We start from the raw sequence: 57,022 nt of genomic DNA, 5'->3' as shown, positions 1-57,022 counted from the left end.
TCTCCCGCATCCTCGCCAAACTCGACCTCAACAACCGGGTGCAGATCGCTCTGCTGGCGTACGACGCGGGACTCCTGGAAGAAGACGGGCAGGACCGGCCGTAGGCGACGACGGACGTACATCGCCCACTGTCTACCGTCTGCAGCCCGTTGTCTGCCCCGGCCCTCAGTCCCACCCGCCCGGGATCTCGGCGAGGTGTACGGGTCTGCGCTCCCGTCTGGACAGTTCACAGGCCTCGGCGACGCGCAGGGCCTGCAGTGCCTCCCGGCCGTCGCACGGGTTGGCGCGCTCACCGCGCACCACCTCGACGAACGCCGACAGCTCCTCCTCGTAGGCGGGCCCGAAACGCTCCAGGAAGCCCGTCCACGGCTTGGTCGCGGCCGGCGGACCCGCCGGTTCGGTCGACGCGATCGGCGTACGGTCGTCCAGGCCGACGCCGACCTGGTCCAGCTCGCCGGCCAGCTCCATGCGGACGTCGTAGCCCGCGCCGTTCATACGGGTCGCCGTCGCCGTGGCGAGCGTGCCGTCGTCCAGGGTGAGTACCGCGGCGGCCGTACCGACGTCGCCGGCCTCGCGGAACATCGGGGGCCCGGCGTCCGACCCCGTCGCGTACACCTCGACGATCTCGTGCCCCGTCACCCAGCGCAGGATGTCGAAGTCGTGGATCAGGGTGTCCCGGTACAGCCCGCCCGACAGCGGCAGATACTCGGGCGGGGGAGGCGTCTGGTCCGACGTCATCATGCGGACGGTGTGCAGACGGCCGAGCCTCCCGGAACGCACGGCCTCGCGGGCACCCGTGTAGCCGACGTCGAAGCGGCGCTGGAAACCCATCTGAAGGATGGTGCCGGCCGCCTCCACCTCGGCGATCGCGGCCAGGGTGGCAGGCAGATCGAGCGCTATGGGCTTCTCGCAGAACACCGGGAGACCCGAGCGTGCTGCCCGACCGATCAGTTCGGCGTGGGCCGAGGTGGCCGCGGTGATCACCACGGCGTCCACGCCCCAGGTGAAGATCTCGTCGACACCCGGCGCTGCCGTGGCTCCTAAGCGGTGGGCGAGATCCTGTGCCCGCCCGCTGTCCGCGTCCGTGACGATGAGGGATCCCCCCACCTCGCGGTGACGGCTGAGGGTGTTCGCGTGGAATGTGCCGATGCGGCCCGTCCCGATGACTCCGATGCGCATGAGAACCAAACTGGGGTCCGACAGCCGCGCTGTCAATGCATATGTCAGGACAACCGAACTACACGACTTCCCGTCAACAACCACCGGAGCTACGCTCGGGCCGTGCCGAAACCAGATGTGGATCCGACAGTGCCGCTGGAACTCAGTGTGGACCGGAACAGCCCGGTACCGCTCTACTTCCAGCTGTCCCAGCAGCTCGAAGCCGCCATCGAGCACGGAGCACTCACTCCCGGCAGCCTGCTGGGCAACGAGATAGAGCTGGCCGGACGGCTCGGTCTGTCCCGCCCCACCGTGCGCCAGGCCATCCAGTCCCTCGTGGACAAGGGCCTGCTCGTCCGCCGCCGGGGGGTCGGCACACAGGTCGTGCACAGCCAGGTCAAACGCCCTCTGGAACTGAGCAGCCTCTACGACGACCTGGAGGCGGCGGGTCAGCGCCCCGCGACCAGGGTGCTCGTCAACACGGTCGTGCCGGCCTCCGCCGAGGTCGCCGCCGCGCTCAACGTGGCCGAGGACAGCGACGTACACCGTGTGGAACGGCTGAGGTCGGCGCACGGCGAGCCGATGGCGTACCTCTGCAACTACCTGCCGCCCGGCCTGTTGGACCTGGACACCGGCCAGCTGGAGGCCACCGGGCTGTACCGGCTGATGCGTGCCGCCGGAATCACCCTGCACAGCGCCCGCCAGTCGATCGGCGCACGCGGAGCGACGGCCGAGGAGGCGGAACGCCTCACCGAACGCGAGGGCGCCCCCCTGCTCACGATGCAGCGCACCACCTACGACGACACCGGCCGCGCCGTCGAGTTCGGCACCCACACCTACCGCCCCACGCGCTACTCGTTCGAGTTCCGACTACTGGTACGCCCCTAGAGGTACTGGAGCAAGGGGCGCAGCCCCGTACCTCCAGGGGCGCGGGGCTGGGACATCAGCGGCTCCGCCGCGGGGCGCGAACAACCACAACGCACCCGCACCCGGCAAACATCCCGCACCACCCCATCGCTCCCCCGCGCGCCAACGGGTCCCCCCGTGAGGCAGAATCGCCGCAATGAGCACCTACCGCGACCTCGCACTCCCCCGGGCTCTCAACGCAACCGGCGGGGGAAGCGCCCCCATAGGCTCCCGCCGGGCACCGGCGCTGCGCACCGTCGGCACACGCGAGCGCCGTTCCCACCTCACGGCCCCCCGCGTACCCACGGTCGGTATCGACATCGGCGGCACGAAGGTGATGGCGGGTGTCGTCGACGCGGACGGCAACATCCTGGAGACGATCCGCACCGAGACGCCGGACAAGTCCAAGAGCCCCAAGGTCGTCGAGGACACCATCACCGAGCTGGTCCTTGACCTCTCCGACCGGCACGACGTGCACGCCGTCGGCATCGGTGCGGCCGGCTGGGTCGACGCCGAACGCAACCGGGTCCTGTTCGCCCCCCACCTGTCCTGGCGCAACGAGCCCCTGCGCGACCGCCTCGCGGGCCGGCTGGCCGTCCCCGTCCTGGTCGACAACGACGCCAACGCCGCCGCCTGGGCGGAGTGGCGCTTCGGCGCGGGGCGCGGCGAGGACCACCTCGTCATGATCACCCTCGGCACCGGCATCGGCGGCGCCATCCTGGAGGACGGCCAGGTCAAGCGCGGCAAGTTCGGCGTCGCCGGCGAGTTCGGCCATATGCAGGTCGTGCCCGGCGGCCACCGCTGCCCGTGCGGCAACCGCGGCTGCTGGGAGCAGTACAGCTCCGGCAACGCCCTGGTCAGAGAGGCCCGCGAACTCGCGGCGGCCGACTCACCGGTGGCGTACGGGATCATCGAGCACGTCAAGGGCAACATCGCCGACATCACCGGTCCGATGATCACCCAGCTGGCCCGCGAGGGCGACGCCATGTGCATCGAACTGCTCCAGGACATCGGTCAGTGGCTCGGCGTCGGCATCGCCAACCTGGCCGCCGCCCTCGACCCCTCCTGCTTCGTCATCGGCGGCGGTGTCTCCGCGGCCGACGACCTGCTGATCGGCCCCGCCCGGGACGCCTTCCGCCGCCACCTCACCGGGCGCGGCTACCGCCCCGAGGCCCGCATCGCCCGCGCGCAGCTCGGCCCCGAGGCCGGCATGGTCGGTGCCGCAGACCTCGCCCGCCTGGTCGCCCGCCGCTTCCGGCGCGCCAACCGGCGCCGCCTCGAGAGGTACGAGCGCTTCGAGAAGTTCGTCGAGACCACCCGCCGCGCCACCCAGGGGCCCCTGTGACCGCCTCCCTGCCCCGTCAGGCCATGCCGCCGGACGAGCTGCCCGGCCCGCCGGAGGACCGCCGCCACAGGAACCGCAGGCGCGCCCTGACCCTGCTGATCATCGTGCTCCTCATCGGCGTCCCGGCCGGCTATCTGGTGATCTCCGCCAACCAGAGCCGTGACAGCGGCTTGGACAAGGAACGCAAGTGGGCCGCGAGGGGCCTCACCAAGGCCTGGCCCTCCAAGGTCCAGCGCCACATCTACGAAGTACCCGTCCCGCGCCAGGCCGACGGCGAGGGCATCCTGTCGACGAAGGTCGCCTACTACGAGACGAACAACTGGCGCACCAGCCGCCTGTATGTCCAGTTCATGACCACGAACGCGGGACTCGACTACTTCTTCAAGGCCATGGGAGTCCCCCGCACCAGCCTGAAGAAGGACCAGTTCCCCATCAGCGCCCGGGACCAGAAGATCGTCGGCTGGAAGTTCAAGGAGCCGGGCCCGTGGTGGGGACTCGCCCACCCGCAGAAGAACCCGGCACCCACGCAGCACATCGTCGTCAAGTGGGCGAAGCCCAACCACTACATGGTGTACGTCGTCTCGCGAACGACCCCCTGACCGGCCACGTGACCGCCCCCGGCCCGCCGCCGGGACCGATTGTCAGACCCCGCCCGTACAGTCGAAGACGTCCGACTCGACGGACACGACACGAGGGCGGGAGGTGACGTACGCATGAGCGACATGAGCGAGGAGACACCGGCGACAGCGCCGGCGGACGTGTCCGTGCGCCTCGCGGCCGTCTTCCTCCCCGCACCCCTCCCGCGCCAGGGCCGCGTCGCCTTCTGGGACCCCGAAGGGGACACGGGCCTGCCCGACGAGGGCGCCGGTCGTACGGAACTGACGGTCGTACGACGGCACGGCGCCGGAGTCCGCCGCCGCACCACCCCCGCGCTCACGTTGCCCGTCGACGCGGCGCTGCCCCTGCTCGTGCGGGCCCGCCGCGACCCAGCCGCTCACCCCGCCACGGCCTGCTGGGGCGCCGCCGCGCTGCACGCCCTACGGCTCACGGCCCGCGGCAGGCTGCTCCCCGGGCTCACCCCCGCCGGCCACGACGCCTGGCGCGCGGGCCCACTGGACCCCGACGACATCGCCCACCTCAGGGCCATCGCCGCGGCCCTGCCTTATGAGGGCCACGCGGTGCCGCTGCCCGGCCCAGGACCCCTGCTGCTGCCCGAGCCGGAGGCACTGCTGCGCGCCTTCCTGGACGCCGTCGCGGACACCCTGCCGCGCACCCCGGCGGCCCCGTACGCCTCGGGGATGCCCTTCGCCGCGCGCCCGGCCCAGCGGCTGCCGGACGCCCACGACTGGGCGGCGGAGGTCGCCGCGGGCATGGACGCGGGCGTGCGGATCTCGCTCCGCCTCGACCTGTCGGCGTACGAACTGTTCGACGACCCCGACCGAGTCCGCACCGCGGGCGCGGCGGTCGTCCAGGTGCACAGTCTCGCCGACCCCACCCTGGTGACCGACGCGGCCACCCTGTGGGCGGGCACCGCGGACGCGGCCTTCGGAGCACGCGCCCGCGTGGACGCCGCCCTGGCGGTGCGCCGCGCGGCCCGGGTGTGGCCCCCGCTCGACCGTCTCACCGAGCAGGAGTCTCCCGACGTCCTGGCCCTCTCCGAGGAGGAGTTGTACGACCTCCTCGGGGTGGCCGCGACCCGGCTCGCCGCCGCCGGAGTCGCCGTGCACTGGCCCCGGGACCTCGCCCAGGATCTGACCGCCCAGGCAGTCGTCCGCCCGGCACCCGGCTCGGCGAAGGACGGCACCGGCTTCTTCGAGAGCGAGGAACTCCTCCAGTTCCGCTGGCAGTTGGCGCTCGGCGGAGACCCGCTCACCGAGGCCGAGATGGACCAGCTGGCGGAGGCCCATCGTCCTGTCGTCCGGCTCAAGGACCAGTGGGTGCTCGTCGACCCGGCCCTCGTACGCAAGGCACGCAAGCGCGAACTGGGCCTGCTCGACCCGGTCGACGCGCTCTCGGCCGCACTGACCGGCCGCGTCGAGGTCGACGGCGAGAGTGTCGAGGCGGTCCCGGTCGGCGCGCTGGCGGCCCTGCGCGACCGGCTGACGGCCGGCATCACCCCGGTGGAACCGCCCCCGGGGCTGAAGGCCCGCCTCCGCGACTACCAGCTCCGGGGACTGGCCTGGCTGGATCTCATGACCTCCCTCGGCCTGGGTGGCTGCCTCGCCGACGACATGGGGCTCGGCAAGACGATCACCGTCATCGCCCTGCATCTGCGGCGGGCCCGCAGCGAACCGACCCTGGTGGTCTGCCCGGCCTCCCTGCTGGGCAACTGGCAGCGCGAGATCACGAAGTTCGCCCCCGGCGTCTCCGTCCGCCGGTTCCACGGCCCCGACCGCACCCTGGACGACACTCCGGGCGGCTTCGTCCTCACGACGTACGGCACCATGCGGTCGGCGGCGCCCCGGCTGGCCGAGCAGTCGTGGGGAATGGTCGTCGCGGACGAGGCGCAGCACGTCAAGAACCCGTACTCGGCCACCGCGAAGGCGCTGCGCACCATCCCGACCCCCGCGCGCGTGGCCCTCACCGGCACCCCCGTGGAGAACAACCTCTCCGAACTCTGGGCCCTGCTCGACTGGACCACCCCGGGCCTCCTGGGCCCCCTCAAGTCCTTCCGCGCCCGACACGCACGGGCGGTGGAGACAGGCGAGGACGAGGAGGCCGTCGCCCGGCTCGCCCGGCTGGTCCGTCCCTTCCTGCTGCGCCGCAAGAAGTCCGACCCGGGCATCGTCCCGGAACTGCCGCCGAAGACGGAGACGGACCACCCGGTCCCCCTGACCCGCGAACAGGCCGCGCTGTACGAGGCGGTCGTGCGCGAGTCGCTGCTCGCCATCGAGACGGCGGACGGCATCGCCCGGCGAGGCCTGGTGCTGAAGCTGCTGACCTCCCTCAAGCAGATCTGTGACCACCCCGCCCTGTATCTGAAGGAGGAGGCCCCCGGGCCTGCCGCGGGCGACCGGCTGGCTGCCCGCTCCGGCAAACTCGCCCTGCTGGACGAGCTGTTGGACACCCTGCTGGCCGAGGACGGCTCGGCCCTGGTGTTCACCCAGTACGTGGGCATGGCCCGCCTGATCACGTCCCACCTCGCGGCCCGCGCGGTCCCGGTGGAACTGCTCCACGGCGGCACGCCCGTCGCGGAACGGGAACGCATGGTGGACCGCTTCCAGAGTGGCGCGACCCCGATCCTGATCCTCTCCCTGAAGGCCGCGGGCACGGGCCTGAACCTCACGCGCGCGGGCCATGTCATCCACTTCGACCGCTGGTGGAACCCGGCGGTCGAGGAACAGGCCACGGACCGCGCCTACCGCATCGGCCAGACCCAGCCCGTCCAGGTGCACCGCCTGATCACCGAGGGCACGGTCGAGGACCGCATCGCGGAGATGCTGGAGTCCAAGCGGGCCCTCGCCGACGCGATCCTGACCTCCGGCGAGTCGTCCTTCACGGAACTGACGGACCGGGCCCTGTCCGACCTGGTCTCGCTGCGGGGGGCGGTGTGATGACACCGGAGGAGCACCGGGAGCGGGAAGAGGAACGCGAGGTGGCGGGGGAGGTGTCGGTGTCGGAGGGGTGTGCGCGGCCGGGCGAGGCCGAGGAGAGCTGGGCCACCGGCGCGGTGTCCGGGCGGCACGAAGAGGCGGGGGAGGCGTCGGTGTCGCGGGGGCGTGCGTCGTCAGGCGAGGCGGAGGAAAACCGGGCCGTCGATGCCATGCGCGAGGGGCACGAAGAGGCGGGGGAGGCGCCGGCATCGGAGGGGAAGCCTCCGTCGGGCGAGGCCGAGGGGGATCGGGCCGCCGGTGTGGTGCCCAGGGGGCGTGGCGTGGTGGAGGAGGCGTCGGACGGGTGGCCTTTGTCGGGCGGGGGCGAGGGCAAGGGGGATCGGGTCAGCGCTGCGGTGCGCGCTGGGCATGACGTGGCGCGGGAGACATCGGACGGGACGCCTCGGTCCGACGAGACCGGGAGGGAGCGGCCGGCCGATGCCGCGCGCAGGGCGTTGCGGGCGGCGCGGGAGCGCGCGGGCCAAGAGGCGATCGGGACACCCGGCGAGGGCGAGGCCGTAGCGCGTGAGGGCCGGCCGGGAGACGCGGCTCGTGCGGCTCTGCGCGGCACCGCGACGCCGGCCGGAAGCCCGGAAGCCGAGACCCGCGCGGCGGACGTGAGCGGCCCGGAGGTTCCCGAGGCGCCGCAGGCGCGCACCGGCACCGGGAGCCACAAGAGCGGGCGGCCCGGAGATGTCGCTCGGGAGGCTCTGCGAGCCGCTCGCGAGGAGGCACGGCGGGCCCGGTTCGAAGCGGAGGCGGTGGCAGCCGAGACCACGCGGCCCCCCGTCCGGCCCACGCCAGGGCTGACGGCACGTGAGCGGCGCCCTGCGGACTCGGGGCGCGACGTACGGGAACTGCTCGCCCACTCCTTCGAGTTGCCCCCTGACCAGTCCCTCACCGACCCGGCGAGGAGCCCGGAGCCCTGGGACGACGACTCACGTCCGGACCCCTCGCCGCCGGTGACCGTCGGGGATGTCCTGCGCGCTGTCGCCGCGCCGGTCTCGCGACCCGGCACCGTGGGCGGCGAGAGCCCGTGGGCGGCGTCACCGGGCGGGGCGGGGGACACCTCGACCACGCCGGGCACTTCGGGCACCGCGAAGCCCCCGGGCACACCGAAGGCCCCCGGCACCGCGAACGTCGGAGGCCTCCATGGCACGCGGGAGACCCACGGCACCCGGGACATCGCGAGGTCCCGGCAGGCGGCACCGCCCGACGAAAACCACCCCAGCCACCCCAGTCACCCCGCGCCCCCCGGCATCTCACGCCTCGCCTCCTCGTCCTCCTCCATGGCCGCCCCCGGCCGTGACGGCGAGCTGCGTCGAACCTTCCCCGCTCTGCCGGCCTCGGGGAGCCGGACGGGGGCGGCCAGGCTTGCCGGCTTCGCGGAGAGCTGGTGGGGGAACGCCTGGGTGGCCGCTCTGGAGGAGGGCGCGCTGGACGCCGCCCGACTGGGACGGGGCCGCGGGTACGCGCAGAAGGGTCACGTCGATGCCATCACCGTGACCCCGGGGCTCGTACTCGCCTATGTACAGGGCTCCCGGCCACGGCCGTACCGCGTCCAGGTGCGGCTGCGCACCCTCGGCGACCAGGAGTGGGAGCGGTTCCTGGACGCCGCCGTGGAACGGCCAGGGCACATCGCCGCCCTGCTCGACAAGGAGATGCCCCACTCCCTCGCCGACTGCGGGGCACCGCTGCTGCCCCTCCCCGGCGACCTCGAACCCCGGTGCAGCTGCCCCGACTCCGGACACCCCTGCAAGCACGCCGCGGCCCTTTGCTACCAGACCGCCCGCCTTCTCGACGCCGACCCCTTCGTCCTGCTCCTCCTACGAGGCCGGGGCGAACGGGAGGTGCTCGACGAGTTGTCCCGGCGCAACGCCGCCCGAGCCGCCCGAGCCGTTCAGGAGCAGCAGCCGGCGTCCTTCCCCGGGGTCCGGGCCTCCGACGCGCTCGTCCCGCGCCGCCTCCCATCCCTCCCGGCCCCGCTGCCTCCCCGTCCGCACCCTGAGCCGCCACCGGCCTACCCGGCGTCCCCGGGAGGCCCGGACCCCTTCGCGCTGGACCAGCTGGCGACGGACGCCGCCGCCCGCGCCCACACACTGCTCACCTCCGGTCACGACCCGGTCGGTGAACTGACCCTGTGGCAGGACGCCGTACGTCTCGCCGCCGCCCGCCCCGGCTCCGGCCTCACCGCCGGTACCCGGTCCCTCTACTCGTCGCTCGCCAGAGCCGCCGGCCGCACCCCGGCGGATCTCTCACGTGCGGTGGCCGCCTGGCGGCAGGGCGGGCTCGACGGACTCGCGGTCCTCGAAGAGGTCTGGGACCCACCGGCGGGACGGTTCGACCGGGCCCGCCCTCTCCTCCTCGCCGCGGACCTCCCCGCCTTCAGACCCCGGCGCAACCACCTCACCCACCCGCGCGGCCACATCCAGCTGCGCCTGGGCCGCGACGGCCTCTGGTACGCGTACGAGTCCGAACCGGGCCACGACGACTGGTGGCCCCGAGGCACCCCCGACCTGGACCCGGTCGGCGCCCTCACCGGCCTCGGCAACCCGACAGAGCACTGACCCACCGACGCGATGGGCCCGGCACCGGCACCGGAGCCCACACCCGACACCCGACACCCCACATCGGGCGAACGATGACGAGCACGACCGGCCGCCATCCTCCGAGCAGGCCGTCGGCGCCCAGAGTCAGCAAACGGTTCGCTCATGCGGGAGCAGCACACAGCTGATCATCAGGCGGTCGGTGCGCCGACTGCCCTGGTAGACCCCTGAGCCGCACCGGGGTCCGGGGCGTGTCACCGGTGCCGGGCGCAGGTTCGGACGGTCGAGCGTGAGCGGCATCAGGCCCGCCGCCGCGTGCCACCCGTCCGCAGAGACATGGCAGCCGACGAAGGTGAGGGGCAGGGGCCCCACGGAATGAGGGCTGGGCAACACCGAAACCCAATGTGACCTGCGTCACTCCATCCCGCCCCATTGGTTACGTTGAGGTGACTGGATACCGATGGCGAGTATGGGGTTCAGCAGGAGAACTCGCCGAAGGAGAGGGTCCGGTCCTGGTGTGGCTTCACCGCACGCCCCGACTCCTCTCGGTGGGCCGGCAGGTCGGGGACGAACTCTGAGGCGGTGCCGAGGATCAGGTCTGCCCAGACCCGACCGCGCGTCGTTGATCCGTCCCGAGTGGCGCTTGTGGCGCCTCGCATCCCACCCGTAACAGCAAGTCGAACTGCCTCCGTGTCGGAGGCGTAAGGGAGTGTTGTCATGACCAGCAAGAACGTCGACATCGCGCGGGAGTACTTCCAGGCCGTTCAGACCGGTGACCTGGCCAAGGTCGGCGAGCTTCTCGACGAGGAGATCGTCTGGCATCAGCCGGGCGCCAACCGGTTCTCCGGTGAGCGCAAGGGGCGCGACGCCGTCTTCGCGATGCTCGGCGGGATGATGGAGGCCAGTCAGGGCTCGTTCGCCATCGACACGATCCACGCCCTCATGGGCAACGGTGACACGGTGGCCGCCTCGATCCACTTCGGTGGGCGGCGCGAGGGCGCGTCCATGGGCATGGACGGCGTGGATGTCCTGCGTCTCCAGGGCGGCAAGATCGTCGAGATGTGGCTGTTCTCCGGCGATCAGGACGCCGAGGACGCCTTCTGGGGCAAGTAGACAGTGGGGACCAGGCGCGGTCACTGACGGGCGTCATAGCTCTCGCGTGCGGCGAGTACCTCGGGGAAGTGATCCTCGGCCCAGAGGGCGAGTGCCTGGATCGGGGCGTACAGAGTGCGCCCCAGTGCGGTCAGCTCGTACTCGACCCGGGGTGGGACCTCGCCGTACACGTGCCGGGTGACGATTCCGTCGCGTTCCAGGTCCCGGAGCGTGTCGGTGAGGACCTTGGCGCTGATGCCGTCGACGTCGGTGCGCAGATCGCGGAAGCGCCTGGGACCCGCGCTGAGCGCGATGACCACCATGGCCGTCCACTTGTTGGCGATGCGGGCGAGCGATGTGCGGGACGGGCAGGTCGCCGTCATGACATCGAAGGCCGGAAACCGTGGCAGCGTCATACGCCCTCATTGGCTGTATCGAGGAGATTGTTACCGAAGGTAAGCATAAGAGCCCGGCGGGCGGTATTTCCACCGAGGCCGCCGGTGGGCACCCGTCCGGTGCCCACCCCCCTCTCCAGCAGCCGGTCGCGCCGCAGGCCTCGGTCGGTCCACGGATACCATGAGTTCATTCGCTGGAAGAATGTTCCCTGGAAGATGGCCGTGGCTGATCTGAAGCTGGTGTACCAGGACCTGGTGCGGTTCGAGATCGAGTTGTGGAATGCCGTCGACGCGCGGCTGCGTGCCGAATGCGACCTCCAGCTCACCTGGTTCGAGGTCATGCGACTGCTCGCGCAGCGCTCGCGGTGCCGCGTCCAGGACATGGCGGACGAGTTCGGCATCACCGTAGGTGGCACCAGTAAGGTGGTCGACCGCATCGAGGCCGCCGGTTACTGCCTGCGGCGCCCCAATCCGGACGATCGGCGCTCGTCGCTCGTCGAGCTCACGCCCGCGGGACGTCGCTCGGTGGACGGGGCCACGGAGGTCTTCGAGGCCGAGCTCGGGAAACGGATCGGGTCCGTCGTCCCCGAGCGGGACCTGGAGGCCTTCGCCGCCACACTGCGCGCGCTCCGGGCGGCCGGGCGTGCGGTGAGCGCAGCTCAGTAGCCGGAGCAGGTCCGCCACGGGCGCCTCCGGGCCCGAAGGGCGCTTGCGTGTGTCGTGGGGTCGACGGGCCCGGGACCGATGATATGTATTCCATGGAATCAACTTCTACGGAATCATGTTCTGTGTACGCTGATTCGACGGATGCCACGAGCACACGGATGCGGACGGCCCGCTCAGGAAGGAAAGCCATGACGCACGACGAGGCAACCGGCGGGGACCGGCAGGCCGGGGCCTCGGGCGCACGAGGTGCGGACGCGGTGGATCCGCCGTTGTCCGTCCAGGTGCACGGGGCGAAGGTCCACAACCTGAAGAACATCGACGTGACGGTGCCGCTGCGCCGACTCGTCGCGGTGGCAGGGGTGTCCGGCTCCGGGAAGTCGTCGCTGGCGATGGGGGTGCTGTACGCGGAGGGCTCACGGCGCTACATCGAGGCGCTGTCCACGTACACCCGCCGTCGCATGTCGCAGGCACCGCGCGCGTCGGTGGACAGCGTCCAGCACGTGCCCGCGGCCCTCGCTCTGCGTCAGCGGCCCGGGGTGCCCGGGGTACGCAGCACTTTCGGCACGTCGACCGAACTGCTCAACGTGCTGCGTCTGCTGTTCTCCCGGCTGGGATCGCATTTGTGCCCGAACGGCCACCGGCAGGACCCGACGATCGACGTGGCCGCGGGACTGGACCTGACCTGCCCTGTCTGCGAGGTCACGTTCTACCCGCCGGGCGCGGAGTCGCTGGCCTTCAACTCGGACGGCGCGTGCCCGCGGTGCACCGGAACCGGCATGGTCCGGGAGGTCGACGAAGCGGCGCTCGTCCCCGATCCGCACCGCACCGTCGCCGAGGGCGCGGTGGCCCCGTGGTCGATGTTCGGGCTGACGGTGATGCCGCAGGTCGTCGCCGAACTCGGGGTGCGCACCGATGTGCCGTACGCGGAACTGACCGAACACGAGCGAGGAATCGTCCTGCACGGCCCCGCGGAGCAGCGGCACATCAGCGTCCGGTCCAAGAACGGCAAGTTCTTCGAGCTGGACTTCACCTACCGCAACGCCCGCCGGGCCGTCGAGGAGGCCCTGAACAACGCCACCACCGAACGCGGGCTGAACCGGGTGAACAGGTTCATCAGCGCCCAGGTGTGTCCGGCCTGCCACGGCACCCGACTCAGCGAACAGGCCCGCGCCACCCTCGTCGACGGCGTCGACCTCGCCGAAGCCGCCGCGAAGACCCTCGACGAACTCGTCGCCTGGGCCCCCGGACTCGCGGACGCCCTGCCGTCCGAGATGCGCCCGATGGCGCGGAACATCGTCACCACCCTGCTGGAGACCGCCCGCCGCCTGGTCGAACTCGGCCTCGGCTATCTCGCCCTGGACCGGGCGAGCTCCACCCTGTCGACCGGCGAGCGGCAACGCGTCCAACTCGCCCGCGCCGTACGCAACCAGACCACCGGTGTGCTCTACGTCCTCGACGAACCCTCCATCGGCCTGCACCCCTCGAACGTGGACGGTCTGCTCGGCGTCATGCGCGACCTGCTCCGCGACGGCAACTCCGTGGTCCTCGTCGACCACGACGTCCAAGTCCTGCGCGAAGCCGACTGGCTCATCGAGATCGGCCCCGGCTCCGGCACCGAAGGCGGCACGGTCCTGGCCACCGGCGACGTCACCACTCTCGGCAGGGACCCCGACTCCCTGATCGGCGGATTCCTCACCGGCCGCGAACCCGTCCTGGTCCGCCAACGGGCCGACCGGGACGAGATGTTCGACGACGGCCGCATCCGCCTCGCCACCCGGCCCCTGCACACCGTGCACGCCCTGGACGTCGACATTCCCCAGGGCCGCCTGACCGCCGTGACCGGCGTATCCGGATCCGGCAAGACCACGCTGATCCTCGAAAGCCTGATCCCCGCACTCCAGGCGAAGGTCGCGGGCAGAGCGCTGCCCGACCATGTGGCCGCGGTGGACGCGCAGACGATCACCCGGGTGAACACGGTCGACGCCACCCCGATCGGCGTCAACGTGCGCTCCACCGTCGCCACCTACAGCGGCATCCTCGACGACCTGCGTCGCGCCTACGCCGCCACCGGCGCGGCCGAGCAGCGGGGGCTCACCGCCGCCGACTTCTCCTACAACACCGGCTCCCTGCGCTGCCCCCGTTGCGAAGGTACCGGCCAGGTCTCCCTCGACGTTCAGTTCCTGCCCGATGTGGATATCGACTGCCCCGCATGCGAAGGCACCCGGTACGCTCCCGCGGCCGACGACATCCGTCGGCCGGCCGACGGAATCCCGGGCGACGGACTGTCCATGCCCCAACTGCTCGCCCTCACTGTCAGACAGGCGATCGAGCAGGTCGGAGACATCCGCCGGGTGAGAACCCGTCTCCAGGCCCTCATCGACCTCGGACTCGGATATCTCACCCTCGGTGAAGACACCCCGGCCCTCTCCGGCGGCGAGGCACAGCGGCTGAAGCTGGCCACCGAGCTGACCCGGAACCAGTCCGACACCCTCTTCGTCCTGGACGAACCCAGCGTCGGGCTCCACCCCCTCGACATCCGCACACTCCTGGGCGTCCTCCAGCGGCTGGGTGACAACGGCGCCACCGTCATCGTCATCGAACACGACCTGGACATGATCGCCAACGCCGACCACGTCATCGACATGGGCCCCGGAGGGGGCACCGCCGGCGGCACCGTCGTCGCCACCGGCACACCCGAGGATCTCTCACATGATCCGCACAGCGTCACCGCCCGCTATCTCAGCCGTCATCTGCGCCCGACGAAGAAGAACCCGACGAATAAGAACCCGACGAATAAGAACCTGACGAAGCAGATGGAGAAGTAGGTCGGGCCACAGGTCGCGCGGTCAGAACCGGCTGGAAGAAGTGCGTCTCCTCGACGCTGTGCCACATGACGTCGCCGAACCCGGACACTCGCACAAGTTCCGCCAACTCCTCCGCCGACCAGGCACGCGACGTGGCCCGCCGGACCCGAACCTGCCAGGTATCACCATCCGGCAGCAGTTGCAGGTGATCGAAGTCGTAGACGCCGTTGTCGCGCCAGTGCCACAGCTGGAACGTGACCACCTGCCCGGCCTCGCTGTTCGTCACCTGTGGAACAGTGGACTGCCGCTGACTTCGTCGGGCGTCGCCGTAGTCCCTCGCGGAGAGCACCAGCAGCCCGCTGTCTCGCACGACGCGTCGTACATCGCCCACCGCACGACGGACGTCGTCCTCGGTCAGCAGGTGCGCCAGCGAGTTGTCCGCACTCAGCACGACGTCGAAGGAGGCGTCGGCGAACGGCAGCGAGCGCATGTCCGCCGCCAACGTCGCTGCCGACAATCCACGCCGCCGCACCTCCGCCGCCGCTCGAACCGCGGCGGCCGGACTCAGATCGCTGCCCACGACGCGGTGCCCGTGCTCGGCCAGGCCGATCATCTGTGTCCCGATCCCGCATGAGCAGTCCAGGACTTCGTGCGGCTCGGCACTGTCCAGACGCCGCCGGATCAGAGCGTCCAGGGCATTCCCCTGCCGCGATACCGACAGCGACCAGTCCGCGTATATCAGGTGGTAGTCCTCGGCGAGCTGATCGTAGAAGTCCCGGGCAGAGTGGGAGACCATGGCGGAACGCTACAACTGACGGCCTGTCACCGTAATGCGAATATGGCCGTGCGGGACGGTTCGTGGGACGACACCGGGAGAGGCGGATCTCCAGCCGGCGAGCCGCCTCCGGACAGCCCGGACACTCGCGAGACGTCTTCTTGTTCTTGGGGCCGGGAGGTCAGGCCAGGCCGGCCGCGATGGCGCGGCGCACGGCGTCGGCCCGGTCCCGGATGTCGGCCTTGGCGAAGAGGTTGTTGATGTGCGTCTTGACGGTCGCCTCGCTCACGAAGAGCTTCTCGGCGATCGCGCGGTTGGGCAGGCCCTGGCCGATCAGGGTGAGTACCTCGCGTTCGCGGGGCGTGAGATCCGCGGGCAGTCGCTGTCCGGACGCCGTAGGCCTGGCGCGGACGGTGGCCAGCAGCCGGTCCTGGACCTCGCGGTCCAGGACGGACTGGCCCGCGGCGGCGGCACGGATCGCGCGGACGATGTCCTGGCGTCCGGCGTTCTTCGTCAGATATCCGCGGGCGCCCGCGCTGAGAGCGGCCAGGATCGAGTCGTCGTCGGCGAACGTGGTGAGCACGACGACGGCCACCTCGGGGTGTTCGTCGCTCAGCCTGCGGGTGGTCTCGATTCCGTCGAGCACGGGCATGCGCAGGTCCATCAGCACGACGTCCACCGGACCGGCGGCGACCGCGTCCAGTACGCCGTTGCCGTCGGCGGCCGCCGCGACGACGTCGATGTCCTCGGCCAGACCCAGCACCGCGGCGAGCGGCTCGCGGACGGCGGCCTGGTCGTCGGCGACGATCACGCGCAACGGCCGGGAGCTTTCGGTGGGTTCACTCATCGCGGGATCACTGCCTCCACTTGCCAGCCGCCTTGGTCCGGTCCCTCGGTGACCGGTCCCGCGGTGAGGGTGCCGCCCAGCAGGGCGACGCGTTCGCGCATTCCGATCAGCCCCATTCCGCTGCCGACCCCCGGGTTCACCGTACGGGTGGCGGGCCGGTTGCGGATCGTCAGCGTCGTCGAGGAAGCCGCGAAGGCCAGTTCCACCCGCACCTCACCGCCCGGGGCGTGCCGCGCGGCGTTGGTCAGGGACTCCTGGGCGATCCGCAGCAGATTCTGGGTCACCCGGGCCGGTACCTCAACGGGGGTGCCGCAGACGGTCAGGGTGTCGCGGTGGCCGGACGACTCGAGCATCGCGGTGAGGGTCTCCACCAGCGGCAGCGAGTCCTCGCGGAGCGCGTGGACGGTCCACTGCGCCTGTTTCAGGCTCTCCTTGACGAGGCTGTGGGCCTTGTCGTTGGCCGCCCTGACCTTCTCCAGGTCTCCGGTGTCGAGCAGCGCGTCGGCCAGTTCCAGCTGCATGTTGATCCCGGCCAGCGTGTGCGCCAGGACGTCGTGCACGTCCCGGGCGATCCGGCCGCGTTCGGTGAGTACGGCGGCCTGCGCCTCGGCCCGGGCGGCGCGCGCCGCGCTCTCGGCCGCCGACAGCGCGGCGTCCACGGCCTGGTGCTGGACGCGGTTGAGCATCCCGATCAGGACAGGTGCGCCGGTGGAGAGGCCGACGGCCCAGGGCAGCAGGTGGTGACCCGGACCGACATGGAAGTACAGGACGCCGCCGCAGAGCAGGCCGCAGGCCGTGGCCAGGACGAGGGCCTGTCTGGTCGGCAGGCGGTATCCGATGTGACCGCAGAGGAAGAAGGCGAAGAGGTACGCCGTTCCGCTGCGGCTGACACCGATCAGCGCGGCCGCCGCGAGGATGCCCAGCGACAGCCAGACGACGGCGACACGCGGCGGGACCCTGCCCGGGGGCAGGCCCCGAGCCAGCAGCGCCGCACAGTTCAGTACGAACAGGGCCGCGACCACCAGCCCCCGCCCGCTGACGCCCATCGGCCGGATCGTCAGGGCCCCACCGACGATGACCGCCACGGTCAGGGCCCACTGCGCCCGGGGGTCCCGGCCCGGGATCGGCCGGGGCGTGGCCGAGGGGGGCGGGACCTGTCCGGGGGAGGAGACGGTCTCGGCGGTGGGCACGGCCAGACCATAACTCACGGTCGGACCGCGACACGGTTCGAGGCGGGGGCGGGCTGCCCAGCGGTCAGCATCCGGCTACGGACGAAGATCGTGGCCAGCCGGGTGACGACCTCGGTGAGCGCCATCAGGACGAAGGCCGCCACCCATGCCTGGTCGCTGGTGATGTGGTGGGCGATGCTGAACCGGGCGACGTCGTCGGCGCCGCCGTGCTCGGTCCACAGCTGGAAGCCCATCCGGGCACCCATGCCGAGCACCCACAGGATCGCGGAGACCGCGCCCGCCTTGATCAGGATGTGCTCGCCCGCGGTCCTGACCCGGGTGTAGACGCCACCGGCGATGCCGAGTGCGGCGCCCGCTCCCACGAGCGCTCCGACCAGTATCAGGTCGTTGCCCCCGGTGGGAACGGAGTCCAGGTACGTGTGGGCCACATAGCCCACGATCCCCAGCGGGATCAGGAAGGTCTTGAGGTCCAGCCGGCCTTCCCGCAGTTGCCGGAAGACTACGAGGATGAGAGCGATGTCGGTGATCCACTCGGTCGTTGTCATGCCCCCAAGCCTGCTGTCACAGGGCCCGCGACGCCTGGACCCACGGGTGGAACCCGGGGTGGAGAATGACGCGGCCGGTCGCGCCCGCCGGGCCCTTCGGGAGACGGCAGCGGGGTTGTCATGTTCTTCCGGGCGCCGATCTACGATTGGAAGAGTCCGATGAATCCGTAGATCACTTCACACCATTATCGGGAGAGCCCGTGACCGTGAGCAAGAACATCAACAACCCCGTGGGCATGGGCGGCGGCCAGCGCAAGAAGCTGTCCCGCACAGAACGGCAGAACAACGGTCCGCACCGCAACCTCGACCGCCAGGGTGCGGCCGACCAGAAGGCGGAGCTGGTGCGCAAGATGCGCGAGAAGGCAGGCGCAGCCGAGGGCGCCGGGCAGAAGAGCAACGACACCGCCCAGAGCTGACGCACCGCCGCCGCGGCGCGGCACCGCATGGGGCACTGCTGCCGTACCGGGCGCGGCCGGTGCCGCTCGGCTCTCGGCCGAGCACCTCCCTCGAACGTTACGTCGCCCCAGAGGTCTTTCACCTGATCCGGCCCACATCCTCACACCCCCTGTCACAGGGGCAGTTGTAAGATGTGGGAGCGTAAGTCGGTGAGTGACGCACAGACCAACACCCTGCAATACCGCTTCGACGGGCCGGAAGACGCACCTGTCCTGATCCTGGGTTCCTCACTGGGTACGACCTGGCACAGGTTGGAAATGCCGTCCATACCGGTCCAGTGAGAGCATGCGGGTCCACGAAAGGCCAGGTCAGAGCGTAGAGGATCGATGGCGTCGATCCAGTCCGTGACAGATTCGTGAGACGCGAAGGCAAGAGGGGCACGGTTCGCGGCGACCGGCTGCGTCTGGGCTTCGGACCGGTACCCCCACCCCGACTTGCATCTGACGTTGGCGTCAGGTTTTAGCGTGGCTGCTGTTGGCGTTCCGCAGCTCCCTGCGGACATCCCCCTTGCCATCAAAGATCTTCCGTGCCTGCTGTGAGCGGGTGCGACCGACAGCAGGAGTACTCATGCGCGCAGCCGTTTACCGTTCGCTCGGCGGCCCGGACGTGGTCGAGGTCGCCGAGGTCGCCAAGCCTGTTCCCGGCTTGAGTGAGGTTCGTATCAAGGTTCAGGCGGCCGCGCTCAACCCGGCCGATGCGGCGGCCTGGGTCGGGGGCTATTACCCGGCTCCGCCGGAGGGGGTCGCCTATGGCCTCGGCTGGGATGTAGCCGGCGTTGTCGACGCCGTCGGCCCGGGTACCCCCTGGACGCCCGGGCAGCCTGCCATCGCGTTCAGTTACGGCTTGCCCCTGGGGCTGAACCGGGGGCAGGCCGAGTACATCGTGGTTCCTGCCCATGCGATCGCGGCGGCGCCGGGGGGTGTCGACCCCGTCCACGCCTCCACCATCCCCCTCAACGGGCTGACCGCTGCCCAGTCCGTCGAACTGCTCGGTATCCAGGCCGGCCAGAGCGTGCTCATCACCGGCGCGGAGGGGGCGGTCGGCGGTTACGCGGTGCAACTCGCGAAGCGACGGGGAGCGGTGGTCATCGCGACCGACCTCTCGCCCGACGGCGAGTTCGCGAGCAAGGTGGCGGGTGCCGACGTGTACGTGTCGGCGTCGCAGCCTCTCGTCGAGGCCGTCCGCACGGTTCGTCCCGAGGGAGTCGATGCCGTTCTGGACACGGCCAGGCTGGGGCAGGCAGTCATCGGGGCGGTGGCGGACGGCGGCAGGTTCGTGACCACACGGCTCGACGCCCTGCCCCAGGCCGAGCGGGGCATCCGGGTGCTGCTGACGCAGGTCGGCCCGGACGGAGCGATGCTTTCGACACTGTCCGACCTGGCCGCGGCGGGAGACCTGGCGTTGCGCGTGGCGGAGACGTACCCGCTGGAGGAGGTCGCGAAGGCTTACGCGCACATGATCAGGGGTGGGTTCCAGGGGCGTGTGGTCCTCACCATGGAGTGAGCGCGAGGCCCTTTCGTACGGCTGGGACATGGCCGGCCGGGGCGGGCCCGTTCGGTGATGAGGTTCTCGGTGAACCGGAGGGCGCGTCGCCCTCGTTCATGCATCGCGGCAGGACCTCCCGGACGAGCCTGCTCGACGGGCCGGCGGCGTACAGTTACTGGATCATCCTGACCCGCTGGACCGAGCCGTCCTGGTACTCTCGCTGCCCGCCGCCGGTACGCGTGGGGCCGAGCAGGCGCTGCTCCTCATGCTCACGGCGTTACGCACGGCCTCGACTACTTGCCCGGCCAGTGCCGGGGGATACGGGGGCCCGCCGTATCCGGGCATGGGCAGGATGCAGCAGAATCGTGAACCGGGTGCTCCGCGCGACCACCCCTGTATCGGCAGCCAGTCGTGGAAGACGGTGTGCACGCATACGTCGTTGCCTCATCTCAGCAACGCCTGAGCCGCCGCGCTGGATCCCCAACGGAACTCATGAGTGTCCAGCAACAGCCTCCGGCCCGGAAGGTGCTTCAGGCCGCGCCGACGAGAAGGTGCTGGCCAAAACCATCGCGCACTACGGCCGCGTCGACCGTCTCTGGAGTGACGAGTTCGGCTATGTGGAGCACAACGCTGCATCCGCGGTCACCGCGGCCATCGTCCGCGCCCTGTTCCGTCGCACCAATCATGCCTTCTCCTGCTGCAACTTCCTTACCAGAGCTGCCACTTGTAGGGCAGAGCGGAGGCCGGCCGGGAACGAGGGGCACCTGCCGGGCCATCGGGGGCACCGGAGCGGGTCAGGGTTCGGGCCGACGCGATCCGCCCGCGCACTCGGGGAGTGCGCGGGCGGATCGCTCACCGATGGTTCACACCAACGGCTACCGAGGCGTGGCTACGGCGTGGCTGTCAACGCCGTGTGTCCGAGGGTGGTCGACCCGTCGCCGTACTCGACGGCGCCGACGTACTGTTGGCCGCGTTTCGCGTCCGGCCACGACACCGTGACGTCCGGACGGTCGCCCGCCGAGGCATTCTGCTCGCTCGGGGTGACCGTGGGTGTCACGGCCGGGGTGCCCTGGCCGACCTTCCAGCTCCGCAGGGTGTACTGCTGGCTGGTGGTGCCTGTCGGCAGTTCTGACTGGCGGACGTAGACGTCGTAGTCGACGGGCGGCAGATCGACGTGTTCGTCGGAGCCGGGGCCGGCCCAGTCGCCGATGTGGTTGCCGTTGGTGTCGAAGGCGTAGAGGTCGAGGTTGCTGCCGGGGACGTGGTCCGCGGAGGTGATGGCGAACCGGGTGAAGGGGGTGCCTGCGGGGACGTGGACGTGGTGTTTGACGACGGCGTCGTTGGTGCCCTGACTCATGGTGAAGTCGGCCTGGTCGGTGCCGGTGAGGGTGCCGGTGGTCTTCTCGCCGGTGTAGAGGGACGCCTTCGCGGTCAGCTCGCCGTTCCAGTCGACTGCGGGCCTCAGCGTCGCGGAGTCACCACCGGTGACCACGGCCTCTTTCGGGGCGGACAACGCTACGGAGCGCAGGGCGACCGGGCTGGTGACCTCGTGGTGGCTGTGCGCGTCGCTCCACGTCAGGGAGCCGAAGGACCAGGCGTTGTGGGCCGCACTCGTACGCTCGAAGGTCACCTTGTACGACGCCGACGCGCCCGGCGTGACCGTCAGCCGCTTCGGGGTGACCTCGGCGCGGAAGCCCGGCGGGGTCTGGAGATTCGCCCTGTACGTGGCGGTGCGCGCCGAGACGTTGGTGACCGTGCGCGTCACCGTCTGACCGGCCAGCAGGTCACCGACTGCGATCGACGGATAGTTGAGGTCGCTGGGGTCGGTCTTCGTGGCCGTGGCGCAGGCATCGGTGCCGTCCTCGGTGGTCGGCTTCTGGCCGATCGCGCAGAGGTAGGCGGTCCAGTCGGCGGAGGTGGAGTCGTAGACCAGGCCGGGGTCGGTGGCCCGGGTGACTCGGGGCAGGCCCGCGCCGTAGTCGAGGGGCGAGGCGGAGTCGGCCAGTTCGCGGCCGATGGGGTCGCCGTTCTCGTCGGTGGGCGTGGCCGTCGTCATCAGCGCCGACTTGATCTCCATCGGTGACCAGTCGGAGTGCAGTTGCCGCAGCAGGGCGGCGAGGCCGGCGATGTGCGGGGACGCCATCGAGGTGCCGTCGGAGAAGCTGAACCGGCCGGGGTAATAGCTGGTGCTGCCGGGCACCACGCCCGCCGGGATGGTCTGACCGAAGGAGGCGATGTCCGGCTTGAGCAGGTCGCCGTCGCTGAAGTGGTCCGGGCCGCTGGAGGAGAAGGAGGCGATCTCCCGGGTGGCCCGGTGGCTGCTCTGGGTGGGCGTGAACCGGGCGGTCGCGCCGGCTTGGGAGGCGTATGCGTGGACTGCCTTCGCGTCGTCGAGGTCGAGTTGGATCAGGGGCACCGAGAAGACGTACGGGGGCAGGAACTCGTCGTAGGCCGGGGTGTCGGTGAGTACGAGACCCTTGCCGCCGGCCGCCAGGACCTCGTCCGACTTGTCGTCCTCCCAGATGCCGGCGCCGCCTCGGTCGCAGACGATGATCTTGCCCTTCGCCTGGGCCGGATCGAGCGTGCCCGGCGCGCACAGCGCAGCCCGGCCGGCGTCCGAGCCGTCCTTGCGTACGGCGGCTGCCTCGACCAGCGGGGCAGAGCCGGCACCCGGGTTCAGGCCGACGCGGGTGTAGCGGCGGCCGTCGCCGAGGACCAGGGAGGTGGTGTACTGGGTGTCGTGCGACGACGCGGCGACCGTCGTGACCCACGGGCCGGTGTGGTGCACCGAGTCCGGGCCGCCGTTGTTGGCGGCCGCGGCGACGAACACGCCCGCCTTGGCCGCGTTGAACATGGCCTCCATGTCGGGCTGCTCGGTGAGTGTGCCGGTGATGGAGAAGTTGATGACGTCGACGCCGTCCGCCACGGCCCTGTCGATCGCGGCCGTGAGGTCCACGGTCGGGCAGCCGAAGCCCGGCCAGCACGCCTTGTAGAAGGCGAGGCGGGCAGCCGGGGCGACACCACTGAGCCTGCCCTCGGCGTTGCTGCCGGGTACCGACGCGGCGACGCCGTGGTTCCCGGCGGCCGTGCTGCCGGTGTGGGTGCCGTGGCTGCTGGTGTCCAACGGCGAGGGGGCGTCTTCGCGGTCCGCGGGGACGCCCGCACCGAACCACTGTGCGCCGATCACCTTGTTGTTGCAGGTCACCTTGTGCGTGGGGTCGTCGCCCGGGTCACAGTCGCCGTGCCACTTCCTGGCGATGGCCCCGGCGTCGGGGCGCGGATTCGGCAGTGCGGCGAACATCGGGTTCGAGGGGTCGAACCCGGTGTCCACGATCCCGACGATCACGCCTTCTCCGGCGTGCTCGGGGCCGCCCGCCTTCGCCCACAGGCCCTTGGCGCCGGAGAGGCCGAGAAGTCGGGGGGTGTCGGGGAACTGGGCGTGGCGGGCCGTCCGGGGCGCCTGGGAGCCCGGGGTGTGCGGTGTTCGGACTTCTGCGGGTCCGGTGAGTGCTGATCGCGCGGTGCCCCGCGCCCCTGAAAGACCTTGGCCCTGGGGGCCGCTCACCCCGCCGGAAGGGGTCGGCTGCTGGGCCGCAGAAGCCGTGACCTTGCCCTCGGTCCCGTCCTGGCCATCGGCCACGGTCCGGATGTAGGTTTCCGCCCGGCCGTCCGCCCTCTGCCCATCGTCGGGCCCCGTCGACGTCAGCTGAGCGACCGTGTTCCGGGTCACCGAGACGACACCAGGCGTCGAGGCCAGCTTCGCGGCCTGCCGGCCGGTCAGTTCGGCGGCGAATCCGCTGAACGTGTAGGAGTAGTCGTAGAGCGTCTCGACACCGGGCACGGCGTCGAGGACCCGCTCCCGACGGTCGTCCAGGTGCGCCACGTACTTCTCGACCGTGGCGGAGTCGGCGTCGAGCCGCTTCCCCGCCGTGGGCGCAGTCCGCTGCAGTCGGGGCAGCCCGCCCTCGTACGCGGCGACGGGTGGGTCGGCGAGCTTGACGATGTAGGTGTCGTCGCCGTAACTGCCTTTGCCGCCAGTGGAGTTGGTGTCGGAAGCGGTGGAGGTGGGAGCGATGACCGCCATGAGGGTCAGGGCTCCGGCGAGGAGGGGCGCGAGAGTGGTGATGGCCGCTCTCGGGCGTATGGGTGTGCGTGTCACTTGTGATCCATATCGATCGGGTGCCGCGGAAGAGCCGGGCGCCAGGTGTCCGGGCGCCATCCGCCTCTGCGGCTGTGGGGGTGTGCGGGGGCTACGGTGGGACTGTCGAAACCGTGCGCCCGAGGGGGCTCGAACCGTCGCCGTGTTCGACGAGGCAGAGGTACCGCGTGGCCTGGAAAGCAGGCCAGATCACTTTGAGTCAGAGCCCTCGCCCGCGGCCACCGCCGGGGTGACAGTGGTGGGGGTGTCGGGTTCGCCCTGGCCGAGATTCCGGCTCCAGAGCATGTACTGCGAGGTCTCCCCGGCCGGGCGGTGGCGCACCCTTGCGTGGATCCCGCGGGTCCAACACCTCGGTCAGCCGCGCCGGCAGGCCCGGGATCTCCTCGGAAACGACGTCGGAACACTCACGGAGTTGGCCAAGGGCAATCGGGATCAGCGATGACGCATCGGCAGGCACGGTCACTGTCACACTCCGGCCCCGCTGAACTGACAGATCGCCACGAACTGGGGGCGTAACGCGACAACGCCAAAGCCTTGACGCCGAAGAAGCTCATCGAGTGCCTGCAACCAGCAAGCTGACTCCGTCAGAGCCAGAGCACATCACAGCCTTCGCCAGCCCCGGAGCGGTTCAACGGGCGAGAGCGTCGGGCAGCGCTTCACCTATGTGGTGTGGTCCTCAACGGCCTGGATGAGCGCGCCGTCGGGGTCGTAGAACAGGAAGGATCGGATTCCGGGCAAGGGGGACCGGACGTAGTCGGTCTGAACCTCGATACCAGCGGCCTCGACGCGCTTAAAAAGGTCATCGATGTCGGACACTTTGAGCCCCAGCTCCGTGATGCCGGTCGCGCCGTAGCGCAGGTACTCGTCCGGAGCCTTGGTGGTGAACGGGTTGGCCGCCTGTTGCAGTTCCAGCGTCGCGCCGGAGTCGTCGGAGACGAGCACGATCCGGGTCGCCGCGCTCTTCACGCCGAGGATGTCGTCGAGCGTCGAGGTGTCGAACCACTCGCCCGGCTGTGTGACGTCGTACAGCGTGTTCTTGAATCCCAGGAGGTCCTGGTAGAAGGGCAGCGATCGCTCCAGGTCGCTCACCATGCAGATGTGATGGAAGGGCACGATTCTCCTCTGTGGGGTGAGGGAGGGGTAGCCGCGGGCACATTGGCCAGGTGGCAGTGACCCAGACCCGTCGACGGCCAACTACCGGCGCTGTTCTGTAACTTCAGCCGCAACGCTAGAACCTGACGCTAGTGTCAGGTGCAAGTCTTTCGGGTGAGACCCCCGCGAGGCGATGGACAGGGACGGCGGTCGGCTCGGCAAAGGATCGCCCGCCACTGAGGTGAGAAGGTCCGTCAGAACCGCCGATCTGTGACGGTCTGCAACTGACGGACCGGTCAGTGGAGTTGTGCGGACGGCCGGAAGGAACGGAGCGCCGCGAGCCGAAATTGCGACTCGAGTTGGTGGCGTTGACTCGTTGGTTGGTGATGTTGGCGGTGTGGGACGGAGCCGGGGTTGCGTCGCCGGGCCAGGGTTCCGAAGCCGGCGCAAGGACGCCGACTCTTCGGCCCGCGCCGGGTGGTGCGCCGTGGCTCCCACGGTGGAGATGATCGGGAAGGTCACGCGGAGTCGTTGCCACGGGCTGGTGGCCGATTCTCTGGACCTGGTGGAGGAGGACGCCCGCTGTCGGCAGGACCAGGAGCCGGCCGGTGGCCACGGGCTGCGGCAGCCCGGCAGCCCGGCAGGCACCTTGCAGTAACCGCGGCACATCGACGCCCCCTGCCGCAGCTGCTTCGGCAGCAGCGGCGAGGCCGTCCGCCACCACCAGCGTCCGGTCCGCGTCGTGCCCCGCGCCGACAGCTGGTCGTGCCATGCGCTCGGGCAGCAGGTCGGGGACGATCGTCATTCGCGCAGAAGTGCGCCGCCGTTGATCGACCAGACCTGGCCGTTGATCCACTCCGCGTCGTCGGAGAGCAGGAACGCCACCACTCCGGCCAGGTCGCCGGGCCGGCCGAACCGGGGGCTGGGGATGGTCATTCGCGCGAATTCCAGCGCCTGAGGGGTCAGGGCCATCTTCTCCGCGGACTCGGTCATCACCACCCCGGGCGACACGCAGTTGCAGCGGATGCCCTCCTTGCCCCAGCGGGAGGCGACATGGCGGGTGAGCGCGTTGATCCCGGCCTTGCTGGTCTGGTACGCCGCGCGTTGGTGGTCGCCCACGTGCGCGGACGCCGAGGAGGTGTTGACGATCGCTCCACCGCCCTTTGCCAGCAGCAGGGGAAGGGCCGCGCGGCAGGTGAGCGCGAAGCCGATCAGGTTCACCTCGAGGGTGCGCCGCCATACGGCCGGGTCCATGTCCAGCAGGTCGCCGTCCCGGCCCAGCACGTCCGCCGAGGCGTCGGCGGCGACGTTGTAGAGCCCGTCGACTCCGCCGAGCTGGTCGACGGTGGTGTCGAACAGGGCGCGTACCGACCGCTCGTCGGCGAGGTCGGACTCGACGGCGAGGGCGGCTCCGCCGACGTCGCTGATGCGCTTGGCGGTGGCCTGCGCCGCGTCCACGTCGATGTCGCCGATCACGACCGTGGCGCCCTCGGCGGCGAGGCGCTCGGCGGTGCCCGCGCCTATCCCGTTACCGCCTCCGGCGATGACGATGCGCTGTCCGGTGAGTCCCCTCATGGCATGGCTCCTGTTCCTGACTGATGCGGAGTGACCGGGTTCTTGGGTGGGGTGGCGTGCTGGCACGCACGACCGGCGGCTCCTTGCACGGTTCACGTCGGCCGGACAGCGCCACCACCTCCATGAAGCACGTTAACCGACAGTCGTAGGAAAACCAACAGACGTCGGTTAGGTATCGTGTCAGCCATGACCACGACCCGACAGAACCCGCCGGTAGCCGACCGGCGCGTACGTCGCACTCACGCGGCCCTGCAGGGCGCGCTGATCAAGCTCGTCGAGGAGCAGGAGCTGGGGCAGATCAGCGTCGCGGACGTGGCCGAACAGGCCGGTGTGAACCGCACGACCTTTTACGACCACTACCGGGACGTGCACGAACTGGCCGAGGCCGCCTGTACCTCGACGATCGACACCCTGATCGAGTCACTCCCCGTCCTCGACCCCTCACCGGCGGACCCGGACGCGGAACCCGCCCGGTCACTCGTCGCGTTCTTCGAGAACCTCGCCGAGCACGCCGGCCTCTACCGCAGCCTCCTGGGGCCGCAGGGCAGCGCCCGCGTCATCGACCACATCCGCAGCCGCATGACCGCCAGCGTCCATGTCACCGTGCGCCTGAACGCCGGCGCCGCGCCGGACAGTGCCTCGTCGGCCGACATCCCTCACGACGTACCCGCCGCGTTCATCGCCGGCGCACTCCTCGGCGTGGCCACCGACTGGCTCCAACGCGACAGCCCCCGCACACCGACCGAGATGGCCGAACTGACCTGGCCACTTCTTGTCGCCCACTACCCCGCCGACACACAGCACGCCAGAACATGAGGTGATCCTCCGGCTCACGAGTCTCGGGGCTCGGCCTGCCCGGTCAAGCGCCCCACCGTGCGCGCGTGGTCGGCGCGTACGCTGGCCGCTCGGTCGATGATCATGGCCTGGGCGCTCCCGCCGTCCGACAACCGAGTGGCCGGTGGCCCGGGTTCACCGGTGTGGGCAGCCGACCGGATGGCAGGGGAAGGAAGCGGTGTCGGATGGGCGAAGATGCTCTGCGCTGGAGCCGGTACCGCGGCATGCCGTGGAAGAACGGCGGCGGTGTGACCCGGGAGGTCGCGTCGGGCGCCGTGCAGGCGCCCCTGGCCTCGGTGGAGAGCACGGACGGCTTCGACTGGCGGGTGAGTGTCGCGGACGTGGACGCGGGAGGCTCCTTCTCCGCCTTTCCCGGGATCGACCGTGTGATCACCCCCGTCGAGGGCGAGGGCATGGTGCTGACGGTGGACGGGACAGCGCATCCGGTCTGGCCGCTGAGCCCCTTCGCCTTCTCCGGCGACGCGGCGACGGACTGTCGGCTGGAGGCGGGCGCGGTCCGCAACCTGAATGTGATGACCCGCAGGAGCCGTGCGACGGCACAGGTGCGGATCATCACCGTCGCCGCCGCACGGGTGACGGAGTTGGCCTGCGCCGCGGGCGAGACCCTGCTCGTCATGGCCGTCACCGAGGGGATCACCATCGACGGACCTGACGGCCAAGAGATCACGCTCGGCCGTCTCGACTGCGTGCGCCACGAAGGCCCGGCGGCGCTGACGCTACGGGGCGACGGCGTGGTGGCCGGGATCACGATCACCGCGGTGCGCTGAAAGCGGGAAACCAGCGGCCACCCGGTCGTCTCGGTGGCGGTAGCGGCGATGCGCTGACCCTGTGCGACCTGCGGTGACTGTGTCATCTGCATGGTCGCCGCGATGTCACCGGTGCCGCGGAACCGGATCCGATCTGGGCATTGACGAAGTGCAGAGCAAGGGGCAGTGCCTCGTTCTTGTCCATGCGAACGCCGAGCCGCCGCTCGATGATGCCCAGAGCGGCCTGAGGTCACGGTGAGGTCCGTCGCTGAACCGGCCTGCCGCACACCACCTTGTGGGTGGGCAGGCCGGTTCAGGCGGTACTGGCGGCGGCGCCGCGTACGGGGTGGCTGTGGTGCGGGTGGCTCGGGTCCGTCGCCACCGCGATGATCTCGTCGAGGCGGGCGCGCACTGCCGTCAGGTCGCCGATCTGGCGGTCGATGCGGGCCCGTTCGGTGATGAGGCTGTCGGTGAAACCGATGGGCGAGGGGCCCTCGTTCATGCACCGCGGCAGGACCTCGCGGACGAGCCTGCTCGCCAGGCCGGCGGCGTACAGCTGCTGGATCATCCTGACCCGGGCGACCGCGCCCTCCGGGTACTGCCGCTGCCCGCCGCCGGTACGGGTGGCGCCGAGCAGCCCCTGCTCCTCGTAGTACCGCAGTGCCCGGACGCTGACCCCCGCCTGTTCGGCGACCTCTCCGATCCGCATCGCTCCTCCTTGCCGGTCCAATGTCATGTCAGAGGTGCCTCTGACGTCAGTGGGAGGTTTCAGCGTAGCCGATGTCGTCATCACGGGCCTTTCGTCTGGCCCCGGCCGGCCACAACGTGCCGGATCACGGTGAACCAGGTGCACACATGGCGACCTGGCGGTGCCGGGAGGCGAGGGGTCAGTGGCGGGGCAGGAGGGTGCGCAGGCGGGCGGTGTGCTCGTCGATGGCCTGGGGGCCGTTGCTGGTGAGCAGGCGGACGCCTTCCTCCCAGATGACCTTGATGGCGGTCGGGTTGGTGGTCGTCCGTACCTCGTAGCCGGCGTTCCTGAGGGCTTCGTCGATGAAGTAGCCCATGCGTACCTTCTTGCCGGGGATCTTGAGGTAGCCGTTGCTGAGGACGAAGAGTTCGGCGGATTTGGCGACCGTGGTCACGCTGACGCCGTTGAAGGCGTGCTGGGTGTCGGTGACGACGGTGCCGTCGGGGCTCACCCGGTACTTGGCCGAGGCCATGGCGACGGGGGCGTGGCAGATCAGCGAGATCAGCACCTGGTTCTCCCGCGCGGTGTGCAGGAGTTCGCCGAGCCAGGGGTTGTCGACGAAGTCGACCATGGGGGCGTGGCCGCCGGGCATGTGCACGAAGTCGAACGCGCCCAGGTCGAAGGCGTCCTCGGGGTCGCGGTGTCTGAGCACGAGCTGCTCGATGGACTGGTAGGTGTGCTCCGGAAGGTCCTGCATCGACTTGACCAGGTCGTCACGCAGCACCACGACCTCCTTGTCACTGCCCGGCAGCGACTCGGAGACCGGCAGGCGGCCCAGGTAGCGGCGGGCGAGGGCGAGTTCGCTGTCCCGGCGGGCGACGAGTCCTGGCCGTTTGGCACGGAAGGTGTCGACATCGAAGCGGAACGCCTGCGCCGCGGTGGCCGAGACCGTTGCGGAGCTGAACTTGTCCGCGGCGTGCATCGACAGGGCCAGGCCGTTGATCTCCAGCTGCGGGACGAGCCCGCCGGGGGTGGCGAAGGTGAACTCGTACTCGTTGCCGAACTCCTTGAGGATCTGCGCCAGCTCGACCAGGTAGAACCCGGTCGAGACACCGGGGTGGTCCGCCGGTTCGGTGAGCGGCAGGACAGCGGCCGACGGGACGACGATCAGCGCCTTGGGCTTGGACGAGTGGGTGGGGGCGGGGGTGTCCATGGCATGCCTTCTTTCGGTGTACGAGCAAGGAAGAAACGGACGGGGCGCTTCCCGGTTACGACGTGTCGCGCCCCGTGGCGCGTGATGGTGGTGGTCAGGCGGTGGCTGCGGCCGGTGCGTAGACCGTGGCTGGGTCGAGGGCCAGGTTCGCCTTGGCCTGCGCGGACATCGGGTCGGCGATGACCTCGGCCTGCTTCGCCTCGACCCCGTCGAGCGCGGCCCTGACGACGTCGGCCGGATCGTTCTTCTCGAACGGCAGTCCCTTGGCCAGGTCGGTGTCGGTGGGTCCCAGATACAGGCCGGTGACCAGGGTGTTCTGTGCGGAGAGTTCGAGGCGGACGCTGTTGGTCAGGCTCCACGCGGCGGCCTTGGCCGCGTGGTAGGCGCCCCAGTGCTCTGACGGGACCCAGGAGGCGACCGACAGGACGTTGACGATGGCCCCGCCGCCACCCGCCTTCAGGATCGGGGCGAAAGCCCGGATCATGCGCAACGGGCCGTAGTAGGCGGTGTCCATCTCCAGTTCGATCTGCTCCAGGTCGCCGTTGACCAGGCCGTTGACGGTGTTGATGCCGGCGTTGTTGACCAGCAGCGTCACGTCCGAGGCGACTTCCGCCACGGCGGCGACGGAGGCCGGGTCGGTGATGTCGAGCCGGAGCACCTCCGCTCCGGGCAGATCGACGCTCTCGGGGTTGCGCGCGGTGGCGTACACCTTGGACGCTCCCCGCTCCAGCAGTTGGGTGGCGAAGTGTCGGCCGAGGCCGCGGCCCGCACCGGTGACGAGGGCGACAGAGTTGGCGATGTCCATGGGAGAGGTCCTTCACGTAGGAGTGCGGCGTCGGACGCACCGTGGGCGGGGTCGACACCAGCTACGCTAAAACCTCTCGCTAACGTCAGGTGCAAGTCCTTTCAGGGTGGGAGCTCCGCGAGGAGGCGTCGTGGCTCGCCGGCGAGCTGCTGGCGGCGACTCATGGGTCATGGCACAGACCATGTACGAGGGGATCAGGTGGCGGTTCGGTCGGAGTCGACGAGTGCCGCCGGATCGACGCGCTGAATCTCGGTGCTCCGCTCTGCCGCCATGACCTGGGCCCCCAGAGCTCGGGCAGCTGCCGCCCGCTGTGCATCCTGCTGACTGCCGTCCGCGAACGGCCGGGTTCCGGTTCCGCTGAGATCGGTGCCTTCCAGGACCTGCGGTAGCCGCGTGCGCCGGTCCAGCACGGCGTGGGCGGTCGCGGTGAGACGGGACGCGGCCGGGCGCGCGTCGGGGAGCCAGGCCAGCACCAGCTGGGTGGGCGGGTATCCGTAGACGGGCACTGCTCGTACGGATCCGCCGAGGCGGTCCCGGACGCTGTCGCCGACGACGACCACGAGCCGGCCGAGTGCGACGCGGTCGACCATGGTGTCCAGCGCCTCGTGGGGCAGTTCCGCTTCGTAGCCCGGCAGTGCTTCCACCTCTGCGAGGGTCAAAAACGGGCGGTCGGCCAGAGGGTGGCCCGCCGGGAGCAGGACGACCGGCTCCTCAAGGCCGAGCTCCATCACCTCGAGACCAGAGCCGGGGGTGGCGACCGACTGGCACATCAGGGCGACGTCCGCGGTGCCGTCCCGAAGAGCGCCGATCTCGTCGTAGGTGAAAACCACCTCGGTGAGCACGCCGTCCGGGCCCCGTGCGCCGACGGCGAGGAGATCGGGCAGAATACCCGGGCCCGCGGCGGGGCGTACCGCGACGGTGACCCGTTGCGGTACGGCGGCCTTGCGCGCCTTGCGTACGGCGGTGTCCAGCGCCGCGAGGATCGTGCGGCACTCGGCCAGGAAGACCTCGCCCGCGGCTGTCAGCGTCACCTGCCGTGTGGTGCGTTTCAGCAGGGGGACTCCCACGCGGCGCTCCAGTTGGGCGATGGCGCGGGACAGGGGCGGCTGGGTGATGCCGAGGCGTTCCGCGGCCTGGCCGAAGTGCAGGGTCTCGGCCACGGTCACGAAGTAGGCGAGTTCCCGGGTCTCCAACTGATTCATGCTTCCAAGGTATTACCTGTTGCCCAGACAGTCATTGCTCCGCCGCTGACGCCCTGGTCAGCTTGGTCGTGCGCCTCCCAGGCCCCCGGCCGGTCGAGGTGCTCGTGCCGTGCCGACCCCGCACGCATCACACATCACGAGAGGCAGAGCTGTGAAATCCGTTCAGTACCAGAGCTTCGGCGGTCCCGAGGTCCTTGAAGTCGTCGACGTTCCGGATCCGAAGATGTTCGCCGATCTCGTGGTGGTGAGAATCGAGGCAGCCGCGCTCAATCCGGCGGACCTGGCCTTCCAGGCCGGATACGCGGATCCTCTCGTGGACTCCCTCTTCCCGGTGACACCCGGATGGGACCTGGCCGGGGTCATCGAGCAGGCCGGACCCGCGACGACGGGATTCAGGCCGGGCGACGAGGTGATCGGCTTCGTCCGTGACAAGGCCATGCACTACGGCACCTACGCGGAGAAGATCTCGGCCGAACCGCGCCAACTGGTGCGCAAGCCGAGGAACCTGAGCTGGGCCCAGGCCGCCGGACTGCCGGTCGCCGGGCTGACCGCCTACCAGGCGATCGTGCACAGCCTTGAGGTGACCGCCGGAGACGCCGTCCTGGTCCACGGGGCGGCGGGAGGCGTCGGACACCTCGCCGTCCAGATCGCCGTGGCACGGGGCGCACGGGTGCTCGGGACCGGCTCCGAGGCCAGCCAGGCGTTCATCGAGTCACTGGGAGCGACGCCCGTGCGCTACGGCGACGAACTCGTCGAGCAGGTACGCAAGATCGCCCCGGACGGGATCGACGCCATCCTCGACACCGCCGGGCGTGGCTCCCTGTCCACGACCCAGGAGATCGCCGCCCTCGGTGCGCGGGTCGCCTCCATCACGCGGTCCGCCGCCGAGTACGCGGGGGCCATCGACGTCTACCTCCACCTCGACGGCGACGACCTGACCCGGCTGGTGGAGCTCGCCGAGGAGGGCAAGCTCACGGTGCACGTCGAGCGGGCATTCCCGCTCGAAGAAGCGGCGCAGGCCCAGCAGTTGCTGGCCGGCGGCCACGTCCGAGGCAAGATCGTCCTGGAAAACCGCAGGGAGGCATGAGGACCATGCAGGACAGTCCCGTCATCACCGCGGTCACCGACATCGCCTCTCCCCCGGCGGAGGTGTGGAAGGTGCTGACCGACTTCGCCGGATACGCCAAGTGGCACCCCGCGCTGCGTTTCATCGATGCTCCCACCGAAATACTCCCCGGAACCCAGCTACGGGCCCAGGTGACGCTGGGGACCGAGAGCGACGGGGAGTACAGATTCACGGTCGCCCACTACGAGGCACCTCGGCGGCTCGTCTGGGAGGGCGGCATACCCGACGTCCTCATGGGGCGGCACTCCTTCGATCTCAAGCCCCGTGACGGCGGAACACGCTTCACGGAATCCGAGGAGTTCACGGGCACGGCCGCCGTGGAAACCGTGGAGCCCGCCCGGTCCCAGATGGAAGAGAGCTACGCGAGGTACGGCAGGGCCCTGAAAGAACGACTCCTTTCCGGACACTGACCACCCGCGCAACCCACACCGGAGACGTCCGCGCCCGAAGACCGCAACTCCCCACGGTCTTCGGGCGCGGGTACACCCGAAGACGCAGACCCAGCACCACGCGGTAAAGCAACGAACGGCAGGTTCGGCATCGTCGGCGTCGCGGTGCACGCATGGCCGTCAAGGCGGGGATCGACGTACCGCTCAGCAACCCGCACGGTCTCCAGACCCTCGAACCCTCACCGACCGCCTCGCCTCGGGCGCACGCTCGCTCCGGCTCAGGGCGCGCGGGCACCTCGGTGAACGTCCCGTATGCCTCGGCCTGCTCATCAGTCAGCTCGGCCGTGGGTGTCGGCGCCCTTCTCCTGGCGGCCGGCGTGGGTGGCGGGTGCACCCTGGTGCAGAGCAGGGGTGGCCGCCCAGCTGGCGAGGAGCTTGAGCCGGTCTTCGTGGGGGGTGCCCGGCTCGGCGGTGTAGATGGTCAGGGAGTGCGCTTCGCGGGCGGACACGGGCAGGTCCAGCGGCTGGTAGGTGAGTTCGAGGAGGCCGGCGTCGGGGTGGTGGAAGCGTTTGACGCCGCCGTGGTGGATGCGCACGTTGTGAGCGGCCCATTGGGCGCGGAATTCGGTGCTGACCGTGGACAGTTCACCGACGAGCGCGCGCAGGGACTTGTCGCCTGGGTAGCGGCCGGCTTCCGCGCGCAGCAGCGCGACGGTGATGTTGGCGGCGCCGTCCCAGTCGTGGACGAAGTCGTGGGAGGCGTCGTCGAGGAAGTAGTACCGGGCGAAGTTGGGGCGACTGCGTTCGTCGGTGGTGCTGCTGTCGAACATCGGCGCGAACAGGGCGCGGGCGAGTGCGTTGGTGGCCACGATGTCCAGGCGGCCGTTGGTGACGAACGCCGCGGACAGGGTCATTGAGTCCAGAAGCCACTGGACGCGGGGCGGGACGTCGACGGGCTTGCGGCGGCGCCGGGTGGCGGGGCTGGGCTGGGCGGCTTTGGCCAGGTCGAAGAGGTAGGTGCGTTCGTCCTCATCGAGTTGCAGGGTGCGGGCCACCGCTTCGAGGACATCGTCGGACACGCCGCTGATATGGCCTTTCTCCAGCCGCGTGTACCACTCGGTGCTCACCCCGGCGAGGACGGCGACCTCCTCGCGGCGCAGCCCGGGTACCCGGCGCCGGCCGCTGGTGGGCAGGCCGACCTGCTCGGGGGTGAGCTGGGCGCGGCGGCGGGCGAGAAAGTCACGGATGTCGGCGCGGTTGTCCAGGCGGCGTTCCATGCTCTCAACGCTACGGTCCACAACCGTGGGGAGGGGGGTCGAGCTTGTACCCCCGACAAACGCAGCCTCCCGCGCTCGCGGTGGAGGCTGTTTCGTGGGATGCGAACCACGTTCTCGATCCCTGCGGAGATGATGTATGACCACGCGAGGAGGTACCCTCCACGCCCCTGCCGGTGTACGCGTCGACGACGGCGAGCGTCCACCCACCCGGCTTCCGCTCGTCGTCTACGTGCTGACTCTCGGCACTTTTTTGATGGGCACGACCGAGTTCGTGGTGGCCGGGCTGCTGATCACTGTCTTCGCGGTCGGGATGATCGTCGGCGCGCCGCTGACGGCGGCAGGCGTCCGCACATGACGAGGACCGTGGCCCCCGCGGTGACCACGGTCCTGCTGCTGGCGCTCTGCCTGCTGTCCGGCCACGCCGCGCCCACGGTTGCGCTCATCGCCCTGCTGGGGCTGTTCGGGCTGGGCGCGAACCCGGTGCTCATCTTCCTGGGGGTGAGTTTCGCGGGTCAGGCGCTCCCTCTGAGGTCCGCGCTGACCGAGTCCCCTTTGAGGGCCACGGGCCCGGCGGCTGTCGGCACCGGCATCGCCGCGCTGACCCTGATCCCCGCGATCACCATCGCCCTCATCCAGCGTCGCCGTCCTATGGCGCGCATCCAGGCCGCTACGGCGTGACGCCCGCCCGGGGCCGGTTACGCCCTTTCAGCAGGGGCAGGCGCGAAATGCGCATACCGAAGAGAGTGCGGAGATCCCGTACCTCCCTGAAATCCACCGGCGCCACAGGCGCCGACGCACAGAAAAAGGAGACTCACCCATGCGTGGAGTAGTCATGCACACAGCCGGTGACGTCCGGGTCGAGGAGCGCGAGGATCCGAAGATCGTCGAACCCACTGACGCGATCGTGAAGCTGACCGCGACCTGTATCTGCGGCTCCGACCTGTGGCCGTATCGCGGCATCGAGCCCGCCGACCACACGCTCATGGGCCATGAGTACGTGGGAGTGGTGGAGGAAGTCGGCTCGGATGTGACGACCGTCCACCCCGGGGACTTCGTGGTCGGATCGTTCGTCATCTCGGACAACACCTGCGAGATCTGCCGGGCCGGGTTCCAGTCCAAGTGTGTGCACGCCGAGTTCGTCCACGGGGGGATCGGCACCCAGGCCGAGAAGGCGCGCATCCCGCACGCCGACGGCACGCTGGTCGCCACCCCGGGACAGCCCGATCCCGAGTTGATCCCCGCACTGCTGGCCGCCTCCGACGTGCTCGGCACCGGCTGGTACGCCGCCGTCGCCGCCGAGGCCGGACCCGGCAAGACCGTCGCGGTCGTCGGCGACGGCGCGGTCGGCCTCATGGCTGTCCTCGCCGCCAAACAACTGGGCGCGGAACGCATCATCGCCATGTCCCGGCACCCCGAGCGGCAGAAGCTGGCCCGCTACTACGGGGCCACCGACATCGTCGAAGAACGCGGCGACGAGGGCATAGCGAAGATCAAGGAACTCACCGGCGGGCTCGGCGCGCACTCGGTCATCGAGGCCGTCGGAACCCAGGAGTCGTTCATGCAGGCCGTCGGCGCCACCCGCGGCGGCGGACACCTGGGGTACGTGGGCGTGAACTACGACGTGTCCATCCCCGGGATCGAGCTGTTCTTCGCCGGGATCCACACCCTCGGCGGCCCGGCCCCGGTGCGCCGGTTCCTGCCCGACCTGATCCAGCTCATCTGGGACCGCAAGATCGACCCCGGCAAGGTCTTCGACCTCACCCTGCCCCTCGACCAGGCCCCGGAGGGCTACAAGGCCATGGACGAGCGGCGCGCCACCAAGGTCCTGCTCACCCTCTGACACACCAGCTCACGCCGCCTCCCGGCCGAAGCGCGGGCCGTGGGCCGGTCCTCGGCGGCGTCGATCACGCCGATCGGTCACCGGTGGTCCACTCGCGTGAACACCGATTCCGTCCTCTCGTCGCGCCGTGGCGCAACGAGAGGACGGCAGGACCTTCGAGCTTCTGGCGCTTTCGCGAGTATCAGGGCGACACCGAAGTCGTTCGAGCCGAAGGTGCGGGCGATGACCAGGCCCACCAGGGGCCGACACCGACGATGGAAATACTGGTCACGGAGTCACCTGTATGTTCCTGAATTGGGATAGCGCCCTCCGGTTCGCTGTGGCAAGCGCAGCACGAAAAATGGATAGGTCAATCCGATTGCTAGACTGGCTGGTATGACCCCTGGCGCTCAGCACCCCGACGGTCCCGCCGTTCAGCCTCTGCGCAGTGACGCCGAGCGAAACCGGGAGCGGATCATCGCCGCAGCGCGCACGGTGTTCGCGCGGGACGGCCTGAGCGCCTCCATGGCTTCCGTGGCCCGCGAGGCGGGCGTGGGGATCGCCACCATGTTCCGCCGCTTCCCCACGAAGGAGGAACTGGTCGACGCCGTCTTCTCCGACCGCATGGGTGCCTACGCCGACGTGGTCACCGGTGCCCTGGAGGACCCCGACCCGTGGAACGGTTTCGTCGGCTACATCGAATCCGCCTGCGCGATGCAGGCCGCCGACAACGGCTTCGCCGATGTCCTGACCATGACCTTCCCTACCGCCAAGGTGTTGGAGGAACGCCGTAACGGGGCGTACGAAGCCATGCTGCGGCTCATCGACCGCGCCAAGGCCACCGGCCGCCTGCGCGAGGACTTCGACCCCTCGGACCTGGTACTGATCCACATGGCCAACGCCGGCGTCGTCAACGCCACCGGCGACGCCGCCCCGGACGCCTGGCGGCGCGTCGTCGCCCTGTTCATCCAGTCTCTTGAGGCCCCGGCCCGCGGCCCGCTGCCCGGCTCGCCCGGGCACGACGCGCTCTACAGGGCCATGCTCCGCGTCGGCCAGGGCACCACCAGACCGGTGCCGGGCAAGGGCGGCTGACTTCAGGACCGGAGCACCCGTGCCGGGGCGCGGCACGGGTGCGGCATGTCGGGCAAGAGCGCTGGCACATGGCGGTGGCGGGCACTCGCAGTTGTGGAGATGTACCCGCGCTCGCGAGGCAGTTGGCGTAGCGACGCGACACCCAGGTCGGTGACGGTCGCGACGCACTCGATGAATGCACATGCGAACGCCGTGAGTCGTTCTCTCGCCGGTGCCCCTATGCCGAGGGGAGGCGGACCCGACCTGCACGCGTCCTGAAACTCGGCCTCGGCGAAGAGAGCCAGGAGAAGACTGCTCCGGTCGGTGAACCGGCGGATCACACCCGAACCCCGGCGCTCCCCTGTGGGGATCGTCAGTCGGGGATCGGGGTGAGGATCTGGTGGAGTGTGCGGTGGGTGATCTTCCAGCGCCCGTCGTCGAGGCGGTAGTGGTCGGCCTGTTCGAAGATGTGTCCGCCGGTGGCCACAGTGTAGGGGGCGGGTCCGGATTCGGTGGGTGGGCGGCCGCCGTACCCGAGCAGGGTGACGGTTCCCTGAGCGGTGGTGTCGCCGATGGTGTGGAAGTGCGTGGCCCCCATTATGTGGCGGGCGGTCAGCTCCTCGGGCCCTGGACGGGCGTTGAGCAGGTCCAGGATCTCGCCATGGCCACGTATCTTCTGTCCGAGCCGCTCGTAGAGGGCGTCGGGGGCGAAGAATTCAAGCACCGCGTCGTACTCGCGGCGGTCGTAGTGGTGGTAAAAAGCAGTGCTGAGCCGGGCCAGCGCCCAGGCGGTCGCGTCCTCGTCGGTCATGCCGTCGTTCCGTTTGGGGTGATGCTGTCCGGGCTGGTGCGGGTCTTGAGGACGAAGTCGAACTCCATCGAACGGTAGGGGCCCTGGAAGCCTGCGGCTGCTGTGTCCTTGGGGTCCTCGTGCAGGACGGTGTCGGCCTGCAGCGCGGGAGGGGCCAGGGTTCCGCCGACGAAGTCGACGGGGATGACCGGGTCTCCCTTGAAATAGACCTCACCCCGCCAGGGAGTGATCAGGTCGGAGTGGTGGACCTCGTAGTGGATGTGGGCCGGACGGTAGAGGCTGCGCCCGAGGGCTGCGACGGCTTGGACGACCCCGTCGACCTTCCTGATGTGGGAGTCGGCGTAGGCGACCGGGGTGACGGTGGTGAAGGTGTAGCGGCCGTCGGCGTCCGTGAACAGGTGGCCGCGCAGGTTGTACGTGGGCACTCCGTCGTCGTACAGCCCGGAGTAGTCGCCGTTGTTGGCCGCATGGTAGATGTCCACTTTGGCGCCCTCGACCGGCCGACGGTTGCCGTCCAGAACGCGGCCGGACACGACCAGGGGAGTGCCGGGTTCGTCCGGTCGCATCGGCAGGACGCCGGGATTGTCGATGCGTGGGGAGCCTGCGATGTACGTGGGGCTGTTGACCTCTTCGGAGGGGGTGTAGCCGTCCCGGCCGCCCTGGAAGACTTCGCTGAACAGCGGCATGGCGACCAGTGCCAGCGGGGCGCCCGTGGCCGCCTGGGCCTTCTGCAGCAGGCCGGTGACCGCATTGAGGTCGTCGAAGGTCAGTCCCTCCTCGTCCCGCATGCGGGCCAGAGCGTCCTTGAACGCCTTGACGAGACGGACTGCGCGGGGGTTGATCAGTGCCGGGTCGACGTAGGACGGATCGGTGGTCGTGGTCATGCCGGTCTACTCCTCTAAATGCGGTGGGGGGATTGGCTGATGGCAGGCATCAGCAGGCCGCGGGTGTGAGGGATTAACTGCTCGCTGGACTCGGTGGTCCCCATCACGCCCGAGGCCGCGAACGGCGCGGTCGGCAGTATCCGTCGCAGCCGAGCTCTTCTCCTTGACCGCGCCGCGGCCCGGAACGCCGCGGCGCGATCAAGGTTGGACGAAGGACGGATGACGCAAGCCGGTCCGGTGTCAGAGGCTGAAGACGAGCTCGGCCTGGTCGCGCTTGGTGGTGTGCAGCTCCCAGTAGACGGGGGAGATCTCCTCGGGCTGGGCCGTCGGGAAACCGGGGACGGCCGGCGTGCCGATCGACACGTCGATGCCGACGTGGGCGGCCTGGATGCCGGTGCCGTCCAGTTCCTTGTGCAGGTTGACCGCCCAGTTACGCAGGGCCGCGGCGGCGGCGTTGACGTTGCCGACCTGCGGCACGGGGTCGATGGAGCCGGCGCCGGTCGTGTAGAGCAGGGTGCCCGCACCGGCCTCGCGCATCGCGGGCAGCACCGCCTTGGTGGCGGCGATCGCCCCGTACAGCTGGAACTCGATCTCGTGCTGCACGTGGGACGGATCGGTGTCGGCCGGGGTGGTCATAGCCGTGGAGCCGAAGGTCCCCACCGGGGAGTACTCCAGGACGTCGATGCTGCCGAACTTCGCGGCGGCGTCCTTGAGTGCCTGGGTGAGCGCGTCACGGTCGAGCACGTCTGCGGGAAACGCGGCGGCGGTGATCTCCTCGCCGGACAGGGTGGCGACGAGCCCGTCGAGCTTCTCGCGGTTGCGCGAGATCAGAGCGACATTGAAGCCCTGGGAGCCGAAGGTGCGGGCAATGGCCAGACCCAGCTGGGGGCCGGCTCCGATGATGGCGATGCTGGTCACGGCAAAGTCCCTTTCAGGAAGACATGGCACCGGAAGGCAGAGATCTGGATAGGTTTATCCGATTCATGATCCGGATAGCTCTTTCCGGTTCGTTGTCGCCACGGTACCACGGAACTGGATAGGGTGATCCGATTGCCCGTGGCGTGATGTGGGCCCTGGCGCCCGGGGGTGGGAGAAGCTGATCGGCGTGCTCAAGGCGACGCGGCGTGCGGTCACTCGGGCGGCTCCCTCACCGGACTCCTGCGCGGGCTCGCACCAAACATCCAGCGGGCCTGACGTGCTCAATCGAGCCCGGGCGCACGGTTCGCGGCCGTTAGCGTCCGGGGTGGCGGTCGGTGCGGGCCCGCAGTGCTGTGACGTCACAAGCCCCGACCGGTCACGCGTCGAGCGGCACCGCCCTACAGTCCGACGATTGTCGGCGATCGCGATTTTCCCCATCTAGGGTGTTTTAGTTACTTCGTTATTCTTCATCCTGAATTCTCCTGATTGGCAATGGGCGCGGCGGAGTTCGGGATCGAGGGACCTGGTCATCGCGGAGTTCGCGTGAGCGGTCTTCGGCCTGTGGGTGGGAAGGCCGATGGGCAGCCCGGATGGCGAGGAGAACGTTCGTCGTGGTCGATGTCACGGGCGGCCCGCCGATGAGCGAGGCCGACTGGGCCGGACTGTTCAAGAGCTGGTTCCTGGAACTGGCCAACTTCCGACTGAGGCAGATCACTTGGACGGACATCGACCAGCACCGTGACTACATCGAGAGCCTGCTGGGAACGGTGACGGCCACCACGATCCACCAGCGGCTGCGCGACGAGCACAAGCTTCAGGTGCCGATCTCCGCGTTCCGCCGCTGGGCGCACGCCACGCTGCCCGACAAAGTGAAGAGGTCGCAGGTCACCGTCCTGCCCGAGGACATCGAGCCGGGCGAGGAGGCCCAGATCGACTACGGCTTCCTGTGGCAGTGGATCAACCGGCACACCAGCACACGGCACCGGATCTGGGCCTTCGTGTCTGCGACCGGACCAAAACCGTCGTCCGCTGGCACGCCGCGCCAGGTGAAGCGGTCCCGCTGCATCCGGAGGCAGTTGGCTTCGCCGGCCACTACGACATCGACATCGACGTCTTGGCCGCCTACCGGCCCACCGGCAAGGACCGGGTCGAGCGCCAAGTCCTGATCGTCCGCGACCACGTGCTCGCCGGACGGGCCTTCTCCTCCACCGAGGAGATGGACGCCGCCTTCATGGCCTGGGTGCCGCAGCGACGCGCCCGCACCCACGCAACGCACCACGAGGTCATCGGACTCGGGCCGCCCGCGATCACGCGGCCCTCAAGCCGCTGCCGCCCCGCGCCGTTCGTCCTGGCCCGCTGGTCGACCGCGACGGTCGGGCCGGTGGCGCCCTCCGGATGTGAGGGGGGCGCGTCGCGCGTTGCGTTCACGCTGTACGTGAGTGTGGTGCCGTATGCGAAGGAGGGATGACCCGGCGATCGGCCCGGCCACCCCTCCTCGTCGTCACCGTCAGCCGAAGTCGCGCACCTTGATCGAGTAGATGCCGCGGCCGTGCGTGGCCGCGTACAGGGTGCGGCCGTCAAGGCCCAGCTTCAGTTGGAGCACGGCGACGGCCGGGAGGTCGCCGACGCGCTGCCAGGTGCTTCGGCCCGGGCGCGGTAGACGACACCGAGGTCGGTGCCGACGGCGAGGCCGCCCTACGGTGTGACGATGGCGGAGTCGGCCGGCACGTCAGGGAAGTTCCTGGAGATGTCCTTCCAGGTGGTGCCGCCGTCCTTGGACTCGAAGACATGGCCGACACGCGCACCCGGGCCCGGGCCCTCGGTCCACTGCCCGGGGAAGCCGTTGACCGTGATGACCACGTGGCCGGCGTTCTTCGGGTCGACGGCGAAGCCGCAGAGGTAGCGGTTGGGTACGGTCCCGTCGACCGGGAGCGTGATGTCGTGCCAGCCGGTGCCTCCCCCAGACTCCGTCCGGGAGGTGCCCCCAGCGTTGCCGACGGAGATGCCGCGGGCGGAGCCCTGGTTGTTGCAGGGGCCGCACCAGGCCGCGTAGACCTTGCCGCCGGAGGCCGCGACGGCCGTCGCGGTGTGGTCGGCTCCGAGGTCGTCACGCTGGCCCACTCGTCGCCGCTGCGGATGGCGTACCCGTGAGTCTGCACCCACACGTGACGGCCGCCCGCGATCCACGTCGAGGGGCTCTCCGCGTCGGCCGCGAGCGGGGCGATGAAGCGGGTCTCGCCGGTGGCGTTGTCGGCCGGGGCGACGTCGTAGGACGTGACCTTGGAGGCGTCGTCGATCCAACTGCCGTCGTTGACAGCGCAGTTCTGGGTCACCTGGATGGAGAGGTAGACGTAATCCTGAGCGATGTTGCACTCGTTGGCCGGGTCGGTGAGGGTGCCGCCGCCGTCGCCCCCGAAGTTGGCTTCGTCCAGCCCGTTCGTGCCATGGCCGACGACGGACTCCCGGTAAGGCGGGCCACACGGCTGGCCGTCAATGCCGGTCATGGGCGGACGAGAAGTCAACTCACTGTCAGCCCGTCCAGGCCAGGTTGAGCACCGGTTCGGACGAACCTATCCGGCAGTGATCGGATCATGTCGTTGTGCCGGTCCTGGTGGGACTGTTGCGTGGTGCTATCCCGGGCGGGGTCTGACTCATGAGATCTATGACCGAAGTGTCCAGTCACAGGCTTGTCGACTGTCGTTGCGGGATGGTGTCTGCTGTCACCGAGCCACAGGGCGTGTCCCAATAGGGGCCTTGCCGAAGTTCAGGCGCCATCACGGTTCAGACCGCCCGAGCAGGCCGGTGCCAGCCACCCAGTACGTCACCACGCGGGAGGCGAACCAATCATGACGACCCGACAGAGCAGCACCTCCTCCAGCACGGATCCTCCCGTTCCGGGCGAGGTCGTCCTGGGCGTGGACACGCACGGCGAGATTCATGTTGCCGCGGTGGTCTCCCCTCTGGGGGAGGTCCTGGGCACTGAGTCCTTTCCGGCCACGGCGACCGGCTACCGTCGGCTGCTCGTCTGGGCCCGCAGGCTGGGGGTGGTGCGCCGGGCTGGTGTGGAGGGCACCGGTACCTTCGGCGCGGGCCTGTCCCGCTACCTGCTGGCTCAGCGCGTCGAGGTGTTCGAAGTGAACCGGCCCGACCGCTCGGCCCGCCGTCTGCTCGGGAAGTCGGACCCGCTCGATGCGCAGGCTGCTGCGCGGGCTGTGCTCAGCGGTCGCGCCCGGGCCCGGGCCAAAACCGGCGACGGTCCGGTGCACAGCGCTCGGATGTTCAAACTCGCCAAGGACTCCGCGGTCAAGGCCCGCACCCAGGCGATCAACCAGCTCAAGGCCGTCCTGGTCATAGCTGACCCCGCCTTGCGGGAGCGGTTGTCGAGCCTGGGCAATGCCGAGTTGTTCCGCACGTGCGCGCGCCTTGGCCTGTGCGACGGCGGGGGCGACGAGGACGCGGTGGCCCAGGCCACCCATATGACCCTGAGTATGCTCGCCGAGCGCATCGAGCAGCTCACCGGGCAGATCGATGAGCTGAACCGGCGCTTGACGCGGCTCGTCGAGCGCCACGCCCCGCAGCTGCTCGTACCGGTGGGCATCGGCCCGGACAGTGCCGTCACGCTCCTGATCACCATGGGAGACAACCCCGAGCGGCTGAACACCGAGGCATCCTTTGCCGCCCTTTGCCGAGTCAGCCCCGTCGAGTACTCCTCGGGCCGGCGGAGCACGCGCCGGCTCAACCACGGCGGCGACCGCCAGGCGAACGCCGCCCTGCACCGCATCGTGTTCACCCGGCTGCGACACGACCCGCGCACCCAGGCGTACTACGAACGCCGAACCCAGGAGGGCAAGACCCGCCGTGAGATCATCCGATGCCTCAAGCGATATGCCGCCCGCGAGGTCTTCAACCTGGTCAGACCGGTTTCCCGCACCCCCGGGTTATAGGGGCGTCCGTGAGAGATGAGAGGGTCTGACGGGTGAGCGAGACACCACCGAACCCCCTGCAATACCGCTTTGACGGGCCAGAAGAGGCTCCGATCCTGATCTTGGGGCCCTCCCTGGGTACTACATGGCACAGGTTGTAGAGACCGTCCAGGGGCGTCTACGCCAGTCCAGCGCGGGCATAAAATCGCAGGTCAGGGCCTCCTGGTCCGGCAGGGGCCGCCCAGTTGGTGATGGCTGTGTGATAGGCGGGTGATACGGCGAGGCCCCGCCGAGGACCATCCTGGTGGGGCATGTGCGCGGAGCCGTGAGACGACGAGGCCGCACCGGAGCTCTCCGGTGCGGCCTCGTCGTGAGATCGGCTGCGCTGCCGGGCACGATGCGGTCGGTGCCTCGTGCGGCCTCCTCACGACGCAACCGGCCGCGGACGATCGCCAGCTTTCACCACAGCTGAAACCGAATCAGCTCGGCCAGTGACTACACCACTCGGCGGGGCACCATCTGAGGCAGCCGTTCAGGTCGTCCTGCAGCAGCTCCGCGTCCATCTGGGTGCCGATGAAGACGAGTTCCTGCGCATAAGGGCTGGCGCTGTCGTGAGCAGAGGAAGGCTCGAAGCGGGCCACCGAACCGGCCTGCGGTCACAGTCCCGTCATCCAGGGCCGGCTGGCGAGGGTGAAGGAGCCCTTGGACCTGAGGACCTGCCCGTAGGCGCCGCTGCCCGGTGTCTCCGTCACCAACGTCCAAACCGTCCGGGTGGAAGGACCATCCGGAGCAGAGGACGGTTGAGGAGATGGCGTACTGAACGAAGTTTCGAAGGAGGGCGTGAACACCGTGTCGCCGGGCACAAGGGCTATCGCACCGAGGTCCTGGCATTCGGAGCTGGTCGGGTCTACCCACCAGGGACGAACTCAGGCCCTTGTGAAGCTCATACGCACACGCGCCTGAGCCCGAATTGACGATGGGGTTTAAAATGATCATTCTTGGGCTTATTCTGCTGATCATCGGCTGGCTTGTCGGCATGGGTCTGCTGACGACGATCGGCGGCATCCTCATTCTGGTTGGCGCCATCCTGTGGATCCTGGGTGCGACCGGTCGCGCGGTCGGTGGACGCAAACACTTCTTCTAAAATCAGGGCGCCTCACCAGCTCTCTGTGACGAGCGACGTGTCCATGACTCCCTCCGCGTCGGAAAGTCCACACCGTGAGTAGCTTCTGGACCCCTCGAGGCCGGGACGAGGCGAGAGCCCGGCCAGAGAGACAGCTGGGAACCCCGTGGGCGGGGCCATGCGCCGACCCCGCCCTGTCTCGTTGGCGATGAGTTTGCCCTGAGCCGGGCCCTGCCCGCCGGTCGTCGAGCGCAGAGCCTGGCTGCGGGGTGAGGCGGATGCTCTGCCGCTTTGGTACAGGAAGCGACGGGCGTGCTGCATCGGTGCCCAGAGTGCCCGCCCGATCAAGCTGAACCCCGTGCAGGAGCGCCTGGTGCGCAGGGTGGAACGGGCTCCGGGCCACGGTGCGCTCGGGCCCGTCCGGGAGGAGCGCGTTGTGCACGACGCCGATGCCGCTCTCCGCGTCGTGAGGGGTGTGCCTGGGGAAAGTATCCCAGGAGGCGGTTGCGGTTGCGGTGAGATAGCCGACGCCGATCCAGGCGGTCAACGCAATGGTGCCGTAGCGGAGTTCGGAGACAGCTTCGTCCAGCGCGGGGCTGAGCACGGCCATCGTGCTCGGATGCGCGATGAGGTTCACGCGAGGGTGCCGGCGAACTCCTCGTTGGTGGTGCGGACCGCCTCGGCGAGGAATTGGCGCGGGTCACCGGGGAGTTTCAGCATGGCGAGGACGGGGGCGGAGTGCTCCGTGGTCAGAGCTGGTCCGGGTTCCGCCGGGGCGGGACCTGTGATCAGCACGCGGCCTGCTCCGAGCCGTTCGGCGTCGTCGCCGTACGTGTCGAGGGCGTGGGCGCCCGGTCGTCGCTGCCGGGGTAGTGCGGGGACGGGCGGGTGCGTCGGCCAGCGCGGCTCGCAGGTGGGCCAGGAAGCGGTCCTTCTGCGCCCAGTCGGCACTGACGACGACCGCCTGGCTGGCTACGCAGTTGTAGCTGTTGTTGTGCAGCTTCTGGGTGGCGATGTGGTCGGCCTGGCAGCGCAGGTCCGCCTCGGACCAGCCGCCCGGCAGCACGATCGTGGGGGAGACCTTGCCCAGTTCGCTGGTGGCCGGCTTGTCAAGCAGCGGTGTGCCGCCTTCTTGCGGCTGGCGCCCTCGGTACCCGTACCGAAGACGATCGCGTCATGGGTCGCGGCGCTGCCGGTCATGTGGACGTGGCGGACCTTCGGGTGGTGCACCAGGTACGTCCCGACGTCGGCGCCACTGGTGAGGACCCGGACCGCCCGAGGTCGATCAGCGGCGCCAGTACTCGGTTGAAGACGTCGAGGACGCCGTCGGTGACCGGGTTCAGTTTGAGGGCCACCACTCTGTTGTGCGCGTACAGCCCGTAGAGCACGCCCAGGATGGGGACCGAGGTGATGTTGCCGGCACCGAGCACGACGCCGACGCCTGCGGTGTCGGACGGGTGAAGTTGGGCGAAGCCCGTGCGCTCCCGCACCTCCTCCGTGGTGCCAGGCGGCCAGGGCGGTGATGCTGGCGGTGAGCGCGCCGAGGGAGGTCAGCACCGGTTAGGGGCCGGTGATCCATTCTTCGCCGGGCAGCTGCTTGTAGACGACGGCCGCGCGCACCCACGCCTCGGCCGCTTCGGCGGGTGGCTGCCTGCATCTGCTCGAGCAGTTTCCGTCGGTTCGCCAGGTCGCAGGCGGCCCAGGCGGCCTCGCCGCGGACCAGGCCGCCGACGGCCTGGTCGATCGCCCGCACCCCCGCGTCATAGGGGCGTCTGTGAGAGCGGAGTGCGACGAGAAGCCCCGCAGGTGCGGCCCGGCGGGGCTTCTGAGTAGGTGAGTTTCCGCGTCCGCCTTGAGCCCCGTTGCACTCGGTGCATCCTCTCTCGAGCACCGCGACGCAAGGGCGCGGTGACGACACGCGTTTTACGGCCGATGCGCGGCATCAGACCTCGGAATTCTTCGCGAGCAACCAGGTCGCAGCGTTAGCCCCTGCAAAGCCCAACGCCTTGGGAGGCGTCTGCGGCACTGCCTTTCCCTCCGACATTGCGGGGACCGCGTGGATCGACCGCCATGGGACTGCTGGCGCGGCGGTCGCCAGCCCGTCGCCCGTCACCGCCTAGTATTTGCCCGCTTCATCACGCGGCCGCATCGCTCCGCGGGCCTGGTAGTGGGTGGCATCCCTACACGCAGCCCGCTGCCGATCGCTACCCGCTACCCGGGACCTGACCTGGGACGTCAGGGCAGTTGTACCGCAATGCGGTCCGCTTTCCTGCAGGCACGCCATACGGGCTCCCGCGCACGACGAAGCCCCGACGGGCTCGGCGGGGTGTCGTGTCGCAGGGGCTATGACGGAGTGCAGCGGCTGGCGTGGGCAACGTTGCACTCCGGCACTCCACTTTCGAGCACGCGGAGCATGGACGCGGTGACGATACGCGTGCTACGGCCGATGCGTAGCACGCGGCACGGGAACTCCCCGCGACGCACAAGGTCGTAGCCCTTCGCCCGAGAGAACCCCAACGCCCTCGAAGCGTCTTCCACGCTCCCCGTTCCGTCCCAGGTGGCGCGGATGTGTGTAGGGCTGTAACGGGTGCTTTGCATATCGTTGGCCTGTCTGTGCAATTCGAATGCTTTAGTTGCTAAGGGGGTGCGGCTTGCGTGCAGCCAATGGGATTTGAAGCTGCTCAATATGTGTGGCGCCGCGCGGCAGGGTCGGTAGGTCCCGGTGCTGACCCGGGAATGATCAAAGTGACGTAAGTGAGGGTCGGTCACCACACCTTGCGCGCTGAGGTTGATGCCGATGAGTAGGCCACCCCGCCCGAGGTCAGCTTGGGATGCTGCGACGCGCTTCGAGCGAACATGAGCGCCCACGGCACCCGTTCCACGGAAACTCTGCGGTAGCCCAGATAGCCGACAGTCGCGCGACGCTTTGAAATTACAGCCGTCTTGGTGTTTCCTTTCGACGTAGGTGCAGGTCGTGGCGGTGGACCATCAATGATCCGGGGAAACGCCGGTTTGGCTAACCGGCGATCCCGCGCTATGTTGCTGCGCTTCGAAGTTATGCCTGTGCGCCCACTCGTGTAGTCAGCTGTTTCTGCGCTGTCTCCTCCGCCACCGCTCTGGTCTTCCACTGCTCCGTCGGCAACGACATCGACGTCTACGCCTGGACCAATGCAAGAAGCCATCCCATACCTCAAAACGGTGCAGCGCAGGCACACGTGTCGGCGGCGCATTCCGCCCGAGCCGCCGTCTGATCTCAGCTGATGTACAGTCCGCCGACGCATCACTGTGCGCGAGGGAGTGGGGGGCCTCTGGTGATCGGATTGAAGATCCCGGAGATCTACTGGGACGACGAGAACGCCGTGAGTCTGCTGGTCGAGTACTTCACCCGACGACGGTCAAACGGTGACCTGTTCTATTCCGGCGCGCACTTCGAGCGCCTGGGCGGGGGCGGGGACGCCGAGCATGTCGCAGACCGCTTCGACAGCAACGACCTGGTAGCCATCACCATGCTCAGCGTCTCCCTGGAGCCGCACGGGGCGATCAACTTGCTGACCGACCCCGACGGGCACTGGGCGCGCTTGCTGTCGCATATCCCTCGTGACGCGCGCCTGGAGAATCCTGGAAGCGATGCGCTCATGGAGGAGGGTGGACCCGTGTGGGAGTTGTGGGAACGCCTGGCCGGCACCAAGCACTACCCAGGGAAACCCGACGGCAGCGGCCCGGTTGTCGCAGGTAAATTGCTGGCCCGCAAGCGGCCGCACCTCATCCCCATCTACGACATCCGCATCAAGCAGCTATTCGAGCGACCGAAGGTGGACCACTCCTTCTGGGCCGCGCTGTCTGCGGCCCTGCGGGTGGACAATGGTGCCTTCCATGATCAGTTGATCCATCTCCGCGGCAAGGCGGGTATCGGTGAGGACATCGGCGTCCTGCGTGTGTTCGACGTCATCGCCTGGATGCTCGAAGGCCGGCAGGGCCAGGTCGCGACGAGCTGAGCCCTGAGGTGGAGTGGGGGGAAGGCGCATGCGGAGGCTGATGGGGCACCGAGGGCGGGCGACGATAAGGGCAGACATATTGCGCCCTGCCGGTCAGATGTCCCGGAAGAGACCAGCGAGTCCTGTGACCTGCCGCGATGGGTGGCTCCTGGCTGCTGACCTGCGTTAATGTCCTTTCTGCTGTTTCACACTCATGCCTGTTGATGCGGCCGGAAGTCCCAGAAAAGTCCCAGGAGACTCCCACCGCCCGCTGTCACTCTTTCGGCTCTATGCAGAGTGTGCGGGTGCGGTGTGGGCTGGTGTTCGTGCATCGGTGGTCGGCCCTGAACGAACGGCAACGCGTGCTTCTCGAACGACTCGCGGCCGGAGAGGAGCCCGGAGCCTGGGCGCCGGGTGAATGGCGCTCGGCTCATGCCCTGCGTGATCGCGGGCTCCTGACGGTCAGCCGCGGTGGCGGTGACGTGCGTATCGAGGTCACTGAAGCCGGCCAGTTCTACCTTCGGCATGGTCATCGTCCGGACGACCCTGCGTTCGCGGACGTCGCTGTTCACGGGGCGTCCGCCGGACCTGCGGCGCCGGCGAAAAGGGGAGAACGGCGCGAGATCACGAGCCGAAGGCGCAGCCTGACGCCCTACAGTGAGCGGCCCGTCGCACGCGCTCGACAGGCGAAGGCGCGGGAGTTGATTGAGCGGCTGGCGACCGAGGGGCGTGTCCGCCTTGCCGACCCCGATGACGACGAGGTTGCGGAGTGGCGGCGCGTTGTCAATTACGCGAAGCGGCACGGTTTGGAGCCGCAGGGCAAGCGTATTGAGAAGGCGGGCTTCGGTGCACGTGGGTTGGAGATGCGCCTTGTGGAGGGCCCGCATCCCAACTCTCGGAGCCAGCGGCCGAGAGACGATGCGTCGGTGGTCCCGGTCTCCGCGCGACTGAGTGCCCTGCATCCTGCTGTGGTTGCGCTCAGGGACGACGAGGGGCAGTTGGTGATTCCGTCTGTGCTCCGTCGCCGGTCGCTCCTGATGCTGCAGGCGCTGGCTGCCGAGGCGGTGCGGCGGGGCTACGAGGTCAGGCGCGGCCGGTTGTCCTACTCGCGGCGTGAAGGCGGGGTGGACGTGGTCGTCGACGGCTTCGCGTACTCGGTCACCGTCAGGCAGGAGTTCCCACAGTCCACGAATCCCGAGCGCTCCGCACGTCTCGTGGTCGAGCTTGACCACGGCCGTTCCGGCCAGTCTGGCCGGCCGGGCCGATGGCGGGATCGGAAGGGCCGGTCGCTTGAGGACGCCCTGGGCTTGATTCTTGGGGAGATCGAGGCGCGAGTGGTGGAGGACGCTCGGCGCCGAGACAGCGAGGAGCGGGCCAAGGCGGAGCGTGCAGTTCGCTGGCGAGCGGCCGTGGAGGAGGCGAAGGCGCGAGCAGTTGAGGATCAACTCGCCGATGTACTGCGTGAAGAGGCCGAACGCTGGCGGGAGGCCGCTGCGCTTGGTGCGTACTGCACGGCACTGGAACGTCGTCTCGGCGAGCTGGACGGTGCCATGGACGAATCGGCTCTGGACTCGGCCCGGCGCTGGTTGGAGTGGGCGTACGGCTACGCGCGGGCGATCGACCCCTTGACCCGGCTTCCGGGGATGCCGAACACGCGTGAACCGACGCCGGAGGAGCTCGAACCACACCTGAAGGGATGGAGCCCTTACAAGCCGGAACGACGGAACGGACGGTGACTTGGGAGCCCACCACTGCCTGCCCCGACTCCGTACGGCAGGACACGCGCACCGCCCGCTGGTGAGCGCGGGCGTCCTACTGTGTGAGGGGTACCGCCCTTATCCGACCAGCGAGGAGCAACAGGCTGTGAAGGTCGAAATCCAGCCGGACGTACGCGACATCGCCGCCCAGCTCGGGGCTGGCGTTCCCTACGCGCTGAAGGTCCTGGCTGGCCAGTTGGCCGACGACCCTGACATGGGCCGGCCTTCGGGGCTGCCCGGCATTCTGACCGTGACGGTTGACGGCGAGGTGTTCGAGGACTGCCCCGACCTGTCCGTCGGCTACATCCGCGAGCAGGACCGGATCGAGATACGGTTTCTGAGAGCGGCTTCCTCCCCCGAGCCCTCCACGGACGCCCAGGAGCAGGACCAGGACCAGCCTGCCGACCCTGCTGCCGCCGCGGTCACCGTGCGGGAGGTCGCTGATGCCTGGCGGCGGATCACTGGCTGGCTCCAGCACAACGCCCCTGACTCCTACGCGGCGCTCCGCGCCGGTGCCGACCCCACTGCCATCGCTGCCGTGGAAGGCGACCTCGGCATCCGGATACCCGTCGAGCTGCATGTCCTGTGGCTGCTGACGGCGGGCGACGGCGGGGTCAACGGCTGGGGCTGGGGGTGTCTTCCGGGTGGTGAGGCTCTGATGACCCTGGACGACGTGGCTGCCGCCTACCGGCGGCGGATGGACGCTCAGGACCACGAGGACACCTTCAACGTCGACCGTCCCGAGGACGAGCGGATCACCGTGTGGAGGACGACCTGGATTCCGGTGGTCTCGCACGGCGCGGTGGACGGCACTTCGGGTCTGTACCTGGATGCCGCCACCGGCTACCTGGGCCGCTGGTCCCGCTACAACGAAGGCCCCGGCGACGAGCTCGACACTCTGGTCAGCTACCTGGAAGAGGCTGCCGACATGCTCGAAGCTCCGGCCCTGGCCATCCGGGACAAGCCCGGCCTGATCGGCGGGGCGCTGGTCTGGGGCAGCAGGATCGACCCGGCACAGGAAGACCGGTGGCAGCCCCTGACCAGCTGACCACGTACAAGATGGGGGCCAGCCCCGAGGGCTGGCCCCCTTTTTTTCGGCTTTCCCGTGCTGGCGCTCAGGCTGTGTCAGCCGATCTTTTTCCACGTGCAGGTAGTCGCGGTTGACGTGCAGTGCTCGAATCCCGGAAGGGTCACGAAGAACCCGTCTCCGTCCAGCAGCCGCCACGCGGGTGCCGGGAATCCGCTGAATGCCTGCTCATTCTGCACGCTCGGGATCGCTGCACGCCCGCACCGCTCCGTACCGCTTGGCCCGTTCGTCGCCGTGCGGGTGTCCGCGAGGAGGCCGAAGTTTGCCGATCCGTCGCCCATCTTGTCGGTGAACAGCTGGGCGCACTTGCTGCCCGACGTCACCAGGTTGACGCTCTTGGGGTAGCCGCCGGACTCGTGTGTGGAGGCCATCGCGTACTCGTCACAGTCGACCGTCCCCACCGATGTGTCGGACGGGTGCAGGCTCCAGGTGCTGTCACAGACACGGTCACGGCTGTTGTTCGAGTTCCACGGATTGCCGGCCCCGTTCTTCACGGGGGTGTCCGGGCCCAGGTAGTGCATCAGTGAGTCCCACCGCTTGGAGCCGGCGTGATCGGGCATCACCTGCTGCATGTACCAGTAGTACCCCCCAGCGGCCGGGTACTTGTTGGTGTCCAGCGTCCAGGTCGGCTTGAAGTACGGCAGGACACAGCCCGGCGCCGAGCCCGCCACCCAGTTGTCGCAGCGCGGCGCAAGCTCCTTTACCTCGTCGATCCCGGAGGTTCCGAAGTTCGCCGTTGCGATTGCGGTGCTGCTGGCGTCGACGGTCGCGGTCACCGACCAGCCCAGGCCGATGGTCTCCTTGCCCGAGCCGTTCCACTGCGTCGTTACCCGTCCCCACCGGTCGCCGTACGGCGGACCGTCGTTCACGTTCCAGTACGCGGTCGGTCCGGCGTTGTTGTTCTGCCCGTCCGTCCACTTCACGTTCGACGTCACACATGACGAGCACGTCGACCCGATGTTCCACTTCATCGTGACGCCTTCCAGCGCCGGGGCGATCGAGACCGGCATGATGGCGATCTGCTGGTCGAACTCGGCGAAGTTCGACCCGGACGCGCCCTTGTTCGGGTACGCCTTGATCCGCTGCTCGATGTCGAACGTGGCGGTGCCGATCTGCACATCGTCTGGGTCGATGAACACCAGTGTTGCCGACCCGATGTTCTTCAGGCACGCTTCGCCGCGGCTCATGTAGTCCTTGCCCGCCGGCTTGTCCCAGCACCAGTCGACCAGCTCCACAGCAGGCGCGACAGCCGCAACTTCAGCCGCCTCGGCAGGAGACTTACCGGCCTTGCGGGCCTTCGCCTCCTCGGCCTTGCGCAGCGCCTCGGCGCGCTTGATCGCGCGCGCCTGCGACTCCGCGGTGGGAGGCGACAGCTCGATACACAGCGTGCGCCCCTGGGCGTCCTGCTTGCCGCAGGTACGTTTCTGCGTCGCTTCCCGCTTCACCGCACCGTTCGCGTCGAACGTCGGCAGAGCCGGCCCCGGATTCGTGCGGGTGAACTCGATGATCTCCTGCGCGGTCTTGTCGATCGTCGACGACGTCTGCGCCGCAGGGAACTTCACGTACGGCTCGATACGGAAGTCCGCCCACGGAGACCAGTTCGTCTCGTACAGACTGCCGTCGAAGGCGGAGGTGCGGAACTTGTACAGCACGCCGGGCTTCAGGATGCCGTACGGCACCGTCACTCTCGCCGTTGCGCCCGAGGCCACATACGGCGACACCAGCACCCCGTACTCACCCGACCCGTCAAGGTCAACCTGCGCCTTCGGAGTACCGTCAGCGTTCGCGGTGTACACCTGGAACGTCAGGTTCGCGGTATCGCCGTCCGCGTCGGTCACGCTGTTCCGTAGCACTACCCGCGGAGTGATGACCCGCCAGACGGTGCCCGACTTGGAGAACTTGGGGCCGGCCGACGGGGTCGTACCTGACACCGGCCGCGACGCTGCGGTGATGGCCGAGAGGTCCTGCGGTCCGGCTGCCGCCACCTGCGCCGGAGAGGCATCCAGGCCGGGCGCAGGCGGAGCGGGGGCCGCTGTTGCGGTGCCCACCCCCGCCAGTAACGCCAGCACGGCACCAGCGGCAACGTGCCGCCACGCCGACGCACGTAAGAGTCTCACTTCGTCATTCCCCCTTGCGGAGTTCGTGAGTTGTACACGACAGTCCGCAACCCCATCACGCACCCCCGCAGGGAAATATGATCAAAGTCATGGTTTGCCGGGCGGGGGTCGATTCAGGCCAGGGGGTCATGCAAGCGCTGGGAGACGCACAGCTGGCCATCTCACCAACCAGCCTCCTGCGTTCTAACGGGGTGTCGTTAGATGTCAGCCGGTGTACCGTCCACCGACACAGCGCTGGTCGCAGGGGAGTTGGGGGCGGGCCTCTCGTTGATCGAACTGACCTCCGGGTCATCTTCGGCCGTCGCTCGGACGTCCCGGCTCTGGACGGCGTCGCCCTCGCCGTCGCGCCTGGTTCGGCGACCGGGATTGTCGGTGCCTCCGGCTCCGGCAAGACCACGCTGGTCCGTGCCGTGGTCGGGTTGCAGCCCGTCACCGCCGGCACGATCAGTCTCGACGGGGTGGCGCTGAGCACCGGCCTGCGCGGCCGGAGCCGCGAACAACGGCGTTGGGTCCAACTGGTGACCCAGGCGGGGATGACATGACGTGACGTACTCGGCCCGTTCTTCCTGGGCTGACGTCCCAGCCTTGGTGAGGGCTGTCGAGGCATCTTCCCCACGGCCTGCTTTCGCTGCGACCGACCGGCGGAACGCCGGGCGTGGCGGGCAACAGCGGGCGCTCCGGTCATGGTCCCCTCCGTCGGCGATCGAGGCGTACGGCAGCGGCACGGGGCCCGGGCGGCGCAGTTCGCGGACACAGCGCCACCTCGCCGCCCCCGGCTCTGCGGACGCGGACCATGTCCGGCCGCGCGGACCGGCAGCATGGTTCCGGACGGTCACAGCGGCTGGGCGGCCAGAGCCCGGGCCGGGTGCCGGGGGCCGAGGAAGACGACGATGCCCTTGCCGTCGGGGGAGGGGTGGGTGGCCTGGTAGTCCAGGCGGTGGCGAAGCCGATGATCTCCGGTCCCGCGAAGGCGAGTGCGGCCGTGAAATCGGGGCGCCGCACGTTCACCGGGAGCCGCCCCACGAACTCGACCGCCTTCTCCTCGTCCTCGTTCCAGGGCGGGGCGCAGAACGCGTCGACGTACACGGAGTGCAGGGCGGAGCAGTGGGCGAGGAGGGCATCGCCCTTGAGGACGAGAACACGGGTGCTCATCACTCACTCGGTCCGCCCGTTCGCCGGCGGTGCGTGTTCGGCGCGTCATGCGGTTGACGGCGCCGGACTACTCCTGTGCGTGCCGGATGGCGTCCAGCACGATGTGGGCGATGTGTTCGTCGGTGAGGTGGTACCGGATCTCGCGGGCCTGGCGGCGGGTCGTCACGATGCGGGAGTTGCGAAGCACACGTAGATGCTGCGAGACCAGCGGCTGGCTCACTCCGAGAGCGGCGACCAGTTCGTGGACGTACTTTCCACCCTCGGACAGCTCCCGCACGATGCCGAGACGGACGGGGGAGGACAGAGCCTTCAGCAGGTCGCTGGCGGCCTCCAGGGCGCGTAGCGGCTCGTCCGCCGGGGCTGTCGAGGGAGGAGGTGTCATCGTCACATGCACACATTAGCAAGTGACAATGATTTCCGGTCCGGGTTTGTGCCGCCGGACGCGGATCCGGTCAGTGGTCGTCCCAGTGCCCGTCGTGCGCGGCGTGACGGTGGCCGTCGTGCACGTAGTCCACGTGGTCCTCATGCGGCACCGCCACGTGGCCGCAGCTCGCGCCGTGCTGGTGGTCGTGGCTCTCGTGGGCGGTGTGGCCGGCGCTCGCGCACTCGTCGACGTGGCCCTCGTGGGCCGCGTGGAGGTGGCCGTCGTGCGCGTAGTCGGTGTGGTCGCCGTGCGGGATGGCGACGTGGCCGCAGCCCTCGCCGTGGGTGTGCGTGTGGTTGTCGTGCGTGCGGTGCTCGGTGGCGGTGGTCATGTGGTGCTCCTCGTGGTGCTCTCGGATGCCTGCGGCTCGTGCTCCGCAGGCAGTGCGTGGCTACATTAACATATGGCAATTCATGCATGTGTGGCTCGAAGTCCAGCTGCTGAGTGCCGGGTTCGCTTCCATGAGCAGGGCCGATAGCCGGGTGGATCGTCGGCCGGGGTCCCACATGCCGAGCCGCAGGTGTTCCATGTGGTGGGCCGCCTGGTCGCCGTCGCGGGGATGATCCCGGCATCCGCTAGGTTCGCTCCGGACACCTGACATGTGGAGCTTGTATGCAGAAGACGGATGGCCGGCCCGGGGAAGCGGCGGCGGTCGCCGAGGCCCCTGTGATGGCCGAGGACACCTCCTTATCCGGCTGGCTCCGGTTCTGGGGGCTGCGGTTGTCGGCAGCGGCCGTTCTTCCCGGTGCGGCGGTCATCGTCATCGGCCGGTGGGGAGAGGAGCCAGCCGTACAAGCCTGGCGGACCGTCTGTCTCGCCGTCACCGTGCAGGCGCTGCCGTTCCTGCTGCTCGGAACTGCTCTGTCCGGGGCGATCAACGCCTTTGTGCCGGCTCGGATGTTCCGCCGGATGCTGCCGAAGCGGCCCGTGTTCGCCGTCCCGGTCGCGGGGATCGCCGGGGTCGTTCTGCCTGGCTGCGAGTGCGCGTCGGTGCCGGTGGCGAACAGCCTGATCGGCCGTGGTGTCCCCCCG

The 57,022-nt window shown here is 69.4% G+C and carries 49 protein-coding genes and 5 pseudogenes (2 of these 54 cut by a window edge); 28 read left to right on the top strand and 26 right to left on the bottom strand.

Annotated elements, in window-relative coordinates:
* On the top strand, positions 1–104 hold the final stretch of the coding sequence (locus PV734_RS08215) for a response regulator transcription factor (RefSeq protein WP_319289100.1). The gene continues 577 nt to the left of window position 1, outside the view; 104 of the gene's 681 nt are visible here — the last part of the coding sequence; its start codon lies beyond the left edge, outside the window; its stop codon occupies positions 102–104.
* A gap of 61 nt (positions 105–165) precedes the next feature.
* Here the strand turns inward: PV734_RS08215 and PV734_RS08210 are convergent, their stop codons facing one another.
* The gene (locus PV734_RS08210) at positions 166–1,179 is read right to left on the bottom strand and encodes a Gfo/Idh/MocA family oxidoreductase (RefSeq protein WP_319097282.1); all 1,014 of its coding nucleotides are present in this window, start codon (positions 1,177–1,179) and stop codon (positions 166–168) included.
* A gap of 129 nt (positions 1,180–1,308) precedes the next feature.
* Between PV734_RS08210 and PV734_RS08205 the strand changes: the two genes are divergently transcribed.
* The 6 genes from PV734_RS08205 to PV734_RS08180 all read left to right on the top strand — a co-directional run bounded on the left by PV734_RS08205 (position 1,309) and on the right by PV734_RS08180 (position 10,661).
* Positions 1,309–2,046: a GntR family transcriptional regulator gene (locus PV734_RS08205; protein ID WP_319289184.1), complete on the top strand. Its 738-nt coding sequence runs from the start codon at positions 1,309–1,311 to the stop codon at positions 2,044–2,046.
* Positions 2,047–2,221: 175 nt separating this feature from the next.
* The gene (locus tag PV734_RS08200) at positions 2,222–3,409 is read left to right on the top strand and encodes an ROK family glucokinase (RefSeq protein ID WP_319097281.1); all 1,188 of its coding nucleotides are present in this window, start codon (positions 2,222–2,224) and stop codon (positions 3,407–3,409) included.
* Complete coding sequence (locus PV734_RS08195; RefSeq protein WP_319097279.1) at positions 3,406–4,008, top strand: sugar kinase; 603 nt, start codon at positions 3,406–3,408, stop codon at positions 4,006–4,008. The genes PV734_RS08200 and PV734_RS08195 overlap by 4 nt, the downstream gene beginning before the upstream one ends.
* A 114-nt stretch (positions 4,009–4,122) precedes the next feature.
* Positions 4,123–6,963, top strand: a complete 2,841-nt coding sequence (locus PV734_RS08190; protein ID WP_319289099.1) for a DEAD/DEAH box helicase — start codon at positions 4,123–4,125, stop codon at positions 6,961–6,963.
* Positions 6,963–9,569, top strand: coding sequence for an SWIM zinc finger family protein (locus PV734_RS08185; protein WP_319289098.1), 2,607 nt, complete (start codon positions 6,963–6,965; stop codon positions 9,567–9,569). Before PV734_RS08190 ends, PV734_RS08185 begins: the two co-directional genes overlap by 1 nt.
* A 696-nt stretch (positions 9,570–10,265) precedes the next feature.
* Positions 10,266–10,661, top strand: coding sequence for a nuclear transport factor 2 family protein (locus tag PV734_RS08180; RefSeq protein ID WP_319097277.1), 396 nt, complete (start codon positions 10,266–10,268; stop codon positions 10,659–10,661).
* Between the two features lie 20 nt (positions 10,662–10,681).
* On the opposite strand, the gene PV734_RS08175 is transcribed toward PV734_RS08180, so the two are convergent.
* Complete coding sequence (locus PV734_RS08175; RefSeq protein WP_319097275.1) at positions 10,682–11,056, bottom strand: helix-turn-helix domain-containing protein; 375 nt, start codon at positions 11,054–11,056, stop codon at positions 10,682–10,684.
* A gap of 201 nt (positions 11,057–11,257) precedes the next feature.
* On the opposite strand from PV734_RS08175, the gene PV734_RS08170 reads away from it, so the two are divergent.
* Both PV734_RS08170 and PV734_RS08165 read left to right on the top strand, forming a co-directional pair.
* Entirely contained in the window at positions 11,258–11,701 is a 444-nt protein-coding gene (locus PV734_RS08170) for a MarR family winged helix-turn-helix transcriptional regulator (protein ID WP_415924170.1), read from the top strand.
* Positions 11,702–11,889: 188 nt separating this feature from the next.
* Positions 11,890–14,526 carry an excinuclease ABC subunit UvrA gene (locus PV734_RS08165; protein WP_319289097.1) on the top strand — a complete coding sequence of 879 codons (2,637 nt, stop codon included), beginning with the start codon at positions 11,890–11,892 and terminating at the stop codon, positions 14,524–14,526.
* Here the strand turns inward: PV734_RS08165 and PV734_RS08160 are convergent.
* The 4 genes from PV734_RS08160 to PV734_RS08145 form a co-directional block, all read right to left on the bottom strand.
* Positions 14,441–15,301, bottom strand: coding sequence for a class I SAM-dependent methyltransferase (locus PV734_RS08160; RefSeq protein ID WP_319289096.1), 861 nt, complete (start codon positions 15,299–15,301; stop codon positions 14,441–14,443). The two genes, PV734_RS08165 and PV734_RS08160, sit on opposite strands and share 86 nt — an antisense overlap.
* Before the next feature lie 160 nt (positions 15,302–15,461).
* On the bottom strand, positions 15,462–16,127 hold the full coding sequence (locus tag PV734_RS08155; protein WP_319289095.1) for a response regulator transcription factor: 666 nt from the start codon (positions 16,125–16,127) through the stop codon (positions 15,462–15,464).
* Positions 16,124–17,173: a sensor histidine kinase gene (locus PV734_RS08150; RefSeq protein WP_319097408.1), complete on the bottom strand. Its 1,050-nt coding sequence runs from the start codon at positions 17,171–17,173 to the stop codon at positions 16,124–16,126. Before PV734_RS08150 ends, PV734_RS08155 begins: the two co-directional genes overlap by 4 nt.
* Before the next feature lie 158 nt (positions 17,174–17,331).
* Positions 17,332–17,862, bottom strand: a complete 531-nt coding sequence (locus tag PV734_RS08145; RefSeq protein WP_319289094.1) for a hypothetical protein — start codon at positions 17,860–17,862, stop codon at positions 17,332–17,334.
* Between the two features lie 200 nt (positions 17,863–18,062).
* Between PV734_RS08145 and PV734_RS08140 the strand changes: the two genes are divergently transcribed.
* Together PV734_RS08140 and PV734_RS08135 are read left to right on the top strand one after the other, a co-directional pair.
* Entirely contained in the window at positions 18,063–18,278 is a 216-nt protein-coding gene (locus tag PV734_RS08140; protein ID WP_319097269.1) for a DUF6243 family protein, read from the top strand.
* A gap of 607 nt (positions 18,279–18,885) precedes the next feature.
* On the top strand, positions 18,886–19,821 hold the full coding sequence (locus PV734_RS08135) for an NADP-dependent oxidoreductase (RefSeq protein WP_319064186.1): 936 nt from the start codon (positions 18,886–18,888) through the stop codon (positions 19,819–19,821).
* Positions 19,822–19,975: 154 nt separating this feature from the next.
* Here the strand turns inward: PV734_RS08135 and PV734_RS08130 are convergent.
* The 4 genes and pseudogenes from PV734_RS08130 to PV734_RS08115 all read right to left on the bottom strand — a co-directional run.
* Positions 19,976–20,065, bottom strand: a pseudogene (locus PV734_RS08130) (MerR family transcriptional regulator); the annotation flags it as partial.
* 627 nt (positions 20,066–20,692) lie between these two features.
* Positions 20,693–23,962, bottom strand: coding sequence for a S8 family serine peptidase (locus PV734_RS08125; protein ID WP_319289093.1), 3,270 nt, complete (start codon positions 23,960–23,962; stop codon positions 20,693–20,695).
* 660 nt (positions 23,963–24,622) lie between these two features.
* Positions 24,623–25,075 (bottom strand): VOC family protein, encoded by a 453-nt coding sequence (locus PV734_RS08120; protein WP_086746768.1) that lies wholly within the window; start codon positions 25,073–25,075, stop codon positions 24,623–24,625.
* Positions 25,076–25,855: 780 nt separating this feature from the next.
* Complete coding sequence (locus PV734_RS08115) at positions 25,856–26,629, bottom strand: SDR family NAD(P)-dependent oxidoreductase (RefSeq protein WP_319289092.1); 774 nt, start codon at positions 26,627–26,629, stop codon at positions 25,856–25,858.
* A gap of 186 nt (positions 26,630–26,815) precedes the next feature.
* Between PV734_RS08115 and PV734_RS08110 the strand changes: the two genes are divergently transcribed.
* Both PV734_RS08110 and PV734_RS08105 read left to right on the top strand, forming a co-directional pair.
* A complete protein-coding gene (locus PV734_RS08110) occupies positions 26,816–27,445 on the top strand; it encodes a TetR/AcrR family transcriptional regulator (protein WP_086746771.1) in 630 nt (209 codons plus the stop codon).
* Between the two features lie 203 nt (positions 27,446–27,648).
* On the top strand, positions 27,649–28,251 hold the full coding sequence (locus tag PV734_RS08105; RefSeq protein ID WP_319097265.1) for a HutD family protein: 603 nt from the start codon (positions 27,649–27,651) through the stop codon (positions 28,249–28,251).
* Positions 28,252–28,543: 292 nt separating this feature from the next.
* Here PV734_RS08105 and PV734_RS08100 read toward each other — a convergent pair whose 3' ends face one another.
* The 4 genes from PV734_RS08100 to PV734_RS08085 form a co-directional block, all read right to left on the bottom strand.
* Positions 28,544–28,939: a MerR family transcriptional regulator gene (locus PV734_RS08100; RefSeq protein ID WP_086746773.1), complete on the bottom strand. Its 396-nt coding sequence runs from the start codon at positions 28,937–28,939 to the stop codon at positions 28,544–28,546.
* A 178-nt stretch (positions 28,940–29,117) separates the two neighbouring features.
* Positions 29,118–30,131 carry a DJ-1/PfpI family protein gene (locus tag PV734_RS08095; RefSeq protein WP_319097264.1) on the bottom strand — a complete coding sequence of 338 codons (1,014 nt, stop codon included), beginning with the start codon at positions 30,129–30,131 and terminating at the stop codon, positions 29,118–29,120.
* 94 nt (positions 30,132–30,225) lie between these two features.
* Entirely contained in the window at positions 30,226–30,936 is a 711-nt protein-coding gene (locus tag PV734_RS08090; RefSeq protein WP_086746775.1) for an SDR family oxidoreductase, read from the bottom strand.
* 194 nt (positions 30,937–31,130) lie between these two features.
* Positions 31,131–32,138: a LysR family transcriptional regulator gene (locus PV734_RS08085; RefSeq protein WP_319097263.1), complete on the bottom strand. Its 1,008-nt coding sequence runs from the start codon at positions 32,136–32,138 to the stop codon at positions 31,131–31,133.
* Positions 32,139–32,289: 151 nt separating this feature from the next.
* Here PV734_RS08085 and PV734_RS08080 point away from each other — a divergent pair, with 151 nt between their 5' ends.
* Positions 32,290–33,225: an NADP-dependent oxidoreductase gene (locus tag PV734_RS08080; protein WP_319097262.1), complete on the top strand. Its 936-nt coding sequence runs from the start codon at positions 32,290–32,292 to the stop codon at positions 33,223–33,225.
* A gap of 5 nt (positions 33,226–33,230) precedes the next feature.
* Positions 33,231–33,674, top strand: a complete 444-nt coding sequence (locus tag PV734_RS08075; RefSeq protein ID WP_319097261.1) for an SRPBCC domain-containing protein — start codon at positions 33,231–33,233, stop codon at positions 33,672–33,674.
* A 308-nt stretch (positions 33,675–33,982) separates the two neighbouring features.
* On the opposite strand, the gene PV734_RS08070 is transcribed toward PV734_RS08075, so the two are convergent.
* Positions 33,983–34,930 carry a helix-turn-helix transcriptional regulator gene (locus PV734_RS08070; protein ID WP_319097260.1) on the bottom strand — a complete coding sequence of 316 codons (948 nt, stop codon included), beginning with the start codon at positions 34,928–34,930 and terminating at the stop codon, positions 33,983–33,985.
* 136 nt (positions 34,931–35,066) lie between these two features.
* Between PV734_RS08070 and PV734_RS08065 the strand changes: the two genes are divergently transcribed.
* From PV734_RS08065 to PV734_RS08050, 4 genes are all read left to right on the top strand, one after another.
* On the top strand, positions 35,067–35,285 hold the full coding sequence (locus PV734_RS08065) for a hypothetical protein (protein ID WP_086746780.1): 219 nt from the start codon (positions 35,067–35,069) through the stop codon (positions 35,283–35,285).
* The gene (locus tag PV734_RS08060) at positions 35,282–35,608 is read left to right on the top strand and encodes a hypothetical protein (protein WP_319097258.1); all 327 of its coding nucleotides are present in this window, start codon (positions 35,282–35,284) and stop codon (positions 35,606–35,608) included. Before PV734_RS08065 ends, PV734_RS08060 begins: the two co-directional genes overlap by 4 nt.
* A 139-nt stretch (positions 35,609–35,747) precedes the next feature.
* On the top strand, positions 35,748–36,770 hold the full coding sequence (locus PV734_RS08055) for a zinc-dependent alcohol dehydrogenase family protein (RefSeq protein WP_319097257.1): 1,023 nt from the start codon (positions 35,748–35,750) through the stop codon (positions 36,768–36,770).
* 375 nt (positions 36,771–37,145) lie between these two features.
* Positions 37,146–37,841 carry a TetR/AcrR family transcriptional regulator gene (locus PV734_RS08050; RefSeq protein WP_319097256.1) on the top strand — a complete coding sequence of 232 codons (696 nt, stop codon included), beginning with the start codon at positions 37,146–37,148 and terminating at the stop codon, positions 37,839–37,841.
* A 352-nt stretch (positions 37,842–38,193) separates the two neighbouring features.
* On the opposite strand, the gene PV734_RS08045 is transcribed toward PV734_RS08050, so the two are convergent.
* The 3 genes from PV734_RS08045 to PV734_RS08035 all read right to left on the bottom strand — a co-directional run bounded on the left by PV734_RS08045 (position 38,194) and on the right by PV734_RS08035 (position 40,433).
* Positions 38,194–38,631 (bottom strand): nuclear transport factor 2 family protein, encoded by a 438-nt coding sequence (locus tag PV734_RS08045; RefSeq protein ID WP_319097255.1) that lies wholly within the window; start codon positions 38,629–38,631, stop codon positions 38,194–38,196.
* Positions 38,628–39,515, bottom strand: a complete 888-nt coding sequence (locus PV734_RS08040; protein WP_319097254.1) for a hypothetical protein — start codon at positions 39,513–39,515, stop codon at positions 38,628–38,630. Before PV734_RS08040 ends, PV734_RS08045 begins: the two co-directional genes overlap by 4 nt.
* 240 nt (positions 39,516–39,755) lie before the next feature.
* Positions 39,756–40,433 carry an SDR family NAD(P)-dependent oxidoreductase gene (locus PV734_RS08035; RefSeq protein ID WP_319289091.1) on the bottom strand — a complete coding sequence of 226 codons (678 nt, stop codon included), beginning with the start codon at positions 40,431–40,433 and terminating at the stop codon, positions 39,756–39,758.
* A gap of 1,000 nt (positions 40,434–41,433) precedes the next feature.
* Here PV734_RS08035 and PV734_RS08030 point away from each other — a divergent pair.
* Positions 41,434–41,765: pseudogene (locus PV734_RS08030) on the top strand (IS21 family transposase); the annotation flags it as partial.
* A 175-nt stretch (positions 41,766–41,940) separates the two neighbouring features.
* Here the strand turns inward: PV734_RS08030 and PV734_RS08025 are convergent.
* Positions 41,941–42,856, bottom strand: a pseudogene (locus PV734_RS08025) (glycosyl hydrolase); the annotation flags it as partial.
* Positions 42,857–43,348: 492 nt separating this feature from the next.
* On the opposite strand from PV734_RS08025, the gene PV734_RS08020 reads away from it, so the two are divergent.
* Both PV734_RS08020 and PV734_RS08015 read left to right on the top strand, forming a co-directional pair.
* Complete coding sequence (locus PV734_RS08020) at positions 43,349–44,377, top strand: IS110 family transposase (protein ID WP_319289090.1); 1,029 nt, start codon at positions 43,349–43,351, stop codon at positions 44,375–44,377.
* A 32-nt stretch (positions 44,378–44,409) separates the two neighbouring features.
* Positions 44,410–44,508 (top strand): annotated as a pseudogene (locus tag PV734_RS08015) (3-oxoadipate enol-lactone hydrolase); the annotation flags it as partial.
* A gap of 369 nt (positions 44,509–44,877) precedes the next feature.
* Here the strand turns inward: PV734_RS08015 and PV734_RS08010 are convergent.
* Positions 44,878–45,175 (bottom strand): annotated as a pseudogene (locus tag PV734_RS08010) (GTP-binding protein); the annotation flags it as partial.
* A 169-nt stretch (positions 45,176–45,344) separates the two neighbouring features.
* On the opposite strand from PV734_RS08010, the gene PV734_RS08005 reads away from it, so the two are divergent.
* The gene (locus tag PV734_RS08005; protein WP_319289088.1) at positions 45,345–45,500 is read left to right on the top strand and encodes a hypothetical protein; all 156 of its coding nucleotides are present in this window, start codon (positions 45,345–45,347) and stop codon (positions 45,498–45,500) included.
* A 612-nt stretch (positions 45,501–46,112) separates the two neighbouring features.
* Here the strand turns inward: PV734_RS08005 and PV734_RS08000 are convergent.
* Together PV734_RS08000 and PV734_RS07995 are read right to left on the bottom strand one after the other, a co-directional pair.
* Entirely contained in the window at positions 46,113–46,430 is a 318-nt protein-coding gene (locus tag PV734_RS08000; protein ID WP_319289087.1) for a hypothetical protein, read from the bottom strand.
* A 245-nt stretch (positions 46,431–46,675) separates the two neighbouring features.
* Entirely contained in the window at positions 46,676–46,969 is a 294-nt protein-coding gene (locus tag PV734_RS07995; protein WP_319289086.1) for a hypothetical protein, read from the bottom strand.
* A 1,821-nt stretch (positions 46,970–48,790) separates the two neighbouring features.
* Here PV734_RS07995 and PV734_RS07985 point away from each other — a divergent pair.
* The 3 genes from PV734_RS07985 to PV734_RS07975 all read left to right on the top strand — a co-directional run bounded on the left by PV734_RS07985 (position 48,791) and on the right by PV734_RS07975 (position 52,258).
* Positions 48,791–49,474, top strand: a complete 684-nt coding sequence (locus PV734_RS07985; RefSeq protein WP_319289085.1) for a DUF6308 family protein — start codon at positions 48,791–48,793, stop codon at positions 49,472–49,474.
* A 461-nt stretch (positions 49,475–49,935) separates the two neighbouring features.
* Positions 49,936–51,189 (top strand): hypothetical protein, encoded by a 1,254-nt coding sequence (locus PV734_RS07980; RefSeq protein WP_319289084.1) that lies wholly within the window; start codon positions 49,936–49,938, stop codon positions 51,187–51,189.
* A 127-nt stretch (positions 51,190–51,316) separates the two neighbouring features.
* Complete coding sequence (locus tag PV734_RS07975) at positions 51,317–52,258, top strand: hypothetical protein (RefSeq protein WP_319289083.1); 942 nt, start codon at positions 51,317–51,319, stop codon at positions 52,256–52,258.
* A gap of 77 nt (positions 52,259–52,335) precedes the next feature.
* Here PV734_RS07975 and PV734_RS07970 read toward each other — a convergent pair whose 3' ends face one another.
* Positions 52,336–54,228, bottom strand: a complete 1,893-nt coding sequence (locus PV734_RS07970) for a hypothetical protein (protein WP_319289082.1) — start codon at positions 54,226–54,228, stop codon at positions 52,336–52,338.
* A 263-nt stretch (positions 54,229–54,491) separates the two neighbouring features.
* On the opposite strand from PV734_RS07970, the gene PV734_RS07965 reads away from it, so the two are divergent.
* On the top strand, positions 54,492–54,956 hold the full coding sequence (locus PV734_RS07965) for an ATP-binding cassette domain-containing protein (RefSeq protein ID WP_319289081.1): 465 nt from the start codon (positions 54,492–54,494) through the stop codon (positions 54,954–54,956).
* Positions 54,957–55,095: 139 nt separating this feature from the next.
* Here the strand turns inward: PV734_RS07965 and PV734_RS07960 are convergent, their stop codons facing one another.
* The 3 genes from PV734_RS07960 to PV734_RS07950 form a co-directional block, all read right to left on the bottom strand.
* Positions 55,096–55,566: a GNAT family N-acetyltransferase gene (locus PV734_RS07960; protein WP_319289079.1), complete on the bottom strand. Its 471-nt coding sequence runs from the start codon at positions 55,564–55,566 to the stop codon at positions 55,096–55,098.
* A gap of 67 nt (positions 55,567–55,633) precedes the next feature.
* Positions 55,634–55,948, bottom strand: a complete 315-nt coding sequence (locus tag PV734_RS07955; RefSeq protein ID WP_319289182.1) for a metalloregulator ArsR/SmtB family transcription factor — start codon at positions 55,946–55,948, stop codon at positions 55,634–55,636.
* Between the two features lie 70 nt (positions 55,949–56,018).
* Positions 56,019–56,321, bottom strand: coding sequence for a hypothetical protein (locus PV734_RS07950; RefSeq protein ID WP_319289078.1), 303 nt, complete (start codon positions 56,319–56,321; stop codon positions 56,019–56,021).
* Between the two features lie 281 nt (positions 56,322–56,602).
* On the opposite strand from PV734_RS07950, the gene PV734_RS07945 reads away from it, so the two are divergent.
* Positions 56,603–57,022 carry the 5' end (the start) of a permease gene (locus PV734_RS07945; RefSeq protein ID WP_415924169.1) on the top strand. Its footprint extends 618 nt past the window's final position, so only the first 420 of its 1,038 coding nucleotides appear in the window; it begins with the start codon at positions 56,603–56,605; its stop codon lies off the right edge, out of view.

This window comes from Streptomyces sp. AK08-02 (genome assembly GCF_033795085.1).
GTDB lineage: Bacteria > Actinomycetota > Actinomycetes > Streptomycetales > Streptomycetaceae > Streptomyces > Streptomyces echiniscabiei.
This window is presented reverse-complemented; position numbering and strand designations above follow the sequence as displayed.

Bases quoted from the DNA above. Each gene is read 5' to 3' on its own strand.
- PV734_RS08045 (WP_319097255.1), bottom strand. From the start codon at position 38,631: ATGACCGACGAGGACGCGACCGCCTGGGCGCTGGCCCGGCTCAGCACT.
- PV734_RS08085 (WP_319097263.1), bottom strand. From the start codon at position 32,138: ATGAATCAGTTGGAGACCCGGGAACTCGCCTACTTCGTGACCGTGGCC.
- PV734_RS08050 (WP_319097256.1), top strand. From the start codon at position 37,146: ATGACCCCTGGCGCTCAGCACCCCGACGGTCCCGCCGTTCAGCCTCTG.
- PV734_RS07955 (WP_319289182.1), bottom strand. From the start codon at position 55,948: ATGACACCTCCTCCCTCGACAGCCCCGGCGGACGAGCCGCTACGCGCC.
- PV734_RS08165 (WP_319289097.1), top strand. From the start codon at position 11,890: ATGACGCACGACGAGGCAACCGGCGGGGACCGGCAGGCCGGGGCCTCG.
- PV734_RS08090 (WP_086746775.1), bottom strand. From the start codon at position 30,936: ATGGACATCGCCAACTCTGTCGCCCTCGTCACCGGTGCGGGCCGCGGC.
- PV734_RS08100 (WP_086746773.1), bottom strand. From the start codon at position 28,939: ATGCGGATCGGAGAGGTCGCCGAACAGGCGGGGGTCAGCGTCCGGGCA.
- PV734_RS07950 (WP_319289078.1), bottom strand. From the start codon at position 56,321: ATGACCACCGCCACCGAGCACCGCACGCACGACAACCACACGCACACC.
- PV734_RS08160 (WP_319289096.1), bottom strand. From the start codon at position 15,301: ATGGTCTCCCACTCTGCCCGGGACTTCTACGATCAGCTCGCCGAGGAC.
- PV734_RS08175 (WP_319097275.1), bottom strand. From the start codon at position 11,056: ATGACGCTGCCACGGTTTCCGGCCTTCGATGTCATGACGGCGACCTGC.
- PV734_RS08145 (WP_319289094.1), bottom strand. From the start codon at position 17,862: ATGACAACGACCGAGTGGATCACCGACATCGCTCTCATCCTCGTAGTC.
- PV734_RS08040 (WP_319097254.1), bottom strand. From the start codon at position 39,515: ATGACCACGACCACCGATCCGTCCTACGTCGACCCGGCACTGATCAAC.
- PV734_RS08200 (WP_319097281.1), top strand. From the start codon at position 2,222: ATGAGCACCTACCGCGACCTCGCACTCCCCCGGGCTCTCAACGCAACC.
- PV734_RS07960 (WP_319289079.1), bottom strand. From the start codon at position 55,566: ATGAGCACCCGTGTTCTCGTCCTCAAGGGCGATGCCCTCCTCGCCCAC.
- PV734_RS08180 (WP_319097277.1), top strand. From the start codon at position 10,266: ATGACCAGCAAGAACGTCGACATCGCGCGGGAGTACTTCCAGGCCGTT.
- PV734_RS08155 (WP_319289095.1), bottom strand. From the start codon at position 16,127: ATGAGTGAACCCACCGAAAGCTCCCGGCCGTTGCGCGTGATCGTCGCC.
- PV734_RS08065 (WP_086746780.1), top strand. From the start codon at position 35,067: ATGACCACGCGAGGAGGTACCCTCCACGCCCCTGCCGGTGTACGCGTC.
- PV734_RS08105 (WP_319097265.1), top strand. From the start codon at position 27,649: ATGGGCGAAGATGCTCTGCGCTGGAGCCGGTACCGCGGCATGCCGTGG.
- PV734_RS08095 (WP_319097264.1), bottom strand. From the start codon at position 30,131: ATGGACACCCCCGCCCCCACCCACTCGTCCAAGCCCAAGGCGCTGATC.
- PV734_RS08115 (WP_319289092.1), bottom strand. From the start codon at position 26,629: ATGAGGGGACTCACCGGACAGCGCATCGTCATCGCCGGAGGCGGTAAC.
- PV734_RS08210 (WP_319097282.1), bottom strand. From the start codon at position 1,179: ATGCGCATCGGAGTCATCGGGACGGGCCGCATCGGCACATTCCACGCG.
- PV734_RS08055 (WP_319097257.1), top strand. From the start codon at position 35,748: ATGCGTGGAGTAGTCATGCACACAGCCGGTGACGTCCGGGTCGAGGAG.
- PV734_RS08190 (WP_319289099.1), top strand. From the start codon at position 4,123: ATGAGCGACATGAGCGAGGAGACACCGGCGACAGCGCCGGCGGACGTG.
- PV734_RS08110 (WP_086746771.1), top strand. From the start codon at position 26,816: ATGACCACGACCCGACAGAACCCGCCGGTAGCCGACCGGCGCGTACGT.
- PV734_RS08135 (WP_319064186.1), top strand. From the start codon at position 18,886: ATGCGCGCAGCCGTTTACCGTTCGCTCGGCGGCCCGGACGTGGTCGAG.
- PV734_RS07965 (WP_319289081.1), top strand. From the start codon at position 54,492: ATGATCAAAGTCATGGTTTGCCGGGCGGGGGTCGATTCAGGCCAGGGG.
- PV734_RS08005 (WP_319289088.1), top strand. From the start codon at position 45,345: ATGATCATTCTTGGGCTTATTCTGCTGATCATCGGCTGGCTTGTCGGC.
- PV734_RS08075 (WP_319097261.1), top strand. From the start codon at position 33,231: ATGCAGGACAGTCCCGTCATCACCGCGGTCACCGACATCGCCTCTCCC.
- PV734_RS08070 (WP_319097260.1), bottom strand. From the start codon at position 34,930: ATGGAACGCCGCCTGGACAACCGCGCCGACATCCGTGACTTTCTCGCC.
- PV734_RS08150 (WP_319097408.1), bottom strand. From the start codon at position 17,173: ATGGGCGTCAGCGGGCGGGGGCTGGTGGTCGCGGCCCTGTTCGTACTG.
- PV734_RS08060 (WP_319097258.1), top strand. From the start codon at position 35,282: ATGACGAGGACCGTGGCCCCCGCGGTGACCACGGTCCTGCTGCTGGCG.
- PV734_RS08185 (WP_319289098.1), top strand. From the start codon at position 6,963: ATGACACCGGAGGAGCACCGGGAGCGGGAAGAGGAACGCGAGGTGGCG.